Origin of the sequence: Paracraurococcus lichenis (assembly GCF_030657435.1) — a bacterium.
Classification (GTDB): domain Bacteria; phylum Pseudomonadota; class Alphaproteobacteria; order Acetobacterales; family Acetobacteraceae; genus Paracraurococcus; species Paracraurococcus lichenis.
In genome coordinates, this window is sequence record NZ_JAUTWS010000036.1 from 1 (window position 1) to 56,431 (window position 56,431).

General features: G+C 70.8%; 45 protein-coding genes, 1 tRNA gene and 3 pseudogenes (1 of these 49 cut by a window edge). 13 read left to right on the plus strand and 36 right to left on the minus strand.

What is annotated here, in order from left to right; genetic code table 11:
* The 4 genes from Q7A36_RS26170 to Q7A36_RS26185 all read right to left on the minus strand — a co-directional run.
* A partial coding sequence (locus Q7A36_RS26170) for a hypothetical protein (protein WP_305106717.1) occupies window positions 1-1,086 on the minus strand: 1,086 nt, incomplete at its 3' end.
* Between the two features lie 433 nt (window positions 1,087-1,519).
* Window positions 1,520-2,212, minus strand: a complete 693-nt coding sequence (locus tag Q7A36_RS26175; protein ID WP_305106718.1) for a hypothetical protein — start codon at window positions 2,210-2,212, stop codon at window positions 1,520-1,522.
* A gap of 95 nt (window positions 2,213-2,307) precedes the next feature.
* Window positions 2,308-2,382: transfer RNA gene (locus tag Q7A36_RS26180), tRNA-Gly, on the minus strand.
* A gap of 108 nt (window positions 2,383-2,490) precedes the next feature.
* The gene (locus Q7A36_RS26185; RefSeq protein ID WP_305106766.1) at window positions 2,491-3,699 is read right to left on the minus strand and encodes an ISAzo13 family transposase; all 1,209 of its coding nucleotides are present in this window, start codon (window positions 3,697-3,699) and stop codon (window positions 2,491-2,493) included.
* Between the two features lie 269 nt (window positions 3,700-3,968).
* Here Q7A36_RS26185 and Q7A36_RS26190 point away from each other — a divergent pair.
* Window positions 3,969-5,215 (plus strand): annotated as a pseudogene (locus tag Q7A36_RS26190) (transposase); the annotation flags it as partial.
* A gap of 91 nt (window positions 5,216-5,306) precedes the next feature.
* On the opposite strand, the gene Q7A36_RS26195 reads toward Q7A36_RS26190, so the two are convergent.
* The 6 genes from Q7A36_RS26195 to Q7A36_RS26220 all read right to left on the minus strand — a co-directional run bounded on the left by Q7A36_RS26195 (window position 5,307) and on the right by Q7A36_RS26220 (window position 9,203).
* On the minus strand, window positions 5,307-5,786 hold the full coding sequence (locus Q7A36_RS26195) for a GlcG/HbpS family heme-binding protein (protein ID WP_305106719.1): 480 nt from the start codon (window positions 5,784-5,786) through the stop codon (window positions 5,307-5,309).
* Window positions 5,783-6,097, minus strand: coding sequence for a 2Fe-2S iron-sulfur cluster-binding protein (locus Q7A36_RS26200; RefSeq protein WP_305106720.1), 315 nt, complete (start codon window positions 6,095-6,097; stop codon window positions 5,783-5,785). Before Q7A36_RS26200 ends, Q7A36_RS26195 begins: the two co-directional genes overlap by 4 nt.
* Window positions 6,094-6,405: a ferredoxin gene (locus Q7A36_RS26205; RefSeq protein WP_305106721.1), complete on the minus strand. Its 312-nt coding sequence runs from the start codon at window positions 6,403-6,405 to the stop codon at window positions 6,094-6,096. Before Q7A36_RS26205 ends, Q7A36_RS26200 begins: the two co-directional genes overlap by 4 nt.
* 81 nt (window positions 6,406-6,486) lie before the next feature.
* Window positions 6,487-6,813, minus strand: a complete 327-nt coding sequence (locus Q7A36_RS26210; protein ID WP_305106722.1) for a 2Fe-2S iron-sulfur cluster-binding protein — start codon at window positions 6,811-6,813, stop codon at window positions 6,487-6,489.
* Window positions 6,814-6,867: 54 nt separating this feature from the next.
* Window positions 6,868-7,611 carry a TenA family transcriptional regulator gene (locus Q7A36_RS26215; RefSeq protein ID WP_305106723.1) on the minus strand — a complete coding sequence of 248 codons (744 nt, stop codon included), beginning with the start codon at window positions 7,609-7,611 and terminating at the stop codon, window positions 6,868-6,870.
* A 32-nt stretch (window positions 7,612-7,643) separates the two neighbouring features.
* A complete protein-coding gene (locus tag Q7A36_RS26220) occupies window positions 7,644-9,203 on the minus strand; it encodes a hypothetical protein (RefSeq protein WP_305106724.1) in 1,560 nt (519 codons plus the stop codon).
* Window positions 9,204-9,520: 317 nt separating this feature from the next.
* On the opposite strand from Q7A36_RS26220, the gene Q7A36_RS26225 reads away from it, so the two are divergent.
* The 3 genes from Q7A36_RS26225 to Q7A36_RS26235 all read left to right on the plus strand — a co-directional run bounded on the left by Q7A36_RS26225 (window position 9,521) and on the right by Q7A36_RS26235 (window position 15,043).
* Window positions 9,521-10,192: a GntR family transcriptional regulator gene (locus Q7A36_RS26225; protein WP_305106725.1), complete on the plus strand. Its 672-nt coding sequence runs from the start codon at window positions 9,521-9,523 to the stop codon at window positions 10,190-10,192.
* Between the two features lie 481 nt (window positions 10,193-10,673).
* Window positions 10,674-11,879: an efflux RND transporter periplasmic adaptor subunit gene (locus Q7A36_RS26230; protein ID WP_305106726.1), complete on the plus strand. Its 1,206-nt coding sequence runs from the start codon at window positions 10,674-10,676 to the stop codon at window positions 11,877-11,879.
* A complete protein-coding gene (locus Q7A36_RS26235; protein ID WP_305106767.1) occupies window positions 11,876-15,043 on the plus strand; it encodes an efflux RND transporter permease subunit in 3,168 nt (1,055 codons plus the stop codon). Before Q7A36_RS26230 ends, Q7A36_RS26235 begins: the two co-directional genes overlap by 4 nt.
* Window positions 15,044-15,101: 58 nt before the next feature.
* Here the strand turns inward: Q7A36_RS26235 and Q7A36_RS26240 are convergent, their stop codons facing one another.
* Window positions 15,102-15,743 (minus strand): TetR/AcrR family transcriptional regulator, encoded by a 642-nt coding sequence (locus tag Q7A36_RS26240; protein ID WP_305106727.1) that lies wholly within the window; start codon window positions 15,741-15,743, stop codon window positions 15,102-15,104.
* Window positions 15,744-15,967: 224 nt separating this feature from the next.
* Between Q7A36_RS26240 and Q7A36_RS26245 the strand changes: the two genes are divergently transcribed.
* The 3 genes from Q7A36_RS26245 to Q7A36_RS26255 are packed head-to-tail and all read left to right on the plus strand — an operon-like array spanning window position 15,968 to window position 19,771.
* Window positions 15,968-16,465 (plus strand): (2Fe-2S)-binding protein, encoded by a 498-nt coding sequence (locus Q7A36_RS26245; RefSeq protein WP_305106728.1) that lies wholly within the window; start codon window positions 15,968-15,970, stop codon window positions 16,463-16,465.
* The gene (locus tag Q7A36_RS26250; protein ID WP_305106729.1) at window positions 16,462-17,520 is read left to right on the plus strand and encodes an FAD binding domain-containing protein; all 1,059 of its coding nucleotides are present in this window, start codon (window positions 16,462-16,464) and stop codon (window positions 17,518-17,520) included. Before Q7A36_RS26245 ends, Q7A36_RS26250 begins: the two co-directional genes overlap by 4 nt.
* Complete coding sequence (locus Q7A36_RS26255) at window positions 17,513-19,771, plus strand: xanthine dehydrogenase family protein molybdopterin-binding subunit (protein WP_305106730.1); 2,259 nt, start codon at window positions 17,513-17,515, stop codon at window positions 19,769-19,771. Before Q7A36_RS26250 ends, Q7A36_RS26255 begins: the two co-directional genes overlap by 8 nt.
* A 63-nt stretch (window positions 19,772-19,834) precedes the next feature.
* Here the strand turns inward: Q7A36_RS26255 and Q7A36_RS26260 are convergent, their stop codons facing one another.
* The gene (locus tag Q7A36_RS26260; protein WP_305106731.1) at window positions 19,835-22,258 is read right to left on the minus strand and encodes a recombinase; all 2,424 of its coding nucleotides are present in this window, start codon (window positions 22,256-22,258) and stop codon (window positions 19,835-19,837) included.
* A gap of 497 nt (window positions 22,259-22,755) precedes the next feature.
* A complete protein-coding gene (locus Q7A36_RS26265; protein WP_305106732.1) occupies window positions 22,756-24,600 on the minus strand; it encodes a sensor histidine kinase in 1,845 nt (614 codons plus the stop codon).
* A gap of 625 nt (window positions 24,601-25,225) precedes the next feature.
* Here Q7A36_RS26265 and Q7A36_RS26270 point away from each other — a divergent pair.
* Entirely contained in the window at window positions 25,226-25,450 is a 225-nt protein-coding gene (locus tag Q7A36_RS26270) for a hypothetical protein (protein WP_305106733.1), read from the plus strand.
* A gap of 322 nt (window positions 25,451-25,772) precedes the next feature.
* On the opposite strand, the pseudogene Q7A36_RS26275 reads toward Q7A36_RS26270, so the two are convergent.
* Window positions 25,773-25,904, minus strand: a pseudogene (locus tag Q7A36_RS26275) (IS256 family transposase); the annotation flags it as partial.
* Window positions 25,905-26,128: 224 nt separating this feature from the next.
* On the opposite strand from Q7A36_RS26275, the gene Q7A36_RS26280 reads away from it, so the two are divergent.
* Window positions 26,129-26,926 (plus strand): HoxN/HupN/NixA family nickel/cobalt transporter, encoded by a 798-nt coding sequence (locus tag Q7A36_RS26280; RefSeq protein WP_305106735.1) that lies wholly within the window; start codon window positions 26,129-26,131, stop codon window positions 26,924-26,926.
* A 19-nt stretch (window positions 26,927-26,945) separates the two neighbouring features.
* On the opposite strand, the gene Q7A36_RS26285 is transcribed toward Q7A36_RS26280, so the two are convergent.
* The 12 genes from Q7A36_RS26285 to Q7A36_RS26340 all read right to left on the minus strand — a co-directional run bounded on the left by Q7A36_RS26285 (window position 26,946) and on the right by Q7A36_RS26340 (window position 39,241).
* Window positions 26,946-27,956, minus strand: a complete 1,011-nt coding sequence (locus Q7A36_RS26285) for a Vgb family protein (RefSeq protein WP_305106736.1) — start codon at window positions 27,954-27,956, stop codon at window positions 26,946-26,948.
* The gene (locus tag Q7A36_RS26290; protein ID WP_305106737.1) at window positions 27,953-29,170 is read right to left on the minus strand and encodes a WD40/YVTN/BNR-like repeat-containing protein; all 1,218 of its coding nucleotides are present in this window, start codon (window positions 29,168-29,170) and stop codon (window positions 27,953-27,955) included. Before Q7A36_RS26290 ends, Q7A36_RS26285 begins: the two co-directional genes overlap by 4 nt.
* Window positions 29,167-29,916 (minus strand): HoxN/HupN/NixA family nickel/cobalt transporter, encoded by a 750-nt coding sequence (locus Q7A36_RS26295; RefSeq protein ID WP_305106738.1) that lies wholly within the window; start codon window positions 29,914-29,916, stop codon window positions 29,167-29,169. Before Q7A36_RS26295 ends, Q7A36_RS26290 begins: the two co-directional genes overlap by 4 nt.
* A gap of 91 nt (window positions 29,917-30,007) precedes the next feature.
* Window positions 30,008-31,294, minus strand: coding sequence for an MBL fold metallo-hydrolase (locus Q7A36_RS26300; RefSeq protein ID WP_305106739.1), 1,287 nt, complete (start codon window positions 31,292-31,294; stop codon window positions 30,008-30,010).
* Between the two features lie 96 nt (window positions 31,295-31,390).
* Entirely contained in the window at window positions 31,391-32,020 is a 630-nt protein-coding gene (locus Q7A36_RS26305; RefSeq protein WP_305106740.1) for a hypothetical protein, read from the minus strand.
* Window positions 32,021-32,573: 553 nt separating this feature from the next.
* On the minus strand, window positions 32,574-33,545 hold the full coding sequence (locus tag Q7A36_RS26310; protein WP_305106741.1) for a PDR/VanB family oxidoreductase: 972 nt from the start codon (window positions 33,543-33,545) through the stop codon (window positions 32,574-32,576).
* A 60-nt stretch (window positions 33,546-33,605) separates the two neighbouring features.
* Window positions 33,606-34,694 (minus strand): aromatic ring-hydroxylating dioxygenase subunit alpha, encoded by a 1,089-nt coding sequence (locus tag Q7A36_RS26315; protein WP_305106742.1) that lies wholly within the window; start codon window positions 34,692-34,694, stop codon window positions 33,606-33,608.
* Between the two features lie 333 nt (window positions 34,695-35,027).
* Complete coding sequence (locus tag Q7A36_RS26320) at window positions 35,028-35,438, minus strand: RidA family protein (protein ID WP_305106743.1); 411 nt, start codon at window positions 35,436-35,438, stop codon at window positions 35,028-35,030.
* Window positions 35,435-37,084: an AMP-binding protein gene (locus tag Q7A36_RS26325; protein ID WP_305106744.1), complete on the minus strand. Its 1,650-nt coding sequence runs from the start codon at window positions 37,082-37,084 to the stop codon at window positions 35,435-35,437. The genes Q7A36_RS26320 and Q7A36_RS26325 overlap by 4 nt, the downstream gene beginning before the upstream one ends.
* 71 nt (window positions 37,085-37,155) lie before the next feature.
* Window positions 37,156-37,965 (minus strand): enoyl-CoA hydratase family protein, encoded by an 810-nt coding sequence (locus Q7A36_RS26330; protein ID WP_305106745.1) that lies wholly within the window; start codon window positions 37,963-37,965, stop codon window positions 37,156-37,158.
* Window positions 37,962-38,474 (minus strand): MarR family winged helix-turn-helix transcriptional regulator, encoded by a 513-nt coding sequence (locus Q7A36_RS26335; protein WP_305106746.1) that lies wholly within the window; start codon window positions 38,472-38,474, stop codon window positions 37,962-37,964. Before Q7A36_RS26335 ends, Q7A36_RS26330 begins: the two co-directional genes overlap by 4 nt.
* On the minus strand, window positions 38,474-39,241 hold the full coding sequence (locus Q7A36_RS26340; protein ID WP_305106747.1) for an SDR family NAD(P)-dependent oxidoreductase: 768 nt from the start codon (window positions 39,239-39,241) through the stop codon (window positions 38,474-38,476). Before Q7A36_RS26340 ends, Q7A36_RS26335 begins: the two co-directional genes overlap by 1 nt.
* 114 nt (window positions 39,242-39,355) lie before the next feature.
* Between Q7A36_RS26340 and Q7A36_RS26345 the strand changes: the two genes are divergently transcribed.
* Entirely contained in the window at window positions 39,356-41,680 is a 2,325-nt protein-coding gene (locus Q7A36_RS26345; protein ID WP_305106748.1) for a bifunctional salicylyl-CoA 5-hydroxylase/oxidoreductase, read from the plus strand.
* A gap of 107 nt (window positions 41,681-41,787) precedes the next feature.
* Window positions 41,788-43,014, plus strand: coding sequence for a flavin-dependent oxidoreductase (locus Q7A36_RS26350; RefSeq protein WP_305106749.1), 1,227 nt, complete (start codon window positions 41,788-41,790; stop codon window positions 43,012-43,014).
* Between the two features lie 54 nt (window positions 43,015-43,068).
* Here Q7A36_RS26350 and Q7A36_RS26355 read toward each other — a convergent pair whose 3' ends face one another.
* Genes Q7A36_RS26355 through Q7A36_RS26385 form a run of 7 tightly spaced genes read right to left on the minus strand, consistent with a single transcriptional unit; the run spans window position 43,069 to window position 48,963 of the window.
* Window positions 43,069-43,524 carry a cupin domain-containing protein gene (locus Q7A36_RS26355; protein ID WP_305106750.1) on the minus strand — a complete coding sequence of 152 codons (456 nt, stop codon included), beginning with the start codon at window positions 43,522-43,524 and terminating at the stop codon, window positions 43,069-43,071.
* Window positions 43,525-43,541: 17 nt separating this feature from the next.
* Window positions 43,542-44,258, minus strand: a complete 717-nt coding sequence (locus tag Q7A36_RS26360) for an ABC transporter ATP-binding protein (protein WP_305106751.1) — start codon at window positions 44,256-44,258, stop codon at window positions 43,542-43,544.
* On the minus strand, window positions 44,258-45,013 hold the full coding sequence (locus tag Q7A36_RS26365) for an ABC transporter ATP-binding protein (protein ID WP_305106752.1): 756 nt from the start codon (window positions 45,011-45,013) through the stop codon (window positions 44,258-44,260). The genes Q7A36_RS26360 and Q7A36_RS26365 overlap by 1 nt, the downstream gene beginning before the upstream one ends.
* A 27-nt stretch (window positions 45,014-45,040) precedes the next feature.
* Window positions 45,041-45,994, minus strand: coding sequence for a branched-chain amino acid ABC transporter permease (locus Q7A36_RS26370; RefSeq protein WP_305106753.1), 954 nt, complete (start codon window positions 45,992-45,994; stop codon window positions 45,041-45,043).
* Window positions 45,991-46,914, minus strand: a complete 924-nt coding sequence (locus Q7A36_RS26375) for a branched-chain amino acid ABC transporter permease (protein ID WP_305106754.1) — start codon at window positions 46,912-46,914, stop codon at window positions 45,991-45,993. Before Q7A36_RS26375 ends, Q7A36_RS26370 begins: the two co-directional genes overlap by 4 nt.
* Before the next feature lie 13 nt (window positions 46,915-46,927).
* Window positions 46,928-48,109: an ABC transporter substrate-binding protein gene (locus Q7A36_RS26380; RefSeq protein WP_305106755.1), complete on the minus strand. Its 1,182-nt coding sequence runs from the start codon at window positions 48,107-48,109 to the stop codon at window positions 46,928-46,930.
* 44 nt (window positions 48,110-48,153) lie between these two features.
* Window positions 48,154-48,963 carry an alpha/beta hydrolase gene (locus tag Q7A36_RS26385; protein ID WP_305106756.1) on the minus strand — a complete coding sequence of 270 codons (810 nt, stop codon included), beginning with the start codon at window positions 48,961-48,963 and terminating at the stop codon, window positions 48,154-48,156.
* 127 nt (window positions 48,964-49,090) lie between these two features.
* On the opposite strand from Q7A36_RS26385, the pseudogene Q7A36_RS26390 reads away from it, so the two are divergent.
* A pseudogene (locus Q7A36_RS26390) lies at window positions 49,091-49,539 on the plus strand (transposase); the annotation flags it as partial.
* A 176-nt stretch (window positions 49,540-49,715) separates the two neighbouring features.
* Here the strand turns inward: Q7A36_RS26390 and Q7A36_RS26395 are convergent.
* From Q7A36_RS26395 to Q7A36_RS26405, 3 genes are all read right to left on the minus strand, one after another.
* Window positions 49,716-50,837 carry a glycosyltransferase family 4 protein gene (locus Q7A36_RS26395; RefSeq protein ID WP_305106757.1) on the minus strand — a complete coding sequence of 374 codons (1,122 nt, stop codon included), beginning with the start codon at window positions 50,835-50,837 and terminating at the stop codon, window positions 49,716-49,718.
* Window positions 50,828-51,559, minus strand: a complete 732-nt coding sequence (locus Q7A36_RS26400) for a sensor histidine kinase (RefSeq protein WP_305106758.1) — start codon at window positions 51,557-51,559, stop codon at window positions 50,828-50,830. Before Q7A36_RS26400 ends, Q7A36_RS26395 begins: the two co-directional genes overlap by 10 nt.
* A gap of 259 nt (window positions 51,560-51,818) precedes the next feature.
* A complete protein-coding gene (locus Q7A36_RS26405; protein WP_305106759.1) occupies window positions 51,819-55,475 on the minus strand; it encodes a response regulator in 3,657 nt (1,218 codons plus the stop codon).
* A 265-nt stretch (window positions 55,476-55,740) separates the two neighbouring features.
* On the opposite strand from Q7A36_RS26405, the gene Q7A36_RS26410 reads away from it, so the two are divergent.
* Window positions 55,741-56,431: the 5' portion of a zinc-dependent alcohol dehydrogenase gene (locus Q7A36_RS26410; RefSeq protein ID WP_305106760.1), read on the plus strand. 485 nt of this gene lie beyond the right edge of the window; only the first 691 of its 1,176 coding nucleotides appear in the window; the start codon lies at window positions 55,741-55,743; the stop codon falls past the right edge of the window.

Here is a 56,431-nt window from a genome sequence, read left to right on the forward strand (position 1 = left end):
GGCGTCGACCTCAGGCGGCGCCTCGCCGAACAGGCCCAACAGTTCGCCATCGAACTCAACCCGTCCCGCTCCAGGCTCCCCTCCGGTCCAGCGGTAACAGGTCCGGAGGATGCCAGCCTCGGCAATCGCCTTTTCCAAGGAGGGCGTCGTCGGTCCCGGAAGCAGCAGAACCCTTCGGTGCGCCTTCAGATGCGGAAGCAGGAGGGGGTAGAGGACCAGTTGTCCGACACCTTGCTGCACATGTGCGGCCGAGTTGTCGGACTTCACCTCGACGAGCAGCTTCGGGTCGGCAGACTTGATCTCCAGGTCCACTGTGTAGTTGTCCACAGTCCTCGGCCGCGCCCACATGCGGACCGTACCAGAAGGTGAAACCCGCTCCGCCAGGGCTGCAAGAACCTCATCCTCCAACCTGCGACCAACGCCGCCCTCATGCCCTGGGTATGTGAACAGCCCTCCAGACGGGAGCGATGCGGAAGGAAAAAAGGGCTGCTCAGTGTGCGACCCGGCATCCGCTGGATCTGAGCCAGTGTTGCGGGCAACGGCCGCCCAGAAAACGTAGGCCCGCGTGGCGTTCCTCATCTCCTCCTGGCCTCTCTCCAGGGGGCAAACGATGCACCACGTGCGATCTACTGGCCCTTCCGCTACCTTGACCGGGACTGGCGTGAAGCCCGTCCGCGCCAGGAACTCATCGGTCTCGATCCTGGGCTCGGATCCGTTCGCCCGCCTCTTTCCTTGCAGCCAGGCCTGCCGGAGGAGCCACAACTTCCCGTCGGGTCCAACTGCGACTGCGCTCGGAACATGCCCATTGCCTGGTCGACTTCCCGGATTGATCTCCACGACGAAGTCCTTGGAACGAGTATTCCTTGTCGTCGTTAGCTTGGCGCCGGGGACATGGAGGGCGGGTGCATCCTTCTTGTTCGTCTTGCTCCACTGCAGGCTCACCCCGAAGCCAAGCTCATCGATCCACCAGCTCATCCCCGACGTGGGCAGCTCCGGCCCACCGCGAAGCGCCTCGTGCCAATCCTTGAATGCCGCCGCAATGAGTTTCGTTTCCTTGAGCAGGACGAACTCTCCGTTCTGGATCATCGGGCCGTGCGGCTCCTTAGTGTTATGCACGCCTGTCGCGCCTCTTTGGCCTGCACCCGCGTCGAGGGCCACGACAACAGCCTCCCTGCGAGCTGCTCGGTCGTCCGCTGTTTTCCGCCCAAATGCTATCCGCGTGGGTGACCTAAGTGTCCTCTCGGTCATGGGCCGGATTTGCATTGGCGGTAGGGTCCGTGAATGCCCGCAGCATCGAGTTCGCGGTGCTGGCCAGAAGTGGACCACCACACCTTGTGCTGACGCGGAGTAGATGTCCTTGCTGGGCCTGAACCCTCTGCCTGCAGGTGCCAACTTGGGCATGGCCCGTCGAAGGAAAAGTATGATCTCCCGCGGCTGCGTCATGTCCGCGGCCAGCATTCCAGCACTCTCAACCGTTGCCGGTATCAGGCATTCTGCTTGGCGCCGTCGGGAGGGGGCGTCAGCCCCAGATGACCTCGCAAGCCAAGTACTCCCGGATGACCATGCGGACCCACATGCCCGGTGCCTGCCGAACCGCATAGCGATACCGGCCCTCCTGTACCGTCAGCCATCCCGGAAAGACTATTTTGCCGTCGGCCACCCCTATCCGGTTGAAGGCCCGGCTAGCTATCTCGGGATAGAAGCCCATCTCCGGCAGGTCGTCTTCGAAGGAAGCCAGCTGCTCCTCCGTGAGCGAGACCAGCGGAACGAAGGTGACTCTGGCGGGTTCCTGGGTCTGAGGTTCGTTCATTTCGAACGCCGCGTGGCCTCTGGCGAGCTTCACGATAATCCTGGAAATCCGCTCCTGGTCGAACTGCCAGAGAGGGCCTTCTGGTCCGTCGCGCCGAGCGGCGGACATGAGGGCCCTGAGCGCTGGGTCACGGCGGAGGAGCGCGGCGATTTTCGGCCGCTCGACGCCGTCAGGTTCACAACTGACGGTGGCCGCGCATTCGATGAGGCAGGCCGTGTATGCCTCGTCGGCGCTGAACCCATTGTTGCAGCTGGTGCAGGCTGGGCTTGCCGGGATGTCTGGCGGTAGGGGGGTGTCGAGGAAAACGCGGGAAGGATTATGGTCCACTGTCTCTTGGGCGGCACCACAGTGGACGCAGCGCCCTTTGTTCCGGTGATCCCCGAGGTTCTGGACCTTCCGCATGCCGCCCGTGCAAAATCCGTGCAGTGGTGGCTCAAAACGAAGAAGGCCACCCCGAGAGGGCAGCCTTAATACCTTGGAATTCCAGAGAAACCGACTGGAGCGGGCGAAGGGATTCGAACCCTCGACCCCAACCTTGGCAAGGTTGTGCTCTACCCCTGAGCTACGCCCGCACCCCGTTGCCGGTGGAGGGGGTTTTAACAGCGGCCGCAGGCTTTGCAAGCGTCCCGCCCGAAAAAACCGCCCCGTTCCGGCTAAGTGTCTGCGGCGAAATAACTGCTTCAGGGCGGCTGCTGGTTGGGTGAGATGGTGTAGTTCCACTCGCCGTGGAACGGGTCACGCTCGATGGTGAGCGCGGCCATCTCGGCATCAGTGACCTTGATGCCCTTGGGGTAGCGGTTCGCGTCGAGCTCACAGCGCACCGTCAGGCCGGTCTGCGTGGTGGTGGCGCCGATCAGCTGGACGATGACCTGATGGCTGACCAGCGGCTTGCCGCGCCAGTTCTGTGAGATGTAGGCAAAGAGGCGGTGCTCGACGCGGTCCCACTTGCTGGTCCCGGGCGGCAGGTGTGCCACGGTGACGGCCAGGCCGGTCTCGTTGGCGAAGCGCTGCAACTCGCGCTTCCACAGCCGTACGCGGACGCCATTACTGCCACCGCAATCGGCGGTGATGACCAGGCGCTTGGCTTCGGGGTAGCGGGCTTGGCCCAACTGATGCCACCAGCGCCGGATGCTCTCGACCGCGAAGGCCGCGGTGTCGGCATCCACCCCGACGCTGACCCAGCCGGCATTGGCGGCGAGGTCGTAGACGCCATAAAGCGCGACCTTGCCCAGGTCTAGCAGTTCGAAGTCGTGCACCCGCACTGGCTCGGGTTGGCCCTTGGGCCGCAGTTCGCGGCCTGGGTTCTTGAAGTCGCCGATCAGCTCCTTCTTCTTGGTATCCACCGAGATGGCCGGCTCGCCTGCCGCCATCGCCGCCTGCACGACCGTGTTGATGTGGGTGAACTGGGCGTCGCGGTCGGGGTGGTTCGTCCCCTCGCGGGTCTTGCGGTTGGCCTGACAACTGTAGCCCTGCTCGCGCAGCAGCAGACCGACCAGCTTCTGGCTGACCTCGAAGCCACGCTCGGCCAGCGCCCGGACAATTTGGCGCTGGCTGCGGCTGACCCAGCGCAACGGCGTCTCTGGGTCACCGCGGATGGCGTCCTCGATCAGCGCCTCCAGGGCGGCCGGCAGGTTCGGCTGCAGGACAACCGTTCGCTTGCGTCCTCCTCCCCACCGACGGACCCTCTGCCCGATCGGATTGGAGCCGCCTTGCAGTTCCACGATCGCCCGCCGGATCGTGCTGCGGGCTATGCCGGTCGCCAGGGAAACCGCGGCCACGCCGCCATAACCGACCGCCAAGGCTTCATTCGCCGCAAACAGCCGGCGTCCTCGCTCGTCCAGAAACGGGACAGCCAGCCGATACCGCGCCCGAATGTCATCCACATCGATCACGTCGGTAGGCTACGCTACCCCACCAGCATCGGGTCGGTCGACCTGCGCCCGTATCCCGTAATCGGCTATCAAACCTGATTCAGTTATTCCGCGTCAGATCCTAAGCAGACTTTCGCGGGTTGGGCCACACTTCGTACGGCCCAACCCGCGAAAGTCTGCTTAGGGTTTTGTTGCAGCGCAAACCCCGAGGGGTTTGCTTAGGAGCCTGCCCAAGTAACTGGTGAAGAGGCTCGACAGGTCGGGCGTGCGGTGATTCGCTTGGCGGCATGACGAAGAGTTTTCGTCCCTGGATGGTGGACGAGGCCCGGCTGCTGCCGCCCTCGGTGCAGGAGTTCGTGCCTGCGGGGCCTCCCGCGCATCTGGTCTGCGAATCGTGGCGGAGGGGATTGATCTCTCCGCCATTCTTGCCGCCTACACGGCACCGAAGGGCTACCCACTGTACCATCCAGCGATGATGGTAGCGCTGCTGCTTTACCGCTACAGTCGTGGCGTCTACGTGTCGCGGCGGATCGTACGGGCCTGCGAAGGGCGTCTCGACTTCCAGGCGGTGGCGGCGCTGAACCAGCCGGACTTCCGCACCATCATCGAATTCCGCCGCCGCCATCTCGCGGCATTGGCCGATCTCTTCATGCAGGTGCTCGCTGTGTGCCGGCGCACTGGCCTGGCCAGGCTGGACATGTCGCGGTGGACGGCAGCAAGCTGCGGGCGAGTGCCTCCAAGCCAAGGCCATGAGCTACAGCCGAATGGGCCCCGGCCGAGGTCGAGGGCTGGCTGGCGCAGGCCGAGGACGCCGCCCTCGGGGATAACCGGCGCGGCGACGAGATGCCGGCTGGAGGCGCGATAAGCAGCGGCGCCTGGAGCGGATTCGGGCGGCCAAGGCGGAACTCAAGGCCGAGGCGCGGGCCGCCGAGGCTGCCAGTCCGGACCCAGGCACAAAGGCCGACGGCACGCCGCGCGGGCGTCGGGGCTGCAAGCCGAAGCACCCGCCCGGCGTGCCGAAGCCCAGCGCCCAACGCAACCTCACCGATCCCGATAGCCGGATCATGAAGGGCCGCGCGGCTTCGTGCAGGCCTGCAACGCCCAGGCCGCGGTGGATGCCAAGGCGCAGGTCATCGTGGCGCACCACCTGACCAACAACGCCGCCAACCAGGACGCCTTGCGACCGCTGCTCAATGCGGCCACCGCCGGCAGCGGCTCCTGCTCCGAAGCCAACCTGGCCGACCTCGCAGGGCGCGGGATCCGCGGCTACATCGCCACCGGCCGCGCGAAGCGCCCCGACGGCGGCGAGGACCGACGCCGAGGTCCATTGGTCTCGGCCATGCGGCAGCGCCTCAGACGCGCAGGCCGACGCAGCCGCAACCGATTACGCAAGCAGATTGTCGAACCCGCTTTCGGACAGATCAAGGGAGCACATGGGTTCCGGCAGTTCCTGCTCCGCGGCCTCGAGAAGGTGAAACACGAATGGGCGCCGGTCTGCACCACTCACACCCTCACCAAGCTCGCCAGGGCAGCCGCTGTCCGACGCGCGGCGGTGGCGCGCACGCAAAGAGCGCCGCTCCGCCCTCAGCACCATCAGTCCGAAATCCGGTTACGTGGACGCGCTCCTAGCGCTTGATATCCGCCTCCACCACCACCTGGTGCCCGGCCGGGGCCAGCAGGGCGCGCAGCGCCTCCAGCCCCGCCAAGCCGCAGGCGATGTCCTGCTCGCCATTGCCGCCCGACAGCCCGATGCCGCCCACCACGGCCCCGTCCACCACGATCGGGAAGCCGCCGACGAAGACGGCAAACTTCCCCTCGAAGCTCCACTGGATGCCGAAGGCTTCGTTCCCCGGCAGGGCCGGGCCGTTCGGCGGCGTGTTGAAGAGGTGGGTGGAGCGCTTGTGGCAGGCCGCGGTGAAGGCCTTGTTCCAGGCGATCTGCGGCCCCGTCACCCGGGCGCCGTCCATGCGCTCCAGCACCAGGGGGTAGCCCCCCTCGTCGCAGACGCAGACCGTCTCCGGCACCTTGATGGCGTCCGCCTTGGCGATGGCGGCGGCGACCATCGCCCACGCCTCGGCCAGTTCCAGCTTGAAGACCTGCTTCATGTCTCGCTCTTCTTCACGCCCGCCGGCGGCGGGGGCCAGGACACGCTGACATCGCCAGTGACGAAGGTCTGGCAGGCCATCCGCCAACCCTCCGCGAATTGCGCCTCGGTCAGGTGCTTGCGTTCCTTCGGCTTGATGGCATCGGTGTTCTCGATCCCCTGCTCGATCCGGCACCGGCAGGTGCCGCAGATGCCGCCGCCGCACTTGAAGGGAATGCCGCCCTTCTCGCGCAGGGAGACGCGGAGCAGGTTGCTGTTCTCCGGCGCCTGCACCGCCTTGCCCTCGTTGGAGAGGAAGGTGACGGTGATCATGCGGTGGCCGGAACCGGCACGGGCCGCAGCGCGGCGCGCACGCTGCCGAAGGCGGTCAGGTGCTCCAGCTCCTGCCGCGCCTGCTCCAGGCTCTCGTAGCTCGGCAGGAACTTGGTCGGCACCAGGTTCAGCACCGGCGGCTCGACCTCGTCGATAACGCGGATCTTCGTCGCGCGCTCGAGCTCGGCGATGACGAAGCGGGCCTTCGGCCTCTCGCCGAAGAGGTAGTCATAGGCCTCGATCGGCCGGACCCCGTCCACGATCTCGGTGCGGAACTGGCCGGGCTTGCTGGTCAGGATGACATACATGGCGGGTCAGGTCCCTGGGCGCGATCGTCCGGGGCCGGGACGGCCGAGGACGCGACTCGCGCGATCGAACGAAAGCCGCGGTCACGATCGCGGCGCAGGCGGGGGTGGCGTCACGCCATCCTGGGTCAGCGTGATGTCGTGGTGCAGCCAGAGCTGGCAGGCGAGCCGCTGGCCCTGGCCGAGCCGCTCCTCCCCCAGCACCTTCTGCTCCTTCCAGTTCGGCTCCGGCAGCGCCTCTGCGCCCGCCAGCACCTGGCAGGTGCACTTGCCGCACTTGCCCATGCCGCAGCCGTATTTCAGGTGCGGCCAGGGGAATTTCTTGATGCCCGCGCGGACGACCAGGTTGGTGTTGTCGGCCATCTCCTCGGAGAAGGCCTCGTCGCCCTTGCGGAAAGTGACGATCGGCATGCGCTACCCTGGAAAGGGCGCGGGACGCAAAGTGGCGCCCCGCGCGGTGCAGCCTCAGGCGGCGAGCGGCATGTCGAGGCCGAGCGCCGAGAGCGGCAGCTCCTTCTCGACATAGTCGCGGTAGAGCGCGGTGGTGTAGAGCAGCCGCATCTCCGCCCCGATCTCACAGATCTTCAGGCAGCGCTGCTGCAGCTCCACCGTGTTCGCGTGCTCCAGCACGATCTGGTAGCCACGCTCGCCATGGATCTCGTCCGAGACGATGTGCAGGTCGAAGAACTCGACCTCCTCGTCGGTGAAGCCGTACTTCTCCCGCAGGGTCGGAGTCTGGCGGCGGTAGATGCTGGGCACCTGGCTCTCCAGGCCCACCACCAGGCCGGCGACGGCGACGATCGGGTCCTCCCGCATCGCCACCGCATAGCACCAGGACTGCAGGGCGCGGGTGGTCGCGGACATGTTGTCCTCGTCCTCGACGCGCGCGCGGGTGGTGCCGCAGGCCTCGGCGAAGCGGATCAGCAGGTCGGTGTGGCGGTCGCCGCCGATCTCCTCCTCGTACATGTTGGCGAGCAGGAAGTCCTTCGCCTCCTGGTACTTGGCCGGCATGCGGCCATAGACATAGCCGAGGTAGTCGGCGAAGGGCCCGACATAGTGGTAGTGGTTCTCCGCCCAGCGGGCCAGATGCGCGCGGGACAGCTTGCCGGTCGCCCAGGCGATGCTGAAGGGCGACTTGTTGGCGGACTTGCCCTTGATGGCGTTCTCGAGCGCGGTGCGGAACTCGTCCTGGTTCATCAACTCGGGCATGGCGTTCTCTCCTTTGGCGCTGGATCGGGTGCCTAGAACAGCACCACGGCCAGCAGGGTGGACAGGATCAGCCCCGCGCAGACCGGCAGGAACAGGGTGCGCGCGAGGTCGAGCACCGGCACGCGGGCGAAGCCGGCGACGGCGATCAGGGAGGACCAGGCGATCAGCGTGCCGCCGCCGGTCCAGACGGCGCCCATTTGGCCGACCGCGGCCAGCGTGGTCGGGTGGATGCCGGCGACGGGGCCGAGCGCGCCGGACAGCGCCCCGGTCAGCGGCAGGCCGGCGAAGCCCGACCCGTCGATGCCGGTGATCATGCCGACCAGCAGCACCGCGAAGGCGACGACCGTCGGGTTCTGCGGGATCAGGTGGTCGAAGGCGCGGATGACCTCGAACAGCAGGTCCGGCGCCGCGGCGCCCTTGGCAAGGCCGAGGATCGCGCCGGAGAACTCGCCCGCGCCGAGGAAGAAGAAGCCCGCGATCGGCAGCACCGTGCCCATGGCGCGGAAGGAGAAGACGAGGCCGTCGATGATGTGGTCGGCCGCGGTATGCATCGCCCGGGCGCCATCGGCGGCGAAGGTCGCCGCTAGCATCATCAGCGCCGCCGTGCCGCCCACCAGCGCCGCGGCGTCGCCGCCCTTCAGCTCGGGGAGGCCGGGGATGACCTTCGGCGCCAGCATGAACAGGATCAGCAGGCCGAACACCACGGGCGTGGCGATGGCCATGATGTTGCGCCAGCGCGGCCTGGCCTCGGCCGCCGCAGCCAGCGTCCCGCCGCCCGCGAGCGCCGGCTGGCCAGAGGCCGCATCGACGCCTTCCGCCGCCTGCAGCGCCATGACCGACTTGTCGAAGGAGCCGATATTGGGCGCCACCTGCTCGCGCTGCTCCGCCAGGCTCTCGGCCATGCTCGCGCCGGCCTGCCAGCGGTCCAGGTGCCGCTGCGACGGCGCGGCGATGCGGCCGCGGATGGCGAGATAGCCGAGGCCGAGCGCGACCGCGCCCGTCACCAGGGAGAGGACCAGCGCCTTGTCGGCGACCATCCCCGCGGCCTCCGGCAGCCCGGCGGCGCGGGCGCTGATGCCCGGCGCGACGCGGATCACGTAGTCGGAGGAGAGCGCCATGCCCTGGCCCGCCACCGCGATGGCAATCGCCGCCCCCACCGGCGGCAGGCCGGCGACGATGGCCGCCGGCAGCAGCGTGGCGGCCACCAGCGGCACCGCCGGCGTCGGCCAGAAGAAGAGCGAGATCAGGTAGGTGATGCCGGCAACGGTCGCGAAGGCGACATGGCCGTTGGTCATGACGCGGCGGAAGGGCTGCACCATCTGCTGGTCGGCGCCCAGCGCCCGCAGCGCGTTGAGCAGCGAGGTCATCAGCGCGATGACCAGGAAGATGCTGAACAGTTCCTTCGCCGCGACGAGGGAGCCGTTGAAGACCGAGATCGTCGCGCCGATCAGGCTGCCCGTATAGGTCGCCGCGACGGCAAAGGTGGCGATGATGGCGGGCACGACGACATTCGCCCGCAGCGCCATGGACAGCACGATGGCCGCGACGCCCAGCAGGTAGACGGCGTGGGTGGCGGTGAGCGGGACATCCATGCGGTCGGCACCCCATGTCCTGGCCGCCCTGCACCGGCGCCCTGGCGGTCCGCCCCGGCGGCGGATGCTGGATCGTCGTATACGGGAGGTTTCCCTGTCAACAGTCTGCTGCGGGTCTGGAAGGTCCAAACACGCAAAAACTGCATGGTTCATGGCGGAATTTGCCCGCGCTGCGGGCAGGACCAAGCATATTGCGCCGCACAATGGCAGATGTCGCCTAATTTGTGGAGTTTGCCGTATACGGCGCTGGCCGATCCGAGGCATAATGGTGGCCCCGCGCAGGACCCGACCCGAACCGGATGAGCCGACCGCAACCCTTGCCCCGCCCGGCGGAGGCCGAACCGCCGCCCCGCCTGCCGCTCAGCCAGCAGGCGCTGCAGCGGCTGCGGGAGGACATCCTCGCCGGCCGCCTCGCCCCCGGCGAACGCCTGGTGGAGGAGCGCCTTTCGGTCGAGCTCGGCATGTCCCGCGTGCCGATCCGCGAGGCCATCAAGCAACTGGTCGTCGAGGGGCTGGCCGTGCCGGCGGAGAACGCCCCGGGCGGCCGCGGTGTGCAGGTCGCCGCGCTGTCGCAGGACCTGGCGGCGGAGCTGATCGAGGTGCGCGCGGTGCTCGAGGGGCTGAACGCCCGCCTCGCCGCCCGCAACCCCGCGCCCTTCAAGGTCCCCCGTATCGAGGCGCTGCTGGCCCACGGCGCCGCGCTCTCCTCCGGGGCGGCGCCGGAGGATCTGGCGGCGCTGAATGCCGACTACCACGCGCTGCTGGCCGAGGCCGGCGCCAACCGCGTGCTGCAGGAGCTGATGCGCCCGCTGCGCGAGCGGACCGAGCTGGTCTTCCGCCGCAACAGCCCCGAGCGCGCCGGGCCCGACTGGCAGGAGCACGCGCTGATCCTGCAGGCCGTGGCGGAAGGCGACGAGGAACTGGCCGCACTGCTCGCCGCCCGCCACGTCCGCCGCGCGGCACGCGCGCCGAAAGCCTCGGGCGGCTGAGCGCCCGCCCGACCGGCAGAGCCGGCGCCAGGGAAGGCGCCGGCCACCGAACCGACGCGGAGTAACTGAAGCCGATATGGTATGAGGCCGGCAGCCCGCTGGGGCGATCCACCCCGACGAGTTCCGCCCACAGTATCGGTTGCCCGCCGGAATGGCCGGCCCGCCGGGGGATGAAACCCTTGGCAGGCTTGGCGGCGCTGGCGAAGAGGTTGACCTGGTCGCGGTGCGCCCGAGCCCGTGCATCACTTGGAACCGGGGGCTCCGCGCATGAGCGCCTCTGCCCGTCTCGGCTGATGGAGATGTGGCGAGACAGCCTCCGAGAGAATCATGTACTAAAGCTCATGTGAACCGACGTTACCCTGCCGCCGGCAATGCGGACCCGTTGTCCCGACCGGGATCTCTGCCCGAAGCTGCCGGAGGTGCGATGCCGCATGCCAGTCCCCGAGCGCGTCCCGGCCCACCCGTCCCTGCGGATGCCGCCATGGCGGGACCAGCCTGCACAGCACGGGCCCGCATGCACCTCGCCCGCCGTCTTGCCGTATCGGCCCTGAGCCTGGCGCTGATCTGCGCCGGCTGCGACAGCCATGAGGAGGATGCCTCCCCGATGGCGCCGCCGCAGGTGACCGTCATGCCGCCGGTGCGCCAGGAGATCACCGACTGGGACGAGTTCACCGGCCGCTTCGTCAGCACCGAGCGCATCGAGCTCCGCGCCAGGGTCAGCGGCTACCTCGACGCCATCGCCTTCGCCGACGGGCAGGTGGTGCGCCGCGGCGACATGCTCTTCCGCATCGACCCCCGCCCCTTCGAGGCCGCCGTCGCGGAAGCCGAGGCGCGCCTGGTCGGGCTGCGGTCGCAGGTCACCCTGGCGGAGCGAGAATTCGACCGGGCGAAGAACCTGTTGCAGTACCGCGCCGCCTCGGAGGCCAATCTCGAGCAGCGCAACCAGGCCCTGGAAGCGGCCCGGGCGCAGGTCGCGCAGGGCGAGGCGACGCTGCAGCGGGCCCGGCTCGACCTCGAATTCACCCGCATCCGCGCCCCCGTCACCGGCCGCATCGGCCGCCACCTGGTCAGCCCGGGCAACCTGGTCTCGGGCGGCGAGGCCAGCACCGCGACGCTTCTGGCCACCATCGTCACCATGGACCCCATCGACGTCGTCTTCGACATCGATCAGGCCGCGGCGCTGCGCTATGTCCGCCTGGCCGAGAGCGGCGGCCGCCCCTCCTCGCGCGACGCGGCGAACCCGGTGCAGCTCGCGCTCGCCGACGAGACCGCCTTCCCGCATCACGGCCGCGTCGTCTTCGTCGACAACGAGGCGGATCCGGGCACCGGCACGATCCGCCTGCGGGCGCGCTTCGAGAATCCGCGCGACCTCTTCGTGCCGGGCATCTTCGCGCGCGTCCGCCTGGTGGCGAGCCAGCCCTACCAGGCCCTGCTGGTGCCCGATGCGGCTGTCGCGACGGACCAGTCGCGGCGCGTGCTCTACGTCCTCGGTCCCGGCGACACGCTGGAAGCCCGGCAGGTCGCGCTCGGCCCCCTGCATGGCGACATGCGGGTGATCCGGGACGGGCTGCGCGGCGACGAGGAGATCGTGGTCAATGGCCTGATGCGGGCGCGGGCCGGCCAGGCCGTCAGCCCCCGACGCCCCGTCGAGTCCGGCGGCCGGACCGTGTCGGAGGCACGGCCCTGAGCAATCTCGGCGTCCTCTCGGTCCGCCAGCCGGTCCTCGCCTGCGTCCTCTCGCTGGTGCTGCTGATCGTCGGCGGCCTGTCCATGCTGGCGCTGCCGATCTCCGAATACCCGGACGTCGTGCCGCCGACGGTCGTCGTCGCCACCAGCTATCCCGGCGCCTCCGCCCAGGTGGTCGCCGATACGGTGGCCACGCCGATCGAGCAGGAGGTGAACGGCACCGAGGGCATGCTCTACATGTCCTCCCAGTCCACCGCCGATGGGCGGATGAGCCTGACGGTGACCTTCCGCCTGGGCACCGATCCCGACCGCGCGCAGATCCTGGTGCAGGGCGCGGTCGCCGCCGCGCTGCCGCGCCTGCCGGAGGAGGTGCGGCGCTGGGGCGTGACCACCCGCAAGCTGGCGACCGACCGGCTGATGGTGATCTTCGTCACCTCGCCGGACAACAGCTACGACCAGCTCTATGTCTCGAACTTCGCCCTGCGGCAGGTGCGCGACGAGCTGCTGCGGATCGATGGCATCGGCGACATCGACATGCAGGGCGCGCGCGACTACGCCATGCGCGTCTGGCTCGACCCCGGCCGCATGGTGGCCAATGGCGTCATCGCCGAGGACGTGGTCGCCGCCATCCAGGCACAGAATGCCGAGGTCGCGGGCGGCCAGATCGCCGAGCCGCCGGTCGCCGACCAGGCCTTCCAGCCCAACCTGACCTTCCGCGGCCGCCTCGCCGATCCGGCGGAGTTCGAGCGTATCGTCATCCGCACCGGCGCCGATGGCCGGCTGCTGCGCCTGCGCGATGTCGGCCGGGTGGAGCTCGGCGCGGCCTCCTACACCACCGCGAGTACGCTGCAGGGGCGGCCTGCGGTCGCGCTCGCGGTGACGCAGCGCCCCGGCTCCAATGCGCTCGCCACGGCCGAGGAGATCCGCGAGCGGCTGGCCGCGATCACCGAGCGCTTCCCGCCCGGGATCCGGGCGGAGATCGCCTACGATCCCACGCGCTTCGTCGCCGAGAGCGTGCGCGAGCTGGTCATGACGATCGGCGAGGCGGTGTTCCTGGTGGTCTGCGTGGTCCTGCTCTTCCTGCAGAACTGGCGCGCGGCGATGATCCCGATCCTCGCCATCCCGGTCTCGCTGATCGGCACCTTCGGCGTGATGATCGCCTTCGGCTTCACCCTGAACGTGCTGACGCTGTTCGGCCTAGTGCTGGCGGTGGGCATCGTCGTCGACGACGCCATCGTGGTGGTCGAGAACGTGGACCGCCACCTGCGCGGCGACCCGGTGGTGCAGCGCGCCGCCACGGCCACCATGCTGGAGGTCGGCGGGGCGCTGATCTCGATCGCCCTCGTGCTCTGCGCCGTCTTCGTCCCGACCGCCTTCCTCGAGGGCATCACCGGCCGCTTCTTCCGGCAATTCGCCATCACGATAGCCGTCGCCACGGCGCTGTCCTGCTTCTGCTCGCTCACGCTCAGCCCGGCGCTCGCCACGCTCATCCTCCGCCGGCACGAGCCGCATCCGGCGCCGCGCAGGCACGGCCCGGCGCGGCTGCTGCGCTGGTTCTTCGCCCGCTTCAATCGCGGCTTCGACCGGCTGTCGCGGGCCTATGCGGCGCTGACCCGGCGCCTCGTCGGGCACATCCTGCCCATGCTAGGCCTCTATGCCCTGCTGATCCTCGGCGCCGGCTGGCTGCTGGCGGCGGCGCCGCAGGGCTTCCTGCCGGCGCAGGACCGGGGCTACGCCACCATCTCCATCACGCTGCCCGGCGGCGCCTCGCTCGCCCGCACGACGGCGGTGGTGGAGGCGGCGGCCGCGATCGCCCGCGAGGTGCCCGGCATCGCCAGCGTCTCGGCCCTGGCCGGCGTCTCAGGCGCCACCAACACCGCGGGCGGCAACCAGGGGACCGTGACGCCGGTCTTCGCGCCCTGGAGCGAGCGGCTGCCGCAGGGCCTGACCGCGCCGCGCATCCTGCGCGAGTTGCGGCGCCGGCTGGCGAGGCTGGAGGAGGCGGAGGTGCTGGTCATCCCACCGCCGGCCGTGCCCGGGCTCGGCAGCGGCGGCGGCTTCGCCATGCGGCTGGAGGACCGCACGGGGCGCGGCACGGGGGTGCTGGCCGCGGCCGCCGAGAACCTGGTCGGGGGGCTCGGGCAGGTGCCGGGGCTGGCCGGGGTCTACACGCCCTTCCGGGTGGATGCGCCGCTGGTCGCGGTCGACGTGGACCGCGCGCGCATCGAGATGCTCGGCGTGCCCGTCGCGCGGCTCAGCCAGAGCATCGAGACGCTGCTCGGCTCCTCCTATGTCAACGACTTCACCGCCTATGGCCGCAACTGGCGGGTGGTGGCGCAGGCCTCGCCGGAGTTCCGCCGGCTGGCGACCGACCTCGCGCGGGTCTTCAGCCGCAACGCCGAGGGCGAGATGGTGCCGCTGGCGAATGTCATGGCGCTGCACGACGTCGTCGGGCCGCAGCGGGTGCCGCGCTACAACCTCTACCCCGCGGCCGAGGTCGCGGGCGACATCAGGCCCGGCACCGGCTCGGCCGCCGCGCATGCGGCGATCGAGCGCATGGCACGCCGCCTGCTGCCCGACGGCATCAGCTTCGAATGGACCGACCTCTCCTTCGAGCAGACGCAGAGCGGCAATGCCGGCCTGCTGGTCTTCCCGCTCTGCGTGCTATTCGTCTACCTCGTGCTGGCGGCGCAGTACGGCTCCTGGAGCCTGCCCTTCGCCGTCATCCTCATCGTGCCGATGTGCCTGCTCACCTCCACCCTCGGCGTCCGGATGCTGGGGCAGGAGGTGAACATCCTGACCCAGATCGGCTTCGTGGTGCTGGTCGGGCTGGCCGCCAAGAATGCCATCCTCATCGTCGAATTCGCCCAGCAGCGCGAGGACGAGGGGCAGAGCGCGCTGGAGGCGGTGGTGGAGGCCTGCCGGCTGCGGCTGCGGGCCATCCTGATGACCTCGCTCGCCTTCATCCTGGGCGTGCTGCCGCTGGTCATCGCCAGCGGCGCGGGGGCGGAGATGCGGCGCGCCGTCGGCACCGCGGTGTTCTTCGGCATGATCGGTGTGACCGCGTTCGGGCTGCTCTTCACGCCGGTCTTCTACATCGCCATCCGCAAGCTCATGGGGCCGCGGCGCTCCGCCCTGCGGGAGCTGGTGCGGCAGGCGCGGTGAGCGACGCGGAGGCCGCGGGCGCCAGCGGCCGCGCTGCGAGCGGCACCGCCGCAAGAACTCAGCGGCGCGGGCCGGCCGCGGGCGCGAATAGACCGCCCTGCGCTTCCCGCTGGTCCGCATCGGGCCGCCGGCGCAGGCCGTCCATGAAGACGTCGAGGAGCCGCAGCACGGTCTCCTGCCAGTCCGGGCGGTCCTGGGCATAGCAGAGGCCGATCACCGTCCGCAGCAGGTCCTCCGGCCCGATATCCCTGCGGATCTCGCCGGCCTCGGCGGCGCGCCGGAGCAGTGCCTCCACCGCGCGAGTCAGCCGGTCCTGCGAATAGGCCATGAGGTCCGACGACCCCTTCACGACGATGGCGAGCGCCGCCACCATGCCCTTCTTCGTCGCGACGAACTCGACGATGGCCCGCATCCAGCGCCGCAGGGCCTCTGCCGGGGATGCCTCGGTCCGCAGCGCCTCGGCCAGGTCGACGAGCTGCTCCACCTCACGCCGGTAGACCGCCTCGAACAGCGCCTCCCGGGTCGGGAAATGCCGGTAGAGCGTGCCGATCCCGACGCCGGCCTGACGCGCCACCGCCTCCAGGCTCGCCGCCTCGCCGCCCTGGCCGAAGACCAGCTTCGCCGCCGCCAGCACGCGTTCACGGTTGCGGACCGCATCCGCGCGCGGCTTCCGGGCTCCTTTCGCCGGACAGGCCGTCACGCGCACCGCCCGCCGTTCCGCCCCTTGTAAACGGAGGCCCCCTCCATATTTTGCCCTCCGTGGCGCCGGAACGGGGGTTCGCCCCGTCCCGGCGCCTCGCCCTGAACGCAGTGCCGGCACCGCGGTCCCGCGGCGCCCCGGCAGAATCCGATCCCGCGACCTGCCGGCCCGCCAGTCTATCGCGCCGGCGCACCGAACCGAACCCGCTCCCCGTGGAGGCCCGCATGAGCCTGCCCATCACCCTCACCATCAACGGTGTGCAACGACGCATCGAGCTCGACGACCCGCGGGTCACGCTGCTCGACCTGCTGCGCGAGCGCCTGGACCTGCCCGGCACCAAAAAGGGCTGCGACCGCGGCCAGTGCGGCGCCTGCACCGTCCTCCTCGACGGCCGCCGGGTGAACTCCTGCCTGGCGCTCGCCATCAGCCATGACGGCGCCGAAGTCCTGACCATTGAGGGGCTGGCCGAGGGCGAGGCGCTGCACCCCGTGCAGGCCGCCTTCCTCGAGCACGACGCCCTGCAATGCGGCTTCTGCACCCCCGGCCAGATCATGAGCGCGCTCGGCCTGATCCAGGAAGGCCAGGCCGGCGACGACCCGGAGCGTGTGCGCGAGGGCATGAGCGGCAATCTCTGCCGCTGCAGTGCCTATCGCGGCATCACCGAAGCGGTGCTCGAGGCGCAGAAGACCCTTGGCCAGTCCGGCCGGAAGGAGGCCGCATGAACCGCTTCGACTATGTCCGCCCGACCTCGGTGGCGGAGGCGGTCGCCGCCGCGGCGCAGCCGGGCAGCGCCTATCTGGCGGCCGGGACCAACCTGCTCGACCTGATGAAGGGCGGCGTCGTGCGGCCGGCGCGGCTGGTCGATGTCAGCCGCCTGCCCGGGCTCGACGGCATCGAGATGCTGCCGGATGGCGGCGCGCGGATCGGCGCGCGGGTGCGCAACAGCGACCTCGCCTGCCACCCGGAGTTCAGCCACCGCTTCCCGGCGGTGGCCGAGGCGCTGCTCTCCGGCGCCTCCGCCCAACTCCGCAATGCCGCGACGGTCGGCGGCAACCTGCTGCAGCGCACGCGCTGCGCCTATTTCTACGACCCGGCCAGCGCCTGCAACAGGCGCGATCCCGGCGCGGGCTGCGACGCGCGCGGCGGCGAGAACCGGTTGCATGCCGTGCTGGGCTGGAGCGAGCACTGCATCGCCACCCACCCCTCCGACTTCTGCGTGCCGCTCGCCGCGCTCGGCGCCGTGGTGGAGATCGAGGGCCAGGCCGGCCGGCGCGAGGTGCCGCTCGACGCCTTCCATCTGCTGCCCGGCACGACGCCGGAGCGCGAGAGCGTGCTCGCCCCGGGCGAGCTGGTGGTGGCGCTCCGCCTGCCGGCCGAGGCGGCGGGCTTCGCCGCGCATGCCCGCTACGTGAAGCTGCGCGAGCGCACCTCCTATGCCTTCGCCGTCGTCTCGGCGGCGGCCTGCCTGCGGATGCAGGACGGCGCCATCACCGAGGCCCGGCTCGCCCTCGGCGGCGTCGCGGCCAAGCCCTGGCGCGCACGCGAGGCGGAGGCGATCCTCGCCGACGCCCGGCCCGAGGCCGCGGCCTTCCGCCGCGCGGCCGAGGCAGCGCTCGCCGAGGCCAGGCCCTCCGGCGACAATGCCTTCAAGATCGAGCTCGCGCGCCGGATCCTGGCGCGCGCCCTGGCGCTGGCCGTTGCCGGCACGCCGGAACGGCTGCCGGCGCTGCCCGCCTCTCCCTTCGCCCCCATCCCCGGAGCTCCCCTCCATGGCTGAGACCGCAGGCGCCGTCCATGTCCGGCGGGGCTCCAGCATGGGCCAGCCGATCACCCGCCGCGACGGGCGGCTGAAGGTGACGGGCCAGGCCCGCTACGCCGCCGACAACCACCCGCCCGGGATGCTGCATGCCGTGCTGGCCGTCAGCAGCATCGCGCGCGGCCGCGTCGTCGCGCTCGACCTCGCCGCCGCCCGCGCGCATCCCGGCGTCGTCGAGGTGATGACACCGGCCAACCGCCCGCCGCTGGCGCAGCACCCGGACGACAAGCCGGGCCCCTTCGTCTTCCGCATGGAGCTGCTGCAGGACGACCGCGTGCGCTATGCCGGGCAGCCCATCGCCGTGGTGATCGCGGAAACCCTGGAGGCAGCGGCCGAGGGCGCGCGACTGCTCGCGCCGCGCACCGAGGCCGAGCCGGTCCGGCTCGGGCTCGACGGCGACGACGCCTTCATCCCGGAGACGGTCGGCCCCGGCTTCCCGGCCGAAGCGCGCCATGGCGATGTCGAGGCCGGGCTGGCCGCCGCCGAGCGGCGGCTCGATGCGATCTACGAGACGCCGGCGCAGTACCACAACGCCATGGAGCCGCACGCTATCGTCGCGGCCTGGGACGGCGACCGCCTGACGGTCGATACGCCGAGCCAGGGCCTGGCCTGGGCGCAGCAGCGCATCGCCGGGCTCTTCGGCCTGCCGCCGGACAACGTGCATGTCCGCAGCCCCTTCCTCGGCGGCGGCTTCGGCTCCAAGGGCCTCGTCTCCGGGCCGCAGGTGCTCGGCATCCTCGCCGCGCGGCTGGTCGGGCGGCCGGTCAAGCTCGTCCTGCGGCGGGATCAGATGTACGGCCCGGTCGGCCATCGCGCGCCGACGCGGCAGACGCTGCGCCTCGGCGCCGGGAGCGACGGCGCCCTGACCGCCATCCACCACCATGTCCGCACCCAGACCAGCCGCTTCGACGACTTCCTCGAGCCGGCCGGCAATGTCACGCACACGCTCTATGCCGCGCCGGCGATTGCCACCACCACCGATGCGGTGCGGGTGGACACGGGCACGCCGCTCTTCATGCGCGCGCCCGGGGAGGCGAGCGGCAGCATCGCGCTGGAGGGCGCGATCGACGAGATGGCCGCGGCCTGCGGCATGGACCCGCTGGAATTCCGGCTGAGGAACTACGCCGAGGTGGAGCCGATCTCCGGCAAGCCCTTCTCCTCCAAGGCGCTGCGCGAGTGCTACGCGCAGGGCGCGGCGCGCTTCGGCTGGGCCGGGCGACCGCTGCAGCCGCGGCAGATGCGCGACGCGAACGGGCTGCTGGTCGGCTGGGGCGTCGGGACCGCGACCTTCCCCGCCATCATGTTCCAGGGCCAGGCGCGGGCGGTGCTGCGGCGCGACGGCACCGCGGTGGCCGAGCTCGGCGCCCAGGACATGGGCCAGGGCGCCTGGACGGCGCTCGCCCAGCTCGCCGCCGACGGTCTCGGCCTCGATCTCGGGCAGGTGGAGTTCCGCGCCGGCGATTCCCGGCTGCCGGATGCAGGCATCGCCGGCGGTTCCTCCCACACCGCGACGGCAGGCGTCGCGCTGCACGGCGCAGGCGCCGATGCCATAGCGAAGCTCGCCGCGCTGGCCATGGCCGATGAGCGCTCGCCGCTCTTCGGCGCCGGCAATGCCGGCGTGGTCGCGCGTAACGGCAGGCTGCTGCGGCGCGACGACGAGAGCCGCGGTGAGAGCTATGCCGAGATCATGGCGCGGGCCGGCCTCGAGGAGATCGAGGGCCGCGGCACCGGCGCGATGGACCCGGCGGTGCAGGAGCACTACGCAACGCATGCGCATGGCGCGGTCTTCGCCGAGGTGACGGTGGACCCGGAACTCGGCCAGGTGCGGGCCACGCGCCTGGTCGGCGCCTTCGCCGCGGGCGCCATCGTCAACCCGCGGCTGGTGCGCAGCCAGTATTACGGCGGCATGATCTGGGGGGTGTCCTTCGCCCTGCACGAGCAGGCGGTGACGGATCCACGCACGGGCCGGATCATGAACGCCAACCTCGCGGAGTACCATGTGCCGGTGAATGCCGACGTGCCCTCGCTGGAGGCCATCCTGGTCGAGGAGCACGACCCGCATGTGAACCCGCTCGGCATCAAGGGCGTGGGCGAGATCGGCATCACCGGCACGGCAGGGGCGATCGCCAATGCCGTGTGGCACGCGACGGGCGTGCGCGTCCGTCGCTTCCCGATCCCGTTGGAGCAACTGCTCGGCGACGGCGCGGGCTGACGCGCCGCGACAAAACCGGCACGACGCCGCCTGCGCTGCGCAGGCGGCGCGGGCCCTTCGGCGTCAGATCGGGCAGACCCCGCCCGCGCATTGCAGGTGCGCGAGGTCGACCGCCTCGTGCAGCGCCGGGTCGCGCACCGCCGCGACGAGGGCGGCGAAGCGCCCGGCCGGCACCTCCTCCTCCGGCAGGTATTCGTAGCCCAGCGCATGGTCCGGCCGGCTCGGCAGGATGGCGCAGCAGCGGATCTGCGGCTGGTGCTCCAGCAGCATGGCGCGGAAGGCCTCCAGGTCGTGCCGGTCGGTGAAGACCTTCAGCGTGTAGGAGACCTGGTTGCCCCGCTCCGCGCCGATCCAGTACCGCTCGAGCAGCGAGAGCCAGCGATACTGGTCCTCCGGCGAGGCTTCCGGCGCCGTGACCAGCCGGTCGCCGATGCCGAGGCGCTGGATCAGCGGCAGCGTCGGGAAGCCCACCACGGACATGCCGGGGAAGCTGCGCAGCGTGCGGATGGGGTAGCCGCGCGCCTCGTATTCCGCCAGCAACCGGTCGCTGTCCTGCGTCCAGGCGCCGGCGTCGTCCTTCGTGCCCTTGAACTGCACCCAGCGCAGGTATTGCCGCCGCGCCGGCAGGTGCGCGCCCTCGGTCAGGCCGAAGAGCTTGCTGGTCGTGCCGGCGGGCTTCACCGTGGTGACGGTGACGGGCGCCGCGAGGCCAAGCGCCTCGGCATAGGCGACGCCTTCCTCCTTCGCCGCCGCCGAGAGCCGGTCGAGCATCGCCCAGAAGGGCGCCGCGCGATCCTCGTCCAGCAGGTCGTCGAAGGCGAGGCCGAAGCGCATCCAGGCCCATTCGTGCAGGCCGGTGGGGCCGATCCCCATGCGGTTGGTGCGCCGCACCTCCTCGCCGTAGAGCGCGTCCATCAGGTTGGCGCGCATCAGGAAGCGGACGCCGAGGCGGAGGCTGTCCTCCACGCGCGCATCCCAGGCCGCCGCGACCTCCGCCGGCACCTCGCCCGGGTTGATCGTGGCGAGGTCCGCGGGGCAGGCCAGCAACGGCGCGACATCGGCGATGACGCAGTAGCCGCCGGTGACGTGCAGCGTGATCTCGCCGCAGGGATTGGTCGTTACCGGGAAGCGTGCCGTCTGCACGCGCCGCGCCAGTTCGGCCAGCAGCGGCACGGCATGGTCCGCCTGGTAGCGGGCCGAGCGGACATCGCGACCGTCCCCGTGCACCGGCTTGGCGCGGGCCGCGCCGGTGCGCATGTCCTCCAGCTTATCGCCGTTGATGAAGCCCGGCTCGCCATTGATGAAGGCGCAACGCGTCGCTTCCTCGAAGACCGCCAGTGCATGGGCATGCCCGGGGTCCGCGCTGCCCGCCTGCGCCGCGCGCACGCCCGCCCAGAAGGCGGCATCGACCATGACGGAGTTGTTGGCGGTCCATAGCCCGCCTTCGGACTTCGCGCGGATGAAGCGCAGGATGCCGGGGTCGCGCCAGTTCTTGGTCGCCATGCGTGCGGCGCGGCGGGCGCCGCCCACCTGCACCTCGACAGACAGGTAATGGTCCACCAGCAGCGCCTGCTCCCAGGGGGCCAGCGCCTCGTCGTCCGGGGCGCGGTGGCGCGCCGGCTCGATCACGTGCTGCCGCGCAGCCACCAGCCCGCGCAGCAGGGAGAGCGGGCCGGAGGCCGGCCGGCCCTGCATGCCGCCGATCGGCGCGCCGCGCGGCCGGATGGCGGAGAGGTCGAGCAGCAGCGTGCGGTCCGCGGCGCCGGCAAAGGCCAGGCTCTCCAGCAGCTCCACCGCCTTCGCCCAGCCCTCCCGGCTGTCGGCGATCTCGTGGCGGATGGTGTCCGCCGGCAACGGCGCATCTTCCGCTACCACCTCGCGCGCGATCCAGGCGCGCACCTCGGCCTCCTGCGCCTCGGAAAAAGCCTCGAGCGTGGTGCCCCAGGGCAGCAGGCCGAACTCGGCGCCGAAGCGGTGCAGCTCGGCGCGCGTGCGCGGCCAGTCGGGATGCGCCGGGTCGAGCCGCAGCAGCAGCCGCGGCGCCCGGCCCCAGTCCACCACCGCCAGGTCGTCGTCATAGGCGCGGCCGACGCCGCTGCCGTTCAGCAGCAGGTAGAACAGGCTGAAGGAGGCCGCGGCGGTCGCGCAGTTGGTGAAGACCTCCATGTTCCGGCCGGGCTGCGCGGCATCGCCGTGCTGCAGGTGGCGGCCGGAGGTGATGAGGGCACCCGTCGCGATGGCGTTGCGCAGCCGCGCCTGCTCCAGCGGGTCGGCGGCCGGGCCGAGCAGCGCCATGTTGCCGGCCGCGACCCGGTCGGCGACGCGGCCGAAATCCCCGGCATCCTCCGGCCGGAAGACGGTGCGGCGCGCGACGGCCAGCCCCATGCCGGGGTCCAGCGGGCGCGCCGGCACGGGAGCCGTGCCGAAGCTCGCACCGGGGATCCTGGCACGCAGCGCCCAATCCGTGCCGGGGAGGGAACCGTCCATCGCTGACCTTCCATGCCGCCGCACCACCGCGGCGAGTCGATAACCACAATATATGGTGGTAGACCCGGGTTGTCACCCACCATATCCAGGATAACCGATGCAAGGCTGATCGGGTCCAGGCAGAGCGCAGGGCGTGCCGGGCCGAACGCGGCGGGGAGGGGGCAACACCCGCGCCCGGGCGGGCCGGCGACACCACTGACCGTCGCGGGAGACGCAGCCTGCACCTGCCCCGCCGCCAGCGGGCGGACCACCTCGCCGATGCGGATGCCGGGGCAGGGCCGGCGAGCAGCGCGACCGCAAGGGCTCCACGCCCATGCGTTCCGGCCTCCGCGCGTCCTCACGCCCCTGCGCCTGCGGCGCCCCTTCGGGCGGCGGCGACCTACAGGCAATCGACCAAAACCTTCGCAGGCTGATCGTGCAGCGTGCGAAGGCTCCAGACTTTTGCTGTGCCGGGCAGATCCATGCCTCCGAGCCTTTCCACTCTGCGGCGATCCGCTCTACCCCGGCGACTCGCCGCGGCGGCGCTGCCCCGGGTCGCGCTGATCCTCGTGCCCGGACGGACCGTCCGCGCGATGCCCCTGCCGCCCCGGTCCGCGGGGGTCAGGCGCCCCCGGCTCGGCGCCATGATCCAGGATCTCGCCGCTGAACTCCGCGTGATCCCGGCAGCGGAACCGGATGCCCGCGCGGACACCGCCCGGGTCGAAGTCGAGGGTCACGATCCCGCCGGGGCCGAGGTCGCGGGCGAGGGCCCGTTCGAGGAGACGCACCCCGAAGCCGCGCCGCGGCGGCGGACCACGCACCGGGGGACCACCGACCTCGCACCATTCGACGACGGCCGCGAGGCCTGCCTCCTCGGCACGGCAGGTCACCTCGACGCGTCCATCCGGCGTCGACAGGGCGCCGTGCTTCGCCGCGTTGGTGGCAAGTTCGTGCAAGGCCATCACCAGGGCCTGTGCCTGACCCGGGGCGGCGGGTGGAACCTCCGCTCCGCACCGGCACCGCAGGATGAGCCGTGACCCTTCCCCGCCCAGCCAGGGGGCGAGCCCGGCGCGGACGATGGCGTCCAGCGCCGCGGGCTCCCAGCGGGAGGCGACGAGGAGATCATGGGCCCGGGCGAGGGCCTGCAGCCGCGCGCCGAACTCGGCGGAGAAGCGCGCGGGATCGCCCCCCGCCTCGCCGCGCGCGGTCTGGAGAGCCAGCGACTGGACGGTGGCCAGCGCGTTCTTGGCGCGGTGGTTCAGTTCGGCCACCACCAGCCGCAGGCGCCGCTCGCTCTCGAGCAGCGAGGCCGTCGCCGCCCGACGACAGCGCGCCTGGGTGCGCAGCGCCTCCGCCACCTCATCCGCCTCGGGCAGACCGGTCCCGTCCGCGTCGGGGGCGCTGCCGGCGTCGTCGGCGGAGGCAGCGATGCGGCGCAGGGCGGCGAAGGGCTGGATCACGGCCTTGGCCGCCCAGCGGGCGAGCGCCAGGCCGAAGCCGAGGAGGACAGCGCCGACCAGCAGGGAGGCTACCGCCGCCTCCAGGGCAGGGCGGGTCAGTTCCGAGGTGGGGATCGCCACGACCACGCCCCAGCCGACCTCCGGCAGCCGGGTGAAGGCGGTCAGCACGGGGATGCCGTCGGGCGAGACGGTCTCCACCACGCCCTCCGGCCCGCCCGACAGCCAGACCGCGAGGAATTCCGGCGTCACCGGCTGGCCGACGAAGCGCTCGGGGTCGGGTTGGCGGGCGATGCGCACGCCCTTGGAGTCGATGACGCTGGCGATCCAACCCGCGCGCAGCCTCTGCCGCCGGATGACGGCATCGAAGGCGTCGGCGGACGGGATCATGACAAGCACCAGATCGGCCTGACCCTCGGGGCGCTTCACCGGCACCTCGACGGCGACGACGGGACGGCGGAGCACCGGCCCGAAATAGACGTCCGACACGGAGGGCCGGCCCGCGTCAGGGGTCCGGCTGGGCGTTGTCCAGGCCTGCCGGGGTGGCGGCTCGCCGGGCGGCAGGGCCGTGTTCATCAATTGCTGCCCATCCTCGCGCCGCAGGAGGAGGGTGGCCCCGGGCAATTGGCTGGCGACGACCTTCTCGGCCTGCGCGCGGAAGGCGGCGAGGTCATCGGCCATGAGGGACCGCGACAGCGCGAGCACCCCCAGCGCCGCGCTGCGCGCCCGCAACTCGGCCGCCACCGCGCCGGAGATGGCGCGGGTGAGGTCGAGCGCCTGCGCGCTCGCCCGCTCCCGCTCGCGGGCATAGCCCAGGTATACGCCGCCCAGGTCCCAGGCGAGGATGGGCAGCACCCCGGCCAGCACCAGCAGCGCCATGCGGGCGCGCAGGGTCAGGCGGCGCATGGCGAACGCGGCCCGGGGTCTAGGCCCCTGCTCGGCTATCGAGAGTCTTCGCCGGCAACCGCAGCGGCGCGTGGGGTGTCCGCCTGCTCCCGGGATGGATGCGGAGGGGGGCGGGAGTGCCGGCACCGGTCCTGCAGGGATGGCTCCGGGCGATGCGCGCGAAGGAGCCGGCCAGGAAAAATGGCTCCGGGCCGCCGCGGAAGCTGTTGCGCGCCAGCACCGTATCCAGGCTTTCGAACGTTTCCCATCCCGAGACGATCATCTGAAATTCTGTCCTCTGGCGAGCAAAAGGCCCGGAATCAGGGGCATATTCATAGAAGAATGCGGGCCCTTTCGAGGCGGGTGCCAGTTCGCCATTGTCGAGCACGACAACGAGATTTCAGGATCGCATCCGTCGCTTCGCTTCCCGGTAACCAGGTCGGGCGAGTGTCGGCCGAACGCCGATGGGACTGGCCGGGATGCACCCGCCGGGCGACACTGCGTCGTCGGGAACCCGACTGGCCTGGCGCTGATTGAGCCTGGTGACGCAATGGCCCTGGTTCCGGAGGCTGAAGGCGGCCAGGCCCATGCCCGCGGAACGCACTCCGGAGGTTGCGAGATGGCGACTGCCAGCCCATGGGCATCAATGGAGACCGCGCCCCGGGACGGCGCGGTACTCTGCCTCTCCGACGGCACGGCCATGATCACCGGCGCCTGGGACGGGACCGAATGGGTCCTCTACCCGGATGCGGAAGCGGGCAGCGTGGATCCGCGGCACTTCGTGCCCCGGCTCTGGATGCGGGTCACCTTCGCTGCCAGCCTGCCGGGAGGGCTGCCGGACGACACCGCGCCCGGCATCATCGGGCTGTAGGGCTGCCGCTTGGGCGGTCCGCGCCTGGGTCGCATGCCGGCCAGCACATAAGCCACTGGGATTCACAAGACGTCTGCTCGTGTCTGGTTGCCTGGCAGGACGGATCCCGCTCGATGGCCAGCATCGCCATCTCGGCATCGGTGACCCCAATGCCCTTGGGATAGCGGCTCGCCTCGAGCTCGCAGCGCACCCTCAGGCCGGTCTGCGTCGTGGCGGCGCCCGAAGCGGTTCCACCATGTGCCTTGCCGAGGCGCACCGATGACGTGGGTGCAAGCCCCACCCGGCAACTCTCAATCCAGCCGGAAGCAATTGGGGCGGATCAGGAAGCTCCGGTCAGGGCGCCGACGTCGGATTCCATCCGCGGCGCGGCGGCGCAGCCGATCATCTCGCGCAGGAAGGAGGCGTCCGTGCCTTTCGCCAGGAGTTCGCGAAAGGCAGTCTCTTGCCCCGTCATCGTTGGATTGCAGGGCAGGGCTTGCGTGCCGCAAACCAACCCTACCCAGGTTCACCGGCGTGGCCGCCTCCTGCACCATGCCAGGAGGCACGATCGAATCCGGGGCAGTTCAACCCGGCGCCTGGGTTGTGTCCGATCGCTGCAAGCCTTGACAGCATGACGGCGAAACGTCTGAGATCGGGCCAAGAGTCAGCCTTCCCACCCTGAAGCAAGGGGCCGGTCGAATGGGCGAGGGCATCCTTTACCTGGCGACAAGCTTCTGGCTGGGCGCGGTGCATGCGGCGACGCCGGGGCATGGGAAGGCGATCGCCGCCTCCTACATCGTGGGCGCGCGCGGTCGCCCGGTCGATGCGCTCGTGCTCGGCGTCTTCGTCACCCTCTCGCATACCAGCGGGATCATCCTGGTCGCTGCCCTGGCGACGGCGGGAACCGCCTGGCTGATCCCGCAGAGGGTCGAGGCCTATATCGCGGTTGCGACCGGCGTTCTCGTCATCGGCATCGGGTGCTGGATGCTGCGGACGCAGATGCGGCTGCTGTCGGCGGCGCGCCTGCAGCCGCCGGGCCAGGGCGGACATCCTGCGCACGACCATAGTCACGACGAGCACCACCCGCACAGCCACAGCCACGATCACGGGCCGCACCACCACAGCCATGGATGGGGCCCGGCCCACACGCATGACCTCGAGGCCCTCGCGCAGGACCGCCCGAAGCTCGGCGTCCTGCTCGCGCTCGGCATCGCCGGCGGGCTGCTGCCGGATCCGGGGGCGCTCGCCATCCTCCTCGCGGCGATCGCCGAGGGCAATCTCGTCCTCGGCCTGCTCACCGTGGTCGTGTTCAGCCTCGGCTTCGCCTCCGTCCTCGTCGTCGTCGGCGTGGTCGCGGCGCGCCTGGGCGAACTCATCCTGACCTGGCTCAGCAGCCGGTGGATCGCCTGGGTGCAGATCGGGGCGGCGCTGCTGATCCTCGGGGTCGGCCTCGTCCTGACGGCGAAGGCGTGGCGCGGCCTGGCCGCGCTCGGCTGACGCGCCCGCGCAGCCTGGGTCAGGGCGCCGTCGCGCGTGCCGCCGGCAGCATCCCCAGCCAGCCGCCGAGATCCGTGTACCAGACATTGTTCGCCGCATCGACCGCCACGCCGAAGGGGCGGCTCCCGGCGCGGGGCAAGGCGAACTCCGTCACCCGGCCGTCGCGCAGTCGTCCCAGCCTGCCGGCCCTGAGCTCGGTGAACCACACCGAACCGTCGGGTGCGATGGCCAGCGCGCCGAGACCGGCGGATTCCGTGGGCACCGGGAATTCGGCAAAGCTGCCACCGGCGTATCGCCCGACCTTGTTCGCCCGCAGCCCGAGGAACCACACGGCCCCGGCCCGGTCCACCGCGATATCGCCGAGGCCGCCGTTGCGGGTCGGCAGGTCGAGCGCGGTCACTGCACCGTCGGCGGCAATGCGCCCGATCCGGTCCGCCCCCTGCAGCGTGGTCCAGACCGTGCCGTCCGCGCCGACCGCTATGCCATAGGGAGTGCCGCCCAGCGCGCCGACGTCGTACCGCGTGAGGGCGCCGTCGTGCAGGCGCGTGACGCTCGCCGTGGTGGCATCGGCGAACCAGACCGCGCCGTCCGGGGCCACGGCCAGCCGGCCGAGCCTGACGATGGGAGTCCGCAGCGGGAAGGAGCGGATCCCGCCCTCCGCCGAGATGTGCGAGATCGCCCGCGTCGCCGCGTCCGTGAACCAGGCGCCGCCGGCGCCGTCCGCGGCCAGCCCGAGCGGCTCGAGATTCTGCCCGCCCTTGGGGATGCGCTCGATGCCGCCATTGCGGAACACCCCGATGGCATCCGAGAACTCGATGGTGAACCAGACGGCGCCGTCCGGTCCGACGGCGACGGCGGTCGGGATATCGGTCCTCGCCAGCATGGAATACTCGACGAAGCCCGGCGCCGGCCGGGACGCCAGCAGCCAGCCGGACACCGCCAGACCGCCGGCGAGCGCGAGGCTTCCGAGCGGCAGCCACAGACGCCAGCGCCTCGGCCGACGAAGCCTCGCCATCGCCGCTTCGCTCATGGCGGGGCCTCCTCCCTGCTTCGACGGGGTTTCGCGACCAGCCCGGCCGGTGCATCCCTCGCGGGCGTCCGGTAGTACTGGGCGAGGCTGCGCAGCACCGCGGCGCCGCCGAGCGCCATGCCGAGCAGGAGCGCCCCGCCGCCGGCCAGGCTCGCCCCGCTCACCTGCGCGAGGGCGCCCTCCTGCGCGGCCGCACGGCGCCAGATGTCGCGGTAGGGGATGAGCGAGAAGCCGGCATAGACGGTATCGGCATCGCCCGGATCCCATAGCAGCGGCCCTGCCTCGAGGTGCGACGGAAGGTCGTCGCCGAGCAGCGCCCAGTTCTCGCCGCCATCGGTGCTGCGGTAGAGCCCGCGATCCGTCGTGGCGAGGAGGACGTCCCCGCGCGCCGCGACCGCGTGCATGGTGGTGTTCGGCTCGGAAAGCGGCGCGCCGGCGCGTCGCCAACGCGCGCCGCCATCCTCGCTCCGGAACAGCGCGCCGCCGCCCCCGGCCCAGAGCCGGCCCGACCGCCCCGGATCGCCGCCGAGGGCCTCCATGCCGGCGGGCGGCAGGCCTGCGCCCCGGGCTTCCCAGCTCCGCCCGCCATCGGAACTGGCCCAGATCCGGCCCTGCAGCACTGCCAGGAGGGTCTCCGGAGAGCCTGGGATGGCGAGGAGCGAGGCCACGGGCGCCCGGGGCAGGCCGCCCGCGGCACTCGACCACGACGTGCCCCCGTCGTCGCTGCGGAAGAGGCCGGTCCAGCCGGCGAGGTAGACGCCCCCGTCGTCGCCGCGCAGGAGAGCCCGGGCCGGGGCCGCGCCGCGGGGGAGGGGCACCGCGCGCCAGCCGCCCTCGGCCTCCCGGCGAAAGAGTCCTGCGCCGGTGGCGGCGAGTGCATGCCGCCCGTCGGCGGAGAACACCAGGGCAAGGACGCTGCCGAGCGCGAGCGCCGGTGCCTCGACGCTCCAGTCCCGCCCGCCGTTGCTCGAGGCGTAGAGGCCGCTCTCCGTCCCGAGAAGCAGGCGATTGGCGTCGGTCGGGTCGATGGCCAGCGCGGTCGCGCCGCCGAGATAGGACCCGCGATTCGCCGAGACCCAGGTCGCGCCCTGGTCGCGTGAGCGGAAGAGCCCGCCCCAGGCGCTCGGGTCATGGCCCAGCGCGGGGCGGCAGGCGAGGGTCAGCAGGACCGCGACAGCGGGCCCGGCGAGGCCGGCGCGGCGCAGGCCGGTCACCGCGGGGATGACGTGCCGGGGTCCATGCCGAGGAGCCCGCCCGCGACGGCGACCTGGTAGGCGAAGAACAGCCCGAAGACGAGGCTCAGCAGGCCCGACGTCACCGGCAGGTAGCGCCCGGCCCAGTTCGACCGCCGGGACGCATAGGCGAGCGCCGCCGCGATGGCGGCGGTGATCAGGATCATCCCCGCGATGGTGCCGATGCCGAACACCGCGAGATAGGCGACGGCCCACCACGGATCCTGGATGAGGGTGAGCACGAGGAGCGCCACCGCCGCGGAGCCGGCCAGGCCATGCATCAGGCCGATCAGCAGCGGCCGGAGGATCCGGGCGGCGCCGCCGAGGCCCGCCTTCTCCTTCGGCCAGGCATCCGCGCCGGGCCCATGCGGATGCGGATGCGGATGCGGGTGCGGCGCGCTCGCGCCATCCACGGCGGAGGCGCGGATGCGCTCGAGGACGCCCGTCAGGTTCCACATGCCGAGCACGATCAGCATGAGCGCGACGCCCATCTCCATCGTCACGCCGAGCCGCGGCGGGATCACGGCCGCGAAGAGGATGATGGCGCCGCCGACCGCGACGATCGTCAGGCTGTGCCCGAGCCCCCAGAGGCTGCCGATGAGGAGGGCCGCCCTGAGCGAGGGCTGCCGCGCCACGATGGTGCTGACCGCGACCACGTGGTCGGGGTCCGTCGCATGGCGCATGCCGAGGAAGAAACCCAGCATGGAGAGGGAAAGGGCCGCGAGCATATGCGCATCATCGCCAGGGAGCGGAGGACGGGGAGCCTGGATCCCACGATGGCCGTGGAATCCAGGCCGAGGCTGCGTCCGACGGCCCTCCCTAGGGGTTGACGCTGTGGGATGGCACCGCGGAAATCGTGTTCTTGCACGTTACCGGGTCGATCCGCCAGGGCGCGGACTTGCCGCCCAGGGCCGGCGGCGTGATCCGGGTCGAGCCGGTCGCCACGTCCGCCGGGATGAGCGAGGTCTCACTGTCGGCGAGCGTCAGCTCGGCGGCGCGGGAGCAATTCCCGTCGGTGATCGTCCACCAGTTGGCGGTGATGGGATAATTCGCCGAGTAGGACAGGCGCTCATGCGCCCCGAGGCAGTTGTTGTAGCTCTCGGAACCCGAGGTCAGCACGTAGCACTTCTCGTAGGCCAGCATCTGCTGGACCGTGTCGGTCTGCTGGATGTTGGCGACGTTCCAGTCCCGGATCCCCTCCCAGGACGAATAGGCATCGCTGCCGAAGACCAGCTCACCCCGCTTGGTGTGGACCTGCAGGAGCTGCGAGCCATAGGTATGGCCGCGGAAGGCCGGATGGATCACCAGGCCCGGCGCGATCTCGTGCCGCCCGTCGATGATCTTCGCCTTGCCGGTGAGGACCTTGCTCTCGATCTCCTGGATCGTCTGCGGCGGGTATCCGCAGACCGGGCTCCGCGCGCAGGCCTGTGCGGGTGGTCCCACCTGGGCGCCGGTGAGCGGGTTGACCGTGTTCACCGCGCGGATGATCCCGTTGTTGAACTCGGTCGGGTAGGAGGTGAAGAAGTCGATCTGCTTGAGCTCTTCCTTCTGGATGTAGAGGACCGCATTCGGGAAGGAGTCGAGTTGCCCGGAATGGTCCCAGTGGCCATGCCCGACGACGATCCGCGTGACCGCGTTCGGGTCGAGGCCGATATTCCGCATCTGGTCGGGAAGACCCGCCCAGCAGCAGCTGGTGTTGTAGTCGAAGATGTATTCCAGCTGCTTCCAGCCGGTGTCGTAGAGCGTGATCTGGCCGTCGGACCCCTTGATGATCCCGACATTGACGGGGAAATCGATGAACTGGATGTCGTGCTTCGGCGTGGTCGGGCTGATGAAGTCCCGGTCCGGCATGAAGGAGCCGAAGGGGACGTCGACGAAGCGGCTGCTCTCGACCAGCCAGGCGGAGTAGTAGGGCGCGCCGGCGGCGCGGTCGACGTCCCGCAGCAGCCGGTCGGTGCCCTCGAAGCCCTGCGGCAGGGTCTGCGGCGGCCGCGCATTGTGCCGGTCCTGGTCGTCGGCGGCGCGCGTGGTGCCCACGCCCAGCAGGCTTCCCGCGATCGCGGCCACTCCGAAGGCCGCCACGAGGCAGAATCGTCTCAGGGTCATTGCTTGTCTCCTCCCTTGGAATGCCTGCGGCGCCTTCGCCGGACTGCCTGCGGCGAAGCCCGGGCAGGCCATCGCCAAATCCCTGCGCGGCGATGTCTAGTGGGCCGGGAACTCGTCCCGCCAGAACCGGACCCCTATTTCCCGGATCTTGTTGCCGCCCTCCCGGCTCAGCGGGTGCGCGGCGATGAGATGCGCTTCGTCGCCGTCCTCGAACATCTGCAGCGCCTCCACGGTCGATCGCTCGAACAGTTGCACGGCTGCGAGATACTCCCCGTGCTCCCGCGCGAGGGATGGCGGCGCCTGAAGCGCTTCGATCTGCCCCTTGGCCCGTCGATAGGCCGCCAGCGCGCCGTCCATCCGCGCCTTCAGTTCGTCCGCCCCGACCTCATCCGTCTTGTAGAAGATGGTTCCAAGGCTCACGCGCAGCGCGCTCCTCTGCACATCGCCATGGATCGGCCACAGTGCCTGGATGTAGGCCTCCTCGGCACGGGTGAAGGCCGGCTTCGGCGGCGCCGGGGGTCTCGATGACTGCGCGATGGCGCTCGGCGCATGGCTGGCGGTGGGTGCTTGGCGGGTCAGTCCGAAGGCGGCGATCCCCAGCAGCACCGCGCCGGCGCAGGCGACCACCGCAGTCCGGATGCCGGGCTGCCAGAATGCCGGGTCAGCCGCGTGGCTGCCTTGATCGGCACGGGATTGCCTGGAGAGTTTCTCCCCTTTGCGCCCCATCCGTTTCCTCGCCTGTCGGCTGCCGGCCGGTATCCCCGGCCCTTACTGATCACCGTGTCTCAAGAACCGCCGGTAGAAACCAAAGAGACTTTCAAAATCAACGACAGATCCGGCGACGTCTGCTGCGTAACTAACTGCTCCTCCGGATTCAATGAAGTCAACGCTGCAGCCCCGAGCCCCACTTCAACAAATCTCGACAACGCTGATTCCATTGTGCCGGTACGCGGTTTGTGCCCATGGCGCCCACCTGCAGATATTGTGGCGCATGCGAGTCAATCGTGCCGGGTATCCAAAGCCCAACTTCCGGTTCAGCGGGGCGACGGCGATGGCCAGTTCGGCCGCTTGCTGTCCGTCCGCTTCGAAGCGCAACGGAGCGCCGATGCCGTGCTCTCAGCACACGATGTCGGCCCCGATCGGAGCGCGCGCGCCATAGCCCGCTCCCGGCCTTGGCGGCCGTGCACAGGCAATACTCAGGTGCTCATTCCTTCCGTGTCCCTGTCCGCTCCGCGGCTGCGCTCGGCGGCACATAGGGTTTGCGGGGCGCGCCGCGGACTCAGACGGTCCGGTCGGCCGTGTCGATGGTGATGCTGCCCTTCACCACGCGGGACACGCAGGTGCAGAGATGCGTGTTCGCGGCCTTCTGGGGCTCGCTGAAGAACACGTCGCGGTGGTCGACCGTGCCGTCCGCTGCCAGGATCCGCACCGCGCAAAGGCCGCATTCGCCACGCCGGCAATCGAAGATCATGTCGACGCCGGCCGCCTCGAGCGCATCCAGCATGCTCTGGGTCCGGGCCACCACGACCTCCTTGCCCAGACGCGGGATCCGGACGGTGAAGGGCTCGGCGGCGTATCGGCCGCTATTGCCGAAGGTCTCGAAGCGCAGCCCGTCCACCGGCCGGCCACTCTCCTGCCAGGCACGCTTCACCGCTTCCAGCATGCCGATCGGGCCGCAGACATAGAGTTCCCCGCCCGGTGCAAGCCGCGCGATCTCGGCCGGCAGGTCGACCCTGCCGCCCTCCTCGTCGATGAAGACCTGCAGGCGTTCGCCAAGGCGCGTTGCGAGTTCCTCCCCGAAGGCGAGATCCCGCCGCGTGCGGCACCCGTAGAGCAGCCGGAATTCTGCGCCCGCATCGGCCAGCGCCAGGGCCATGCTGTAGATCGGCGTGATGCCGATGCCGCCTGCGATCAGAAGGTATTCCGGCCGGTGACGGGCAAGCTCGAAATGGTTGCCCGGCGCCGAGATGGTGAGTCGGGCACCGGGCTGGAGGCGATGCATATAGGCGGAGCCGCCGCGGCTGTCCGGCAGCAGCTTCACCGCGATCCTGTAGACGCCGTCGGTGCAGGGGCCGACGACCGAATAGGAGCGCGTGTCCGGCCGGCCCTCGACCTGCACGACGATGCTGATGTTGCTGCCCGGTGTCGGCGGCTGGAAGCGCTCCGGCTCGATCTCGAACAGCCGGATGTCGGGCGTCAGGTCCTTCACGGCGCGGAGGCGTGCCGGCTGCCAGTCGATGGTCTCGCGCATGGGCGTTCCTCCAATGGGATGAACCGCGGAGATGCGGGGTGCTTTCCGCCCCGCCCCGCCCTATTCGGCCGCGAGGTCCGGCCTGGAGCCGGCCGGATGCGGCGCGCCGCGCTCGGCCGCCAGCATCCGGTCGATCAGGCGCCTGGCCCAGAGGGCGCCGGCATCGATGTTCAGGTTGTAGAAGGGCTGCCGCGGGTTCTTGTTGATCGCCTTCTGCTGCGCCTCGAGCACGTCGTGGTCCTGGTCGTAGACGCCGCGACCCTGGTTGACATGCGCCAGGTTCAGGGACTTGGTCAGGGCCTGGTCGTCGGTGCGGAAGTTGCGGACGAAATTCCAGAAATAGTGGCAACTCGTCCGCGTCTCCGGCGTGACGGCGGCGAGGAAGAAGCCATTCACGCCTTCGGCGCGATTGCCGTCGCGCGCCCCGGTTCCGGTCAGCGCTACGCCGACATCGCCGGCGACGACGCCCGGCGCTTCGAAATGGATGATCTGCCAGCGGTCGACATGGCCGGGACGGCCGAGCAGGCGGGCCCAGAAGGGCGGCGGCTCGATATTCTCCATCCAGCGCGCGACGGTGACCTTGCGGTCGGTATGGGTGACCTCGAAGGGGTTCCGCGTGATCGCCTCGTCGCCGATGCTGCCGACATGGACATAGGTCTCATGGGTCAGGTCCATGAGATTGTCGATCACCAGCCGGTAGTCGCATTGCAGGCTGTAGAAGGTGCCGCCCTCGCCGACCCAGGGCGGGTCGCTGTTCCAGTGGAAGTCCGGCACCTTGTCCGGATCGGCCAGTGCCGGATCGCCCATCCAGACCCAGACCAGCCGGTGCTTCTCGGCGATGGGGAAGGCGCGGACGCAGGCCGAAGGGTTGATCGTTTCCTGCGCCGGCATGTAGGTGCAACGGCCGGCCGAATTGAAGATCAGCCCGTGATAGCCGCAGACGACCTGGTCGTCCTTCAAGTGGCCGAGCGACAGCGGCAGCAGCCGATGCCAGCACGCATCCTCGAGCGCCACCACCTGTCCGTCGCTTCGGCGATACAGCACGACGTCCTTGTCGCAGATGGTCCGGGGGGCAAGCTCGCGCTTGATCTCGTAGTCCCAGGCTGCGGCATACCAGGCATTGAGCGGGAACGGGGTTGCTTCGGCCATGGCATCCTCCCGAACAACTGGCCATTGCGAGATACGTCCTCGCTGCGGCTCGCCGCGGTCGTGCGACGATCCTGAGACGCCACCTCGCCATCAGGAGTTCCCGGGCAGTTCCGTATCCCGCCCGGAGTGTATCCACCGGGGAATCAATCCCTCGAGGCCCAACCACCCGGGAAGCCGAGCGGAACCGCATGGGGACGAAGGTAGCCGTTCCGGGGCGGGCCGAGACGCCGCCACTGCCCTGTGCGCGACACCCTGGCCGGGTCTGCCGCCTCCAAGCGCCGCCACGGCGGCCGCCTCTGCCCGCCGCACTGGCGGCCGCCAGGACCGATGATCCTATCCCGCATCCGCTCGATCCGGCAGGATTGCTGTGGCCTCGATCTCCACCCGCGCCTCCGGCTCTGCCAAAGCCGAGACCTGGACCAGCGTCATCGCGGGGTAGTGGCGTCCCATGACGCTACGATAGGCCGAGCCCAGCGCCGCGAGGCTGCCGCGGTATTCCGCGATGTCCGTGACATACCAGGTGAGGCGGCCGATATGCTCGGCGCGACCGCCGGCCTCGGCCAATACGGCCAGGATGTTGCGCAGCGCCTGCTCCGCCTGGGCGACGAAGCCCTGGGCGAAGCGCCCTTCCGCGTCCCAGCCCACCTGGCCGCCGACCAGCACGGTGCGACCCTCGCCCAGCATGCCGTTGGCATAGCCTTTCGGCGCCGGCCAGCCCGGCGGCTGCAGCGGGACCAGGGTCACGCCGGCTGCTCCCCCACCCTCTGCCGCAGGGCGAAGCGTTGCAGCTTGCCGGTGCCGGTGCGCGGCAGGGCTGCGACGAACTCCACCGCGCGGGGGTATTTGTAGGGCGCGATCTCCGCCTTCACATGGTCCTGCAGCGCGCGCAGCAGCGCGTCATCCGCTGTCATGCCCGCCTGCAACACGACATAGGCCTTCACGATCATCCCGCGTTCCGCATCCGGCACACCGACCACGCCGCATTCCCGCACCGCCGGGTGGGTGAGCAGCGCCGCCTCCACCTCCGGCCCCGCGATGTTGTAGCCGGCGGAGATGATCATGTCGTCGCTGCGCGCCTGGTACCAGAAATAGCCGTCCTCGTCCTGGACATAGGTGTCACCGGTGATGTTCCAGCCCCGCTGCACGTAATCCGCCTGGCGCGGATCGGCGAGGTAGCGGCAGCCCGTGGGACCGCGCACCGCGAGGCGCCCGGGCGTGCCGCGCGGCATCTCCTCGCCATTCCGGCCGATCACCTTCGCCTCGTAGCCCGGCACGGGCAGGCCGGTGGCGCCGGGGCGGATCCGCTCCTCCGGCGCGCCGATGAAGATGTGCAGCATCTCCGTCGCCCCGATGCCATCCATGATCGGCAGGCCCGTAGCGCGCTGCCAGGCGTCGAAGACCGGCTTCGGCAAGGCTTCGCCGGCCGAGACGCATCGGCGGAGCGAGGAGACGTCCTGCGCGCCGGTGGAAACCGCCTGCGCCATGGCGCGCCAGGCGGTGGGCGCGGTGAAGCAGATGGTCGCGCGGTGCCGGGCGATGGCGGGCAGCAATTCCTCGGGCGATGCCTTCTCCAGCAGCACGGTGGTGGCGCCAACGCGGAAGGGGAAGAGCGCGAGGCCGCCGAGGCCGAAGGTGAAGGCGAGCGGCGGGGAGCCGATGAAGACATCCTCCGGCCCTGGCCGCAGCACTTCCTGCCCATAGGCATCGCAGACGGCCAGCAGGTCGCGGTGGAGATGCATGGTCCCCTTCGGCTCCCCGGTGGTGCCGGAGGTGAAACCGATCAGGCAGACATCCTCCGCCGCCGTGTCGCAGGCGGGGAAGTCGGGCGAGGCTGCGTCGCAGAGCGCTTCCAGCTCTCCGTCGCCCCAATGGGTGACATGTCGCAGGTCGGGCGCATCGCCGGCCGCCTTGCCCAGTTCCTCCGCCAGGCGCGCGTCGCACAGGGCGTGGCTGACCCGCGCCTTGCGCAGAATCGTGCCGAGTTCCCGTGCGCGCAGCAGCGGCATGGTGGGCACCGCGACGCCGCCCGCCCGCAGCACGGCGAAGATGGCGGCGAGCATCCAGGCATTGTTCGGCCCGCGCAGCAGCACGCGGTTGCCGGGCACGAGACCCTGGCGGTGCACCAGCACATGCGCGATGCGGTTCACCCGTTCGGCGAAGCGGCGATAGGTCAGGCTCTCCGCCGATGTCACCACCGCCGGGTGATCGCCCCGCACCGCCAGGTTGCGGTCCAGCAATTCCACTGTGCAGTTCAGCCGGGCGGGATAGCGAAGCTGCGGCAGGGTGAAGAGCAGGTTGGGCCATTGCTCGCGCGGCGGCAGGTTCTCCCGCGCGAAGCCATCGACATGCGCGCTGCGCGCATCCGCCAGATCGAAACCCAGACCGTCCATCGCCGCCTCCATTCGGGTGCGTGCCGGCACATCTCCCTGCAGATCGGATCACCGTCCTCCGGCGATCCGTCCTAGTTTCCCTTGAACTCAGGCCGCCGCTTCGCCACGAAGGCGTCGTAGGCGCGGCGGAAATCCTGTGTGGTCATGCAGAGCGCCTGGGCGACGGCCTCGGCCTCGATCGCCTGGTCGATCGACATGGCCCATTCCATCTGCAGCATGCGCTTGGTCATGGCATGGGCGAAGCCCGGCCCCTCCGCCAGCTCCCGCGCCAGCTTCGCCGTTTCCGCCGCCAATGCCTCCGGCGCGTGCAGGGCATTGAAGAAACCCCAGGCCAGGCCTTCCTCCGCGCCCATGCTGCGGCCGAGATAGAGAAGCTCGCTCGCCCGTCCCTGGCCGATGATGCGCGGCAGGATGGCGCAGGCGCCCATGTCGCAGCCGGCAAGGCCGACCCGGTTGAACAGGAAGGCCACCTTCGCGCGCGGCGTGCCGAGGCGGAGGTCGGCGGCCATGGCGACGATCGCGCCGGCGCCGGCCGCGATGCCGTCCACCGCGGCGATGATCGGCTGCGGGCAGGCGCGCATCGCCTTGACAAGTTCCCCGGTCATGGCGGTGAACTGCATCAGCCCCCTGGTGTCGCGCTCCAGCAGCGGGCCGATGATCTCATGGACGTCGCCGCCCGAGCAGAAATTCCCGCCCGCACCGGCGATGGTGAAGGCCTTCACTGTCTCGTCCTGCGCCGCCATGCGGAACACGGCGGCGAGCTCGGCATAGCTCTCGAAGGTGAGCGGGTTCTTGCGCTCCGGCCGGTCGAGCGTGATGGCGGCGACCGCGCCCCCCACCTCCAGCCGGACATGCCGGGCACGATGCGCGGCGAGGCTCATGGCGTCTCCCCCTCCAGCCCCGACCTGACGCTGGCCTTGGCGCGGCCGAGCAGCCGGTAGAGCGCGACGCGCTCCGGCTCCGCGAGGCCGGCCATCAGCTCGGCGATCCAGCCCTCATGCGCCCTGGACTGACGGGCGAATTCGCGCCGGCCGCGCGGCGTCAGGCGCAGGGTCTGGGCACGGCGGTCGGTCGGGCTGACGCGGCGCTCGATCATCCCCTCCTCCTCCAGCCGCGCGGCGAGGCCTGTGACATTGCCGTTGCTCACCATCATCCGGCGCGACACCTCACCGAGCGTCAGCCCGCCCGGCGCGCGGTCGAGCTGCGCCAGCAGGTCGAAGCGCGGGAGGGTGGTGTCGAATTCCAGCCGCAGGCGGCGGCGGATCTCCGCCTCGATCAGGTTGGTGCAGGCCAGCAGCCGCAGCCAGAGCCGCAGCTCGTCCTTGTGGCCGGGCGGCGCGCCGGCCAGCGCCGTCTCGGCATCCACGGGCAGCCCGAGGTCGTCCGGCATCAGACCTCGCCCCCCGCGACCGGGATGGCGGCACCGTTCACCGCCGCGGCCTCCGGCAGGCAAAGGAAGAGGGCGGCGGCCGCCACCTCCTCCGGCCGGACCAGGCGGCCCTGCGGGTTGTGCCGCGCCAGCGCCGCGCGCGCCTCGGCCTCGCCGCGGCCGGTCTTCGCCGTGATGCGGGCGATGCTCTCCTCCGTCATCGGCGTCTCGGCGAAGCCGGGGCAGATGGCGTTGACGGTGACCCCCTTGCCCGCGACCTCCTGCGCCAGCGCCCGCACCAGGCCGAGCAGCCCGTGCTTCGCCGCGGCATAGGCGGTGACATAGGCATAGCCCTTCAACGCCGCGGTGGAGGCGATGGCGACGATCCGCCCTTCTCCGGCCGCCAGCATGCCGGGCAGCACCGCACGCATCGCCGCGGCGGCGCCGAGGAGATTGACCGAGAGCATGCGCTGCCACAGCGCATCGTCGCTCTCGAGGAAGGGCGCGCTCTCCGCCGCGCCGGCGGCATGCAGGAGGATGTCGCAGGCGGGCAGGGTCGGCAGTGCACCGGCGATGTCGGCGATGATGGCGTCCCGCGCCGCGCCTGCCGCCACCGCCGTCCGCAAGGGTCCTTCCCGCCGGCCGAGCACGGTCACCTCGGCGCCGGCACCGCTCAGCGCCCGGGCGCAGGCCAGGCCGATGCCGCTGCCGCCGCCGGTGACGAGCGCACGTTTCCCGGCCAGCGCCAGGCCTGCGCGCGACGGGGCGGGTTGCGGCAAGGCGTGCATGCCTCCTCCTCGATGCTTGAAGCCTAAAGCATCTCCCGGGCGCGCCGCAACGGCTGATTCCGCTTGCCGCACGGATGCTTGAAGCCTAAAGGACAGGGGGCTGGAGGCGATCCGATGCGCATCGCGGTCATCGGCGGGGGACCCGCCGGGCTCTACTTCGCCATTCTGATGCAGCGTGACCACCCGCAGGCGCGCATCACGGTGGTGGAACGCAATGGCGCCGATGACACCTTCGGGTTCGGCGTGGTCTTCAGCGACGCGACGCTGGATGCCTTCGCTGCGGCCGACCCGCCGAGCTACCATGCCATCGCCGGCAGCTTCGCCTATTGGGACGATATCGAGGTGCATGCGAAGGGTGCGGTGCACCGGATCGGCGGCAACGGCTTCTGCGGCTGCGCCCGCACCACCCTGCTGCGCCTGCTGCAGGACCGCGCCCGGAGCCTCGGCGTGGAGTTGCGCTTCGGCGAGGAGGCGACACCCGAGGACTTCCCGGATGCCGACCTGATCGTCGCGGCGGATGGCATCAACAGCCCGACCCGCACCCGCTTCGCGGAGCATTTCCGGCCGGAGATCGGCCTCCGCCCCAACCGCTTCGCCTGGATGGGCTCGACCCGCCCCTTCGACGCCTTCACCTTCTTCTTCAGGGAGAGGCCGGAGGGCATCTTCATCGCCCATTGCTACCAGTATGCGCCGAAGGCCAGCACCTGGGTGCTGGAGGCCGACCCGGAGACCTTCGCCCGCGCCGGGCTGGAGGGGATGGACGAGGCGGAGAGCGCCCGCTTCCTGGAAGGCGTCTTCGCCGAGGAACTGCAGGGGCACCGGTTGCTGACCAACCGCTCCCTCTGGCGGCGCTTCCCGCAGATCAGGTGCGGCCGCTGGGTCAGGGACAACATCGTCCTCATCGGGGATGCCAAGGCGAGCGCGCATTTCTCCATCGGCAGCGGCACCAAGCTGGCGATGGAGGATGCCATCGCCCTGCACCGGGCCTTCCGGGCGGGCGGCAGCGTGGCGCAATGCCTCGCCCGCTACGAGAACGACCGGCGCGAGGATGTGGAGAAGACCCAGCACGCGGCGGATGTCTCGCTGGTCTGGTTCGAGCATGTGCGGCGCTTCTGGGGCATGCACCCCACGCGCTTCGCCTTCGGGCTGATGACGCGCAGCAAGGCCATCACCTGGGACAACCTGGCGCTGCGCGCGCCGGATTTCGTCGCGGAGACGCAGGCGGCCTATGCCGCGGAGGAGGGCGCGGACCCGGCCAGGCCGCCGATGTTCCAGCCGCTGCGGCTGCGCGGGATGCAGGTGGCGAACCGCGTCGTCGTCTCGCCCATGTGCATGTATTCGGCCGAGGATGGGCTGCCGGGCGACTTCCACCTCGTGCATTACGGCGCGCGGGCGGTGGGCGGCGCCGGGCTGCTCTTCACCGAGATGACCTGCGTCGCGCCCGATGCCCGCATCACCCCGGGCTGCGCCGGGATCTGGAACGAGGCGCAGGAAGCCGCCTGGGCGCGGATCGTCGGCTTCGTCCATGCGCAGGGGCCGGCGAAGATCGCGCTGCAGCTCGGCCATGCCGGGCGGAAGGGCGCGACGAAGCTGATGTGGGACGGGATCGACCGGCCGCTCGAGCAGGGCGCCTGGCCCATCCTTTCCGCCAGCCCCATCCCCTATTTCCCGGACAGCCAGGTGCCGCGCGAGATGACGCGGGCGGACATGGACCGGGTGACGGCGGAGTTCGTCGCGGCTGCGCGGCGCGGCGCCCGGGCCGGCTTCGACATGCTGGAGCTGCACTGCGCCCATGGCTACCTGCTGGCGAGCTTCCTCTCGCCGCTGACCAACCGTCGGGTGGACGAGTACGGCGGCCCGGTGGAGAACCGGCTGCGCTTCCCGTTGGAGGTCTTCCGGGCGCTGCGCGAGGCCTGGCCGGCGGAGCGGCCGATGTCGGTGCGCCTCTCCGCGACCGACTGGGCGGATGGCGGCATATCGGACGAGGACACGCTGGCGATTGCCCGCGCCTTCGCCGCCGCAGGCTGCGACCTGATCGATGTCTCGACCGGGCAGACCGTGCACGATGCTGCCCCGGTCTATGGCCGGATGTTCCAGGTGCCGTGGTCCGACATGATCCGGCAGGAATGCGGGATCGCCACCATGTGCGTCGGCAACATCACCACGGCCGACCAGGTGAACACCATCCTCGCCGCCGGGCGGGCGGACCTGGTGGCGCTGGCGCGGCCGCACCTGACCGACCCGTCCTTCACCCTGCGCACCGCGGCGCAGTATGGCGTGGCGGACATCGCCTGCCCGCCGCAGTACCGCTGGGGCAAGGACGCGCTGCTGCGCAATGCGGCGCGGGAGCAGGCGGACCTGCGCGAGCTGCGCCTGAAGGCCCGCCCCCGCAGCCACGCGCCCGCGCCGCCCGCCACCCTCCCGCGCGCCGCGGAATAGGCGCAAACTCGGGTCGATCCAGGCCCGACTCCGGGCGTGGCGGATGGGGTTGGCGGCACTGCCGTCAACGGGAAGGCAGCGCCTTCCCTGGTCACTGGGAGGCGCGGATGAAGGTCTTGATCGCCGGCGGCGGCGTGGGCGGGCTGACCCTGGCCCTGATGCTCCACAGGCGCGGCATCGGCTGCACGGTGCTGGAGGCGGCGCCGGAGGTGCGCGAGCTCGGCGTCGGCATCAACAACCTGCCGCATTGCGTGGCGGAATGGGCGGAGCTGGGCCTACTGGAGGAGCTCGACCGCATCGCCATCCGCACGCGGGAGCTGCGCTACCTGAACCACCTCGGCCAGACCCTCTGGGCCGAGCCGCGCGGCCTGCATGCCGGCCACGCCTTGCCGCAATTCTCCATCCATCGTGGCCGGCTGCACGGCATGCTGTGGCGCGCGGCGGAGCAGCGGCTGCCGGCCGGCGCGCTGCGCACGGCCCATCGGCTGGCGGGCTTCACCCAGGATGCCGGCGGCGTCAGCGCCCGCTTCGCCACGCCGGAGGGCGAGCAGGAGATCCGCGGCGACGTGCTGGTGGGCGCGGATGGGATCCATTCCGCCCTGCGCGCCCTGCTGCATCCGGATGACGGCGGGATCCGCTGGCAGGGGATCCTGATGTGGCGCGGCGCGGTGGACTGGCCGGCCTTCGAGACGGGCGACCTCATGTTCATCGCCGGCGACCTGGTGGCGAAGCTGGTCTACTACCCCATCGGGCCCGGCAGCACGCCGGAGCGCCGGCTGACCAATTGGGCGGTCTATGCGAAGGTCGCGAGCGGCGAGAACCCGCCGCCGCGGCGGGAGGACTGGTCGCGCCCCGGCAACCTGGAGGACGTGCTGCCCCTCGCGCGCCGCCTCAAGCTGCCCTTCCTGGATGCGGAGGCACTGATCCGCGCCTCGCCGCAGAAGCTGGAATACCCGATGTGCGACCGCGACCCGCTGCCCTGGTGGAGCACGGGCCGCGTCACGCTGCTGGGCGATGCGGCGCACCCGATGTACCCGGTGGGCTCCAACGGCGCATCCCAGGCGGTGCTGGATGCGCGGAGCCTGGCGGATGCGCTCGCGGCGCATGCGCCGGCGGAAGCACTGCGCGCCTACGAGGCGGAGCGCCTGCCGAAGACCGCGGCGATCTGCGCCAGCAACCGCACCGGCGGGCCCGAGCTCGTGCTGGACGTCTTCGGCCAGCTCGCGCCGCAGGGCTTCGAGCGCATCGAGGACGTGATCCCGCCGGAGGAGATCGCCGCCATCGTGCGCGGCTATGCGACGCTGGCGGGCTTCGCGGCGCCGGCGCAGCGCTAGAGTGCGATCGCCCGAGGCCCGAAGGACCGAGGGCGTGAATCGCACGACCAGGGATCAAGCTGCCGGAGGCGGCAGGAAGTCGACCTCGTGCAGCTTCGAGAGCCGCACCACCTCGTCCACGTCGGTCAGGTCATGCAGCTTCGTGAAAAGCTCGTGCAGCTTCCGCCCCGGGCTGACCCAGAAGAAGGCACGGGCCTGGGCGCCACTCTCGTTGAAGTAGCCATGCATGATGCCCTTCGGCATGCGCACCAGGTCGCCGGCGCTGGCGAAGTAGGTCTGCCCGTCCAGCACCAGCTTCCAGGTGCCTTCCAGCATCAGGATGTACTCGTCCTGCGTCGGGTGGATATGCGGCGGGACGAAGGTGCCGGGCGGGCTCACCGCCTCGAAGGCGAAGGAGTTCTCGCAGGACTGCTTGGGATAGTAGGTCTGGCCGAGGATGTTCCAGACCGTCCCCTCCGTGCCGTCGAAGCCGGTGCCGGCGCGGGTGATGCCGGGGATCTCCGCTGTCATGATTCGTCCCTCCATTCTCACAGGTGGAGGTAAGTCTCGCGTATTTCCGGCGCCGCCGCCAAGGCTTCGGTGCTGCCGGTCCAGACGGTGCGGCCCTTCTCTACCACCACATGCCGGTCGGCCAACCGCATGACGGCGGAGAGGGTCTTGTCGATCAGCAGGATCGCCTGGCCCTCCCGCTTCAACCGCGCCAGCACCGCCCAGATCTCGGCGCGGATCAGCGGCGCCAGGCCCTCCGTCGCCTCGTCCAGGATCAGCAGGCGCGGATTGGTCATCAGCGCGCGGCCGATCGCCAGCATCTGCTGCTCCCCGCCCGAGAGCTGGGCGCCGAGGTTGCGCCGCCGCTCCGCCAGGCGGGGGAAGAGGGCGTAGACCGCCGGCAGGGTCCACCGCGGGGCACCGCCGGCGCGGTTGGCGGCGGTCGCGGCGAGGTTCTCCTCCACCGTCAGGGTGGGGAAGACCTGGCGGCCTTCCGGCACCAGGCCGATGCCGCGCTGCGCCACGCGGTGTGGCGGCTGCCCCGCAAGGTCCGTGCCTGCGAAGCCGATGCGGCCGCCGAGCAGCGCGCCGCCGGAGGCGGGCAGGAGCCCCATGATGGTGCGCACCGTCGTGGTCTTGCCCATGCCGTTGCGGCCGAGCAGCGTCACCACCTCTCCCGCGGCGACGGCCAGGGAGATGCCGAACAGCACCTGGCTGCCGCCGTAGCCGGCATGGAGATCCTCGACCCGCAGCATCAGGCGACCTCGTCCTCGCCCAGATAGGCGGCGCGCACCGCCGGATCGGCGCGGATCTCTGCCGGCGCGCCGGTGGCGATCACCCTGCCATAGACCAGGACGGAGATGCGGTCGGCGAGGGCGAAGACCGCCTGCATGTCGTGCTCCACCAGCAGGACGGCGTAGCGGCCCTTCAGGCTGCGCAGCAGCCGGACCAGCCGCTCCGTCTCCTCCGGCCCGGCGCCGGCCAGCGGCTCGTCCAGCAGCAGCAGGCGCGGCTGCATGGCGAGCGCGATGGCGAGCTCGAGCTGCCGCCGCTCGCCATGCGAGAGGGCGCCGGCCGGCACCTGGGCGCGGGCGCCGAGGCCGACCTGATCGAGGGCCTCCAGCGCCTCGCGGTTCAACGCAACCTCGGAGGCCGCGGGCCGGATGAAGCGGAAGGAGGAGCCACTGCGCGCCTGCACCGCGAGCGCCGCGTTCTCCAGCGCGGTGAAGCCGGGCAGCACGGCGGTGATCTGGAAGCTGCGGGCGAGGCCGAGCCGCGCCCGGCGCGCCAGCGGCAGGGTGGTGACATCCCGGCCGGCGAAGAGCACGCGCCCGGCATCCGGCCGCAGCGTGCCGCTGACCTGGTGGATCAGCGTGGTCTTGCCGGCGCCGTTCGGGCCGATGACGGCATGGATTTCGCCCGGCGCCACCTCGAGCGAGACGTCGTCGGTCACGGCGAGGCCGCCGAAGCGCTTGCGCAGCCCCTCAAGGCGGAGGATCGGCTCAGCCATGGCGCCGCCTTGGCGAGCGGGGCGGATTCACGCCTTCGGGCATGCCTGCCCTCCGGCGATCCGCCCCAGCCCGACCAGCCCGCCGCGGAGGAAGAGCACGGAGAGCACCAGCAGCGGGCCGAAGATGAGCCGCCAGTGCGGCGTCAGGTGGCCCAGCCATTCCTCCAACAGCAGGATGGCGAGTGCGCCGAGCACCGCGCCGAAGGGGCTGCCGAGGCCGCCGAGGATGACCATGAAGAGCAGGTCGCCCGAGCGCTGCCAGGCGAGGAAGGAGGGCGCGACGAACTCGGTCGCGTTCGCCAGCAGGAAGCCTGCAAGCCCGGCGATGCCGCCGGCAATGGCATAGGCCGTGAGGCGATAGGGATAGGGCGAGACGCCGACCGCCTGCACCCGCAACTCGTTCTGCCGGGCCGCCCGCAGCACCCGCCCGAAGCGGGAGGCGAGCAGCATGCGGCAGAGCAGGAAGGTGCCGAGGAGCAGGCCGAGGCAGAGGTAGTGGAAGGCCAGCCGGTCCTGCATCCAGCGCGCGCCGGCCACCGTGCTGCGGCCATAGAGCGTATAGCCGTCATCACCGCCGTAGACGGCGAGCGAACTCGCGGTGAAGAAGGCCATCTGTCCGAAGGCCAATGTGATCATGATGAAGGGCACGCCGCCGGTGCGCATGGCGACCGCGCCGGTCGCCAGGGCGAAGAGCGCGGCCGCGAGGATCGCGACGGGGGCGACCACCAGTGCCTCCGTGACCCGTGCATCGTCCAGCACCACCACGGCATAGGCGCCGATGCCGAGCATGGCGGCCTGGCCGAGGCTGACCAGCCCCGCCCCGCCCACCACCAGCCAGAGCGAGAGGGCGGCGATGCCGAGGATCATGGCCCGCGCCAGCAGTGTCATCGCCCAGCCTGCGCCGAAGCCGAGGAAGGGCGCCGCCGCCAGCAGCCCGAAGACCAGCAGCGGCAGCGCCGCCGCGCGCAGCGCCTGCGTCATCCCGCCCGCGCCGGGAAAAGGCCGCGCGGCCGCACGGCGAGGATCAGCGCCATGGCGATATAGACCAGCATGGAGCCGATCGCCGCCCCGGCCTGCCGCGCCGGGGAGGGTGCGAGGAAGAGCCGCATGAGGTCCGGCAGCAGGGAGCGTCCCAGCGTCTCGACCAGCCCGACCAGCAGGGCCGCGATGAAGGCGCCGCGCACGCTGCCGATGCCGCCGATGACGATGACGACGAAGGCGAGGATCAGCACCGTGTCGCCCATGCCGGGATCGACCGAGAGGATCGGCGCCGCCATCACCCCGGCGAAGCCCGCCAGCATGGCGCCGAAGCCGAAGACCAGCATGAAGAGCCGCCCGGTATCGACGCCCATGGCCGCCAGCATGGGCCGGTTGCTCGCGCCCGCGCGGACCAGCGCGCCGGCCCGCGTGCGCTCCACCAGCAGCCAGAGCAGCAGGGCGGCGGCGAGGCCGGCGACGAGGATCGCCAGCCGGTAGACCGGGTAGACCAGCCCGGGCATCAGGGCGATGCCGCCCTGCAGCGCATCGGGGGTGGGCATCTGCAGCGGCGCGGTGCCCCAGATGACCTTCACCGCCTCGTTCAGGAAGAGGATGACGCCGAAGGTCGCCAGCACCTGCGCCAGGTGGTCGCGGTCATAGAGGTGGCGGAAGACCAGGAATTCCAGCGCCAGCCCGCAGGCCAGCGCGGCCGGCAGGGCGAGCAGCAGGCCGAGCCAGAAGCTGCCCGTCGCCGCGGCCAGGCTGGCGCCGAGATAGGCGCCCAGCATGTACTGCACGCCATGCGCCAGGTTGATGAAGTCCATGACGCCGAAGACCAGCGTCAGCCCGGCCGCGACCAGGAAGAGCAGGACGCCGAATTGCAGGCCGTTCAGGGCCTGCACGAACAGAAGCTGCGTCGTCACGCGCGCGCCGGACCTAGCGCATGCGGCATTCGGCGGCCCAGGGATCCACGTCGTTGGACAGCACCTTGCGCACCGTCTCGGTCTGGAACCTGCCGTCCGGGCGCTTCGCCACTTGGCACAGCCAGAAATCCTGCACGGGATAGTGGTTGGCGCCGAACCTGAAATGGCCGCGGACCGAGCGGAAATCGGCTGCCCGGATCGCCTCTCGCATCGCGCCCTTGTCGGAGAGCTTGCCGCCGGTCCTGCGGATGGCGCTGTCCAGCAGCATGGCGGCGTCGTAGCTCTGCGCCGCGTAGCTGCCAGGGACGTAGTTGTAGGCGGCCTCGAAATCCGTGACGAACCGCCTGTTCTGCGGGTTGTCCATGTTCGGCGCCCAGGGTGCGGCCGAATAGAAGCCGAGCGCCGCATCCTGCTGCGCGGGCAGCGTCGCCTCGTCCACCGTGAAGGTCGAGAGGAAGGGGATGCCGGCCAGGCCCGCCTGGCGGTACTGCCGCACCAGGTTCACCCCGAGCCCGCCCGGCATGAAGGTGAAGATGGCGTCCGGCTTGGCCGCGGCGATCTTCGCCAGCTCGGCGGAGAAGTCGAGCTGAGTGAGGGGGACATAGACCTCGTCCACCACCTCGCCCTTGAAGCGGCTGCGGAATCCCGCCACCGCGTCGCGCCCGGCCTGGTAGTTCGGCGTCATGACGAAGACGCGCCGGTAGCCGTTGTCGGTGGCGGCCTGGCCCATCACCGAATGGACCTGGTCGTTGTTGTAGGAGGTCGTGAAGAAGTAGGGGCTGCAGGCGCGGCCAGCGAAGGTCGAGGGGCCGGCATTGGTCGAGATCAGGAAGGTCTCCGCCTCCGTCACCGGCCGGGCGATGGCGCCGAGGATGTTGGAGAAGACGACGCCGACGACGAAATCCACCTTGTCGCGCTCGAGCGCCGAGCGGACCTTGGTGACCGCCACTTCCGGCCGCAATTCGTCGTCGATGACCAGCACCTCGGCAGGCAGGCCGCCGAGCTTGCCCTGCGTGTGCTTCAGCCCCTGCAGGAAGCCGTCGCGGAGCTGGGTGCCGAGCGCGGCCTGCGGCCCGGTCAGCACCGCGACCAACCCGATCTTCACCCCCGCCGCCTGGGCGCGGGCGTGGATCGCCGGCATCGCCAGGGCCGAGGTCGCCACGCCACCCAGAACACCACGCCTGCCGATCACCATCTCCGCCCCCCGATCCGGTCCCGCATCAGCCTTTGCGTCAACTGTCACCGTATCGCAAGGGCCATGGCGGTGGCGCGTCGGGCCAGTGCGCTCTCCGGCTCGGCAAGCGGGGCGAGGACGGTGAAGTGGTCGGCGCCCGGCAGCACCTCCGCCGTGCCGCCCCAGGCCGCGGCGAAGTCGCGGGTCTGGCGCAGGAACTCGCCGCTTTCCGCGCCGCCCACCACCGCATGCAGCGGGAAGCCGGGGGAGGGCAGGTACCGCGGCGAGAGGGCGCGGGCTTCTTCCCGCGACAGCCGCAGGCCGGCACCGATCGTGGTCGGCAGCAGCGGCGCAAGCTCGAAGACCCCGGAGATGGGCAACCCGGCCGGCACCAGGTCGGCCGGCAGGTGAGGGTCGAGGGCGCGCCAGTCCGTCGCCATCAGCATGGCCGTCAGGTGGCCGCCGGCGGAATGGCCGGTCGCCAGCAGCTTCCGGCCGAAGCGCCGGTGCAGCAGCGCCGCCGCCGCCCGCATCTGCTGCACGATCGCGGCGAGCGTCACCTGCGGGCAGAGGTCGTAGGAGGGCACCGCGAGTGCCACCCCATGCGCCAGGAACCCGTGCGCGAGATGCGAGAAGAAGCTGCGGTCCAGCGCCTGCCAGTAGCCGCCATGGAGAAAGAGCGCGACCGGCCAGTCCCCGCCCGGGCCGGGGCGGAAGAGGTCGAGCCGCTCCCGCTCCCCGGCGCCATAGGGGATGTCGAGATCCTTCTCCGTCCAGGTCGCGCGGAAGGCGGCGGCATCACGCTGCCAGCCCGCGATGATCGCCGGGTGCCCCGGCACCCTGGCCCGGTTGTCGTATTCCGCCTGCAGGTCCATGGCGGGATTGGAGCGCGCCGCCGCGCCGCGGTCCAGAGCCCCGGGTGCGTCGAGGACGGGGTCCTCAGTTGAACGACATGCCGCCCGAGAGCGCCACGGTCCGGCCTGTCATCAACACATTGCCGATTTCGGCCGCACCGCCTTGGCCCATGCCGGGAAGACCCAGCGCCGCATCGTCTCCGCCTGGATCGGCACGGCCTACGCCCAGGAGGACGCCGGAGCTGCTCATACCCAATGGCGGACCGTGGCCGACCAACTCCGCCCCAAGGTGCCCAAGCTGGCCGCCCTGATGGACCCGCCTCGGAGGACGTCCTCGCCACCCTGCACTTCCCCGCCGCGCATCGGGCCAAGTTGCTCAGCACCAACCCGATCGAGCGACTCACCGGCGAGATCAAGCGCCGCACCGACGTCGTCGGCATGTTCCCGAACGAGGCTGCCGCCGTCAGGCTGATCGGTGCCATCCTGCTCGAGCAGTCCGACGAATGCGCCACCCGGCGGGCCCGCACCATGACCCTGGAGACCATCAGCGCCATCGGCGATACTGCACCCGTCAGCCTGGCAGCCCTGGCATCCTGACAAGGCGGATCAGCCCGCCCAGGAGCACAGCTCCTACACCACGCGTCGGGAGACAGCCCCGTACCGTCTCCGCGCAGGCCAGCGTACTGACGGCATGCAGCCTCGCTGCGGCGATTCGGCGAGAGCATCGCGCCGCCGCACGACATGCCGGGATCGACGCGGCGCGGGCGCGCCCGTCACGCATATCCCCCCGCAGGGGAAACGCCGCCCGCTCGCCGGGAGACCTCGGTCCTGTTCCAGGGCAACCCCGGCGCCCGCGGCGCGGCGGTGTCGTAGGCGCGGGCCATGGCGGAATAGAGCCTGATATAGTCGGCCGCCATCCGTCGGCTCGTGAAGCGCCGCTCGAAGCACCGTCGCACGCCGAGACGATCGATCTCCCGGAGCTTCCCCACCGCGCTGACCGCGGCATCCTCATCCGGCACGACGAAACCCGAGATCCCATTCTCCAGCACTTCCGGAACCGAGCCGTGCGGATAGGCGATGACCGGCGTGCCGCAGGCCATGGCCTCGATCATCACCAGTCCGAAAGGTTCGGGCCAGTCGATCGGGAACAGGACTGCAGCGGCGCCGCCGACGAACCCGCCCATCTCGGACTGGCCGATCTCGCCGATGAACTCGACCCCGCCGTCGCAGAGCAGGGGACGGATGCGCGCCTCGAAATAGGCCGCATCCGCCTTGTCCAGCTTCGCCGCGACGCGTAGCGGCAGGCCGGCGCGTCGGGCGATCCGGATCGCGCTGTCGAGCCCCTTCTCCGGGCAGATCCGGCCGAGGAAGGCCAGGTAGCCATCGTGCTGCGGGTGCGGCGCGAGCAGGTCTGCCGGCAGCCCATGATGCACCGTACCGATGAACCGCCCGACCGGTAGCAGTCGCCGCTGGTGGTCCGAAATCGCCACCAGCGGCGCGTCGGGGAAGACGCGGAACAGGGCATCCAACTCCGGCAGGTCGAGCCGGCCATGCATGGTGGTGAGGTGCGGCAGCCGCACCGCGGCGAGGGCCGGCAGGTGGTAGTGGTCGATGTGGAAGTGCAGGACATCGAACTCCGCGGCGCGCCGCAACACGTCCTGCACGAGTTGCACATAGGGCGCGACCGGGTCGCGCGCCTGGCCGCTCAGCCGCAGGCCGCAATCGACGGTCGGGATCAGGCGCGCACGGGTGCGGCTGTCCCCGCTGGCGAAGAGCGTGACATCGTGCCCGAGCTCAACCAGGTCCTCGGTCAGGTAGGATACGACCCGCTCCGTGCCGCCGTAGCGCAATGGCGGCACCGCTTCGGCCAGCGGGGCGATCTGGGCTATGCGCATTGTTCGCCGTTCCTCGCGGTGTCGCGTCCATCTCCGTTTCCGGACTCCATGGCCAACCTGACCGTGAAGCGTGCGCCGGGCGGGGTGCCGTCGATCTCAAGCCGACCGCCGAGCGTCCGGGTGAGGTGGTGCACGAGACGGATGCCAAGGCCGCCGGCGGACCCACGCAGCACGCTGTCCGGAAGTCCCGGCCCGGTGTCGGCGACCAGCAGGCGCAGCGTGTTGTCGGGCCCGGGCGCCAGCACGACCCTGACCTCGCCCATGCCATAGGGCGTGATGCCGTGCTTCACCGCATTGGTGACCAACTCGGTGACAATGAGGCCGAGGCCCAGGATGCGGTTGGGCTGGAGCGGCACATGGGACGCCTCGACGACCACTGCGCGGGAGGTGGGCAAGCCGAGGGAACGCGACAGGTTCGCGCAGAGGTCGTGCAGGTAAGCGCCGGCCTCCAACTCGCCACCGTCGTGGCGGTGCAGACGCTCGTGCACCTGCGCCACGGCGCGCACGCGCCGGCTGGCCTGGATCAGGCCGTCATGCAGCACCGGTACGTCGAGGTGCCGCCGTGCCTGCAGGTGCAGCATCGCGGCGACGAGCTGCAGGCTGTTCTTGATACGGTGATGGGCCTCATTGACCAGCAGCTCCGCCGGGTCAAGTCGCGGCACGTATGGCGCGTCTTCGGGCGGTGGAGCCGTCCACTCCTGCGTATTCGCCAACTGGATCAAGGTACACCTCTCCCCCGCGGGACCGAAGGCCTGGCCGCCCGCCGAAACCGGTCGGGCACAGGACGGGCGGGCGTGCGACAGCCGTCGTGCGCGGCATGTATGCATGCCGCACAAACCTCGTCGCCTCTGATATCTCGTGCGTGGGCCGCCAGGCACATCCGCAACTCTCACCGCCGTCCTGCACGGACTGAAGGCCGAAATGCGCAATGCGGCTAGGCGGTGGCGATCCCTAGGGAGAGGTGCGGAGTCGCCCGGTTCATCACTTCGGCGCCCCGGCCCGCGGGCCGGCAAGGCCGGCCGCGGCGGCCAGCAGCACCGCTTCCGACAACGAACGCACGCCCAGCCGTTCCATGACATGCGCACGATGGATCTCCACCGTCCGCGGGCTGATGCCGAGCCGGCGCGCGATCTCCTTGTTGGTCTCGCCGGCGACGATCCCCTCCAGCACTTCGCGCTCCCGCTGCGACATGCCCGCGATGCGGAGGCGGGCCGCCTCCGCCCGGCGGCCCGTCTCCTGCGCGTCGCGTACCTTGGCGAGCGCGGCCGCGACCGCAGCAAGCAGGTCCTGCGGATCGTGCGATCCTTCCAGCCAGTCCGCCGCTCCGGCCTTCAGCGCCTGCACGGCCGTCCGGACGTCGCCGGCCTCGCCGGCCACGACGATGACCGGCAGGTCGATGCCGCGGGCCTTCAACTCACGCGGGACCACCAGGGCTTCCTCGCCACAGCCGCCGAGGTCGAGGACCGCGCAGCCCGGCAGCAGCATCGGCGCGACCTCGAGGAAATCGCCCGGCGTGGCAAAGGTCTTCACGTCGTAGCCCGCGCCCTGCAGCAGCGCCGCGATGCGGAGGCGCGACGCCTCCCCGCCGTCGACCACATAGATCCAGGCCCCCTCGACACGGGTGATGTCGACCGTGATGCCGCCGATGCGGTGGACGCGCCCAAGCTCGTCGCGGATGGAAAAGGCCGTGTCCCGGACCCAGCGTACGGCGCCATCGGGACGCAGCACGCGGAACTCCTGCACCGCAGGCTCGCCCTGCTGGACGCGGCGGAGCGAGTCGAGCACGGCGGCGCGATCATCGGGGTGGATGGTCTCGGCCCAGCTCGCCAGGTCGTCCGGCACCGCGTCGCGCGGCACGCCCCAGATCCGCTCGACGGCCGGGCTGCGATACTCGATCCGCATCGCCTCGACATCGACGATCCAGAGCAGGTCGGCCGAATGTTCGGCGAAATGCCGGAAGCGCTCCTCGCTGGCCCGCAGGCGCTCCTCGACCCGCCTGCGTTCGGTGACGTCGAGAGCGGCCCCGACGAAATCCACCGCCCTGCCGTCCTCGAAGGTGGTCTGGCCATGGGTGGATACCCAGCGCTCCACGCCGTCCCCGATACCGATGACGCGGTACTCGAGATGATAGACGCCATCGCCGGCGGGATCGGTGCAGGCGGCGATGGCCGCCTCGACCTGCGGCCGGTCCTGCGGGTGGATACCCCTTAGGAAGGTGCCCTTATCCACCGGAACGCCGGGCGGCAGGCCCCACATCCCACGCAACCGGTCGTCCCATTCCAGCGTGTCGGCGGCCGGGTCCCAGCGATAGGGGCTGAGCCCGACGAGATCGACCGCGGCCTGGAGCCGCGCGTCGCTGCGGCGAAGCCGCTCGTTCGTCTCCTGCCGCAATCGGGTCAAGGCGAGCAGCGCCTCCACCCGCGCGATCAGCTCGCGCGCCGAGAAGGGCTTCACCATGTAGTCGTCGGCGCCGCTCCGCATCCCCGCCATCCGCGCCTCCTCCCCGGCGCGGGCGGAGAGCAGGATGGCAGGCATGGTCGCCAGCCGCGGCGCCTGCCGCAGAGCCGCAACCAAGGCAAGCCCGTCCCGTCCCGGCATCATCACGTCGGCCAGCAGGAGATCCGGCGGCGCGAGCCTGGCCGCGGCGAGCGCGGCATCGCCGTCCGCCACCGCATCCACGCTCCATCCCGCCAGCGTCAGGAGGCCGACCAGGTAGTCCCGCATGTCGGCATTGTCGTCCGCGACCAGGATGCGTGGCCCGGGCATTGGGCCCTGGCCGGCGGCCGAAGCCGCCGCCTGCCTGGCCGAGCCCGGCAGCCAGCGGCGCGCCTCCTCGAGGAAGGCCGCGCCGCCCGTCGCGGTGGAGGCCAGGGATCGCGGCCGGCCGACTTGATCGGCGGGCAGATGCGTGGTGCCGAAGGGGATGGTGACGGTGAAGATCGTACCCTCGCCCTCCCGGCTCTCGACCGAGATCCCGCCGCCATGCAGGCGAGTGAGTTCCTGGATCAGCGCGAGGCCGATGCCGCTGCCCTCGTGCGAACGGCTGCGCTGACCCTCGACGCGATGGAAGCGTTCGAACAGCCGCGGCAACTCGCCGGCCGGGATGCCGACGCCGCTGTCGACGACGCGAAGCTCGACGCCCGCCGGTACCGTGCGCAGGCCTACCGCGATGTGACCGTCGAAGGTGAATTTGAAGGCGTTCGAGACCAGGTTGAGGACGATCTTCTCCCACATGTCCCGGTCGACATAGACCGGTTCCGGCAATGGCAGGCACGCGATCTCGAGCACGAGGCCAGCGCTGTCGCAGGCCGATTGGAAGCTTGCCGCCAATTCCGCCGTCAGCTTCGGCAGATCCGTCGGCTCGTAGCAGGCCTGGGCGCGGCCGGCCTCGATGCGGGAGAAGTCCAGCAGGGAGTTCACCAGCCGCAGCAGCCTGCTCCCGTTGCGCTCTGCGATCTCGGCCATGGCATGGGCGTCAGGCGGCAGCGCGCCCGCCGGCTTCGCCAGGAGCTCCCGCAGGGGGCCGAGGACCAGCGTGAGCGGCGTCCGGAACTCGTGGCTGACATTCGAGAAGAAGGCGGTCTTCGCGCGGTCGAGTGCCGCCAGGGCCTCGGCACGGCGGCGCTCATCCTCGAAGGCGCGTCCGCCGGCGATGGCCCTCGCGGCGTGCTCGGCCACCAGCTCGAGAAAATTGCGGTACTCGGCGTCCAGGACCTGGCGGGGACTCGTCCCGATGATGAGAAAGCCGGCCGGCTGCTGCCAGGTCGGCGCCGGCAACGGCAGGACCACGGCCGTGCGCACCGGATCGGGCCATAGCGGCGCGGCGACGGTGCCGGCCAGGGGCCGGATGTCGGGCACGATGACGGCATGGCCGCTCGATCCCGCTTCGGCCAGCGGCCAGCGGGCCGCCGCCAGCTGAAGCACCGGGGGAAAGGCGGACGCGTCGGACGCCAGTTGGGTGACGGCGGCGCGATTCGCCATCGCGCCGTCCCTGTCACAGAGGTAGACGGCGGCGAAAGCGATGTCGAATGCGTTGTCCTGGAGCACGCTGGCGATGTCACGGCAGGCGTCATCGGCTGTCCGTTGCTGCGGCGCCGTCACGCCGAGTGCGTGCAGCGTCGAGAGCCTGCGCTCACCGACGACCCGCCGCGTCGTTTCCGTACAGACGCAGAACACTCCCTCCACGCCCTCCGCGTCGGCGCCGAAGATCGGGCTGTAGCTGAAGGTGACGTAAGTCTCCTCACGCGGCAGCTCGCGGTCGAAGAAGAACCGGTAGTCCTCGACCCAGGTGGCCCGTCCTGCCGTGGCCTCGGCAAGCATCGGGGCGATGTCGTCCCAGATCTCGGCCCAGGCCTCCTTGCCCGGCGCACCCAACATTGCGGGGTGCTTGGCCGCGCCGAGGAACGGGACATAGGCGTCGTTGTAGAGAATCCTCAGCTCCGGCCCGACCCAGAGGAGAATCGGGAAGCGGGATTGGAGACAGAGACTGACCGCCAGCTTTATGCTGTTCGACCAGGACGCAGGTGGCCCGAGCGTCTTCGACCAGTCCCGGTCGCGGATCAGGGCACCGAGCTCTCCCCCGCCGGCGAGGAAGCCGGCGGGGTCGCTGCCGGGTGACGTGCTGGCCGACTCGCCCAAATCCGCACTCCCTTCCGCGCCGCGCGAGCCGCCATGCATGTTCTTGCGATAAGGAAATTGCCGTCACTTAGTAGGACCGTCCGACACCGTCTCTGCGCGAACAGGTCAGCACTGAACGCCACGGGACCGGGCCTGTTGCAGGCCGCCGCGGCCATTGTTGCGGTCCGCGTCGGCGGTCGCGCTGCAGGACTGCTTAGGGATTTCACCTAGGGAACGGAGGGACCGTGCCGCACGTCTCGCGCCGCACGGTAGCGGAGGCAATGCGATGAAGGCCCTCGTCTGGCATGGCAAGGAGGACATCCGGTGCGATTCCGTGAGCGATCCACGGATCGAGCAGCCGCGCGATGCCATCGTCCGCGTCACCAGCTGCGCCATCTGCGGCTCGGACCTGCATCTCTTCCACGACTTCATCCCCGCCATGCTGCCCGGTGACATCATGGGCCATGAGATGATGGGCGAGGTCGTCGAGGTCGGCGCTGGCGTCGACGGGCGCCTGAAGAAGGGCGAGCGGATCGTCATCCCCTTCACCATCATCTGTGGCGAATGCGACCAGTGCCGGCGCGGCAACTACTCGGTCTGCGAGACCACCAATCGCAAGAAGCACCTGGCGGACAAGGTATTCGGTCACACCACGGCGGGCCTGTTCGGCTACACGCATCTGACGGGCGGCTATCCCGGCGGGCAGGCGCAGTATGTTCGTGTGCCCTTCGCCGATGCGACGCATATCAAGGTGCCGGACGGTCTGACGGACGAGCAGGTGCTCTTCCTCGGCGATATCTTCCCGACCGGCTGGCAGGCCGCCGTGCAATGCGACATCCAGCCGACCGACACCGTCGCCGTCTGGGGCTGCGGCCCGGTCGGGCAGATGGCGATCCGCAGCGCGGTGCTGCTCGGCGCGAAGCAGGTCGTCGCCATCGACCACATCCCGGAGCGCCTGAGCATGGCCGAGGCCGGCG

Bases quoted from the DNA above. Each gene is read 5' to 3' on its own strand.
- Q7A36_RS26385 (WP_305106756.1), bottom strand. From the start codon at position 48,963: ATGGACCTGCAGGCGGAATACGACAACCGGGCCAGGGTGCCGGGGCAC.
- Q7A36_RS26245 (WP_305106728.1), top strand. From the start codon at position 15,968: ATGAGCCTGCCCATCACCCTCACCATCAACGGTGTGCAACGACGCATC.
- Q7A36_RS26395 (WP_305106757.1), bottom strand. From the start codon at position 50,837: ATGCGCATAGCCCAGATCGCCCCGCTGGCCGAAGCGGTGCCGCCATTG.
- Q7A36_RS26280 (WP_305106735.1), top strand. From the start codon at position 26,129: ATGGGCGAGGGCATCCTTTACCTGGCGACAAGCTTCTGGCTGGGCGCG.
- Q7A36_RS26300 (WP_305106739.1), bottom strand. From the start codon at position 31,294: ATGACCCTGAGACGATTCTGCCTCGTGGCGGCCTTCGGAGTGGCCGCG.
- Q7A36_RS26260 (WP_305106731.1), bottom strand. From the start codon at position 22,258: ATGGACGGTTCCCTCCCCGGCACGGATTGGGCGCTGCGTGCCAGGATC.
- Q7A36_RS26330 (WP_305106745.1), bottom strand. From the start codon at position 37,965: ATGAGCCTCGCCGCGCATCGTGCCCGGCATGTCCGGCTGGAGGTGGGG.
- Q7A36_RS26350 (WP_305106749.1), top strand. From the start codon at position 41,788: ATGAAGGTCTTGATCGCCGGCGGCGGCGTGGGCGGGCTGACCCTGGCC.
- Q7A36_RS26270 (WP_305106733.1), top strand. From the start codon at position 25,226: ATGGAGACCGCGCCCCGGGACGGCGCGGTACTCTGCCTCTCCGACGGC.
- Q7A36_RS26355 (WP_305106750.1), bottom strand. From the start codon at position 43,524: ATGACAGCGGAGATCCCCGGCATCACCCGCGCCGGCACCGGCTTCGAC.
- Q7A36_RS26205 (WP_305106721.1), bottom strand. From the start codon at position 6,405: ATGTATGTCATCCTGACCAGCAAGCCCGGCCAGTTCCGCACCGAGATC.
- Q7A36_RS26215 (WP_305106723.1), bottom strand. From the start codon at position 7,611: ATGCCCGAGTTGATGAACCAGGACGAGTTCCGCACCGCGCTCGAGAAC.
- Q7A36_RS26325 (WP_305106744.1), bottom strand. From the start codon at position 37,084: ATGGACGGTCTGGGTTTCGATCTGGCGGATGCGCGCAGCGCGCATGTC.
- Q7A36_RS26315 (WP_305106742.1), bottom strand. From the start codon at position 34,694: ATGGCCGAAGCAACCCCGTTCCCGCTCAATGCCTGGTATGCCGCAGCC.
- Q7A36_RS26335 (WP_305106746.1), bottom strand. From the start codon at position 38,474: ATGCCGGACGACCTCGGGCTGCCCGTGGATGCCGAGACGGCGCTGGCC.
- Q7A36_RS26220 (WP_305106724.1), bottom strand. From the start codon at position 9,203: ATGGATGTCCCGCTCACCGCCACCCACGCCGTCTACCTGCTGGGCGTC.
- Q7A36_RS26210 (WP_305106722.1), bottom strand. From the start codon at position 6,813: ATGCCGATCGTCACTTTCCGCAAGGGCGACGAGGCCTTCTCCGAGGAG.
- Q7A36_RS26380 (WP_305106755.1), bottom strand. From the start codon at position 48,109: ATGGTGATCGGCAGGCGTGGTGTTCTGGGTGGCGTGGCGACCTCGGCC.
- Q7A36_RS26370 (WP_305106753.1), bottom strand. From the start codon at position 45,994: ATGACGCAGGCGCTGCGCGCGGCGGCGCTGCCGCTGCTGGTCTTCGGG.
- Q7A36_RS26230 (WP_305106726.1), top strand. From the start codon at position 10,674: ATGGCGGGACCAGCCTGCACAGCACGGGCCCGCATGCACCTCGCCCGC.
- Q7A36_RS26340 (WP_305106747.1), bottom strand. From the start codon at position 39,241: ATGCACGCCTTGCCGCAACCCGCCCCGTCGCGCGCAGGCCTGGCGCTG.
- Q7A36_RS26195 (WP_305106719.1), bottom strand. From the start codon at position 5,786: ATGAAGCAGGTCTTCAAGCTGGAACTGGCCGAGGCGTGGGCGATGGTC.
- Q7A36_RS26200 (WP_305106720.1), bottom strand. From the start codon at position 6,097: ATGATCACCGTCACCTTCCTCTCCAACGAGGGCAAGGCGGTGCAGGCG.
- Q7A36_RS26250 (WP_305106729.1), top strand. From the start codon at position 16,462: ATGAACCGCTTCGACTATGTCCGCCCGACCTCGGTGGCGGAGGCGGTC.
- Q7A36_RS26285 (WP_305106736.1), bottom strand. From the start codon at position 27,956: ATGAGCGAAGCGGCGATGGCGAGGCTTCGTCGGCCGAGGCGCTGGCGT.
- Q7A36_RS26305 (WP_305106740.1), bottom strand. From the start codon at position 32,020: ATGGGGCGCAAAGGGGAGAAACTCTCCAGGCAATCCCGTGCCGATCAA.
- Q7A36_RS26365 (WP_305106752.1), bottom strand. From the start codon at position 45,013: ATGGCTGAGCCGATCCTCCGCCTTGAGGGGCTGCGCAAGCGCTTCGGC.
- Q7A36_RS26265 (WP_305106732.1), bottom strand. From the start codon at position 24,600: ATGCGCCGCCTGACCCTGCGCGCCCGCATGGCGCTGCTGGTGCTGGCC.
- Q7A36_RS26295 (WP_305106738.1), bottom strand. From the start codon at position 29,916: ATGCTCGCGGCCCTTTCCCTCTCCATGCTGGGTTTCTTCCTCGGCATG.
- Q7A36_RS26255 (WP_305106730.1), top strand. From the start codon at position 17,513: ATGGCTGAGACCGCAGGCGCCGTCCATGTCCGGCGGGGCTCCAGCATG.
- Q7A36_RS26360 (WP_305106751.1), bottom strand. From the start codon at position 44,258: ATGCTGCGGGTCGAGGATCTCCATGCCGGCTACGGCGGCAGCCAGGTG.
- Q7A36_RS26310 (WP_305106741.1), bottom strand. From the start codon at position 33,545: ATGCGCGAGACCATCGACTGGCAGCCGGCACGCCTCCGCGCCGTGAAG.
- Q7A36_RS26175 (WP_305106718.1), bottom strand. From the start codon at position 2,212: ATGCGGAAGGTCCAGAACCTCGGGGATCACCGGAACAAAGGGCGCTGC.
- Q7A36_RS26345 (WP_305106748.1), top strand. From the start codon at position 39,356: ATGCGCATCGCGGTCATCGGCGGGGGACCCGCCGGGCTCTACTTCGCC.